Source organism: Syntrophothermus sp., assembly GCF_013314835.1.
Classification (GTDB): domain Bacteria; phylum Bacillota; class Syntrophomonadia; order Syntrophomonadales; family Syntrophothermaceae; genus Syntrophothermus; species Syntrophothermus lipocalidus.
Genome location: NZ_JABUEX010000014.1, coordinates 1 through 57,671, shown reverse-complemented (window position 1 = coordinate 57,671; position 57,671 = coordinate 1). Strand labels below are relative to the sequence as shown.

General features: G+C 51.7%; 55 protein-coding genes, 4 tRNA genes and 1 riboswitch (1 of these 60 running past the window's edge). Of the genes, 55 read left to right on the top strand and 4 right to left on the bottom strand.

Going from position 1 to position 57,671, the window contains the following annotated elements; translation table 11 throughout:
• The 6 genes in view from HPY90_RS06400 to HPY90_RS06375 are tightly spaced (at most 18 nt apart) and all read left to right on the top strand, a layout consistent with a single transcriptional unit that may run on beyond the window.
• Positions 1–84 carry the end of a 4Fe-4S dicluster domain-containing protein gene (locus HPY90_RS06400; protein ID WP_287192542.1) on the top strand. 396 nt of this gene lie to the left of the window's left edge, so 84 of the gene's 480 nt are visible here — the last part of the coding sequence; its start codon lies beyond the left edge, outside the window; its stop codon occupies positions 82–84.
• 2 nt (positions 85–86) lie between these two features.
• Entirely contained in the window at positions 87–1,892 is a 1,806-nt protein-coding gene (locus HPY90_RS06395; protein ID WP_287192539.1) for an aldehyde ferredoxin oxidoreductase family protein, read from the top strand.
• An 18-nt stretch (positions 1,893–1,910) separates the two neighbouring features.
• Entirely contained in the window at positions 1,911–2,180 is a 270-nt protein-coding gene (locus HPY90_RS06390; RefSeq protein WP_287192538.1) for a MoaD family protein, read from the top strand.
• Positions 2,181–2,723: an NADH-quinone oxidoreductase subunit NuoE family protein gene (locus HPY90_RS06385; protein WP_287192536.1), complete on the top strand. Its 543-nt coding sequence runs from the start codon at positions 2,181–2,183 to the stop codon at positions 2,721–2,723.
• Positions 2,701–4,518 (top strand): NADH-quinone oxidoreductase subunit NuoF, encoded by a 1,818-nt coding sequence (locus HPY90_RS06380; RefSeq protein ID WP_287192533.1) that lies wholly within the window; start codon positions 2,701–2,703, stop codon positions 4,516–4,518. Before HPY90_RS06385 ends, HPY90_RS06380 begins: the two co-directional genes overlap by 23 nt.
• A gap of 12 nt (positions 4,519–4,530) precedes the next feature.
• Positions 4,531–5,274, top strand: a complete 744-nt coding sequence (locus HPY90_RS06375; RefSeq protein ID WP_287192530.1) for a 2Fe-2S iron-sulfur cluster-binding protein — start codon at positions 4,531–4,533, stop codon at positions 5,272–5,274.
• Between the two features lie 463 nt (positions 5,275–5,737).
• Here the strand turns inward: HPY90_RS06375 and tnpA are convergent, their stop codons facing one another.
• Positions 5,738–6,031, bottom strand: a complete 294-nt coding sequence (gene tnpA, locus HPY90_RS06370; protein WP_287192528.1) for an IS66 family insertion sequence element accessory protein TnpA — start codon at positions 6,029–6,031, stop codon at positions 5,738–5,740.
• 513 nt (positions 6,032–6,544) lie between these two features.
• On the opposite strand from tnpA, the gene HPY90_RS06365 reads away from it, so the two are divergent.
• The 24 genes from HPY90_RS06365 (at position 6,545) to HPY90_RS06250 (ending at position 33,727) form a co-directional block, all read left to right on the top strand.
• Complete coding sequence (locus tag HPY90_RS06365) at positions 6,545–6,775, top strand: hypothetical protein (protein WP_013176243.1); 231 nt, start codon at positions 6,545–6,547, stop codon at positions 6,773–6,775.
• A 34-nt stretch (positions 6,776–6,809) separates the two neighbouring features.
• Positions 6,810–7,919: a magnesium chelatase ATPase subunit I gene (locus tag HPY90_RS06360; RefSeq protein WP_287192522.1), complete on the top strand. Its 1,110-nt coding sequence runs from the start codon at positions 6,810–6,812 to the stop codon at positions 7,917–7,919.
• Positions 7,920–8,005: 86 nt separating this feature from the next.
• Positions 8,006–8,824 (top strand): methyl-accepting chemotaxis protein, encoded by an 819-nt coding sequence (locus HPY90_RS06355; protein ID WP_287192561.1) that lies wholly within the window; start codon positions 8,006–8,008, stop codon positions 8,822–8,824.
• 402 nt (positions 8,825–9,226) lie between these two features.
• The gene (locus tag HPY90_RS06350; protein WP_287192519.1) at positions 9,227–9,676 is read left to right on the top strand and encodes a universal stress protein; all 450 of its coding nucleotides are present in this window, start codon (positions 9,227–9,229) and stop codon (positions 9,674–9,676) included.
• Between the two features lie 557 nt (positions 9,677–10,233).
• Positions 10,234–10,674 carry a MaoC family dehydratase gene (locus tag HPY90_RS06345; protein WP_013176239.1) on the top strand — a complete coding sequence of 147 codons (441 nt, stop codon included), beginning with the start codon at positions 10,234–10,236 and terminating at the stop codon, positions 10,672–10,674.
• The gene (locus HPY90_RS06340) at positions 10,649–11,440 is read left to right on the top strand and encodes an enoyl-CoA hydratase-related protein (RefSeq protein WP_287192516.1); all 792 of its coding nucleotides are present in this window, start codon (positions 10,649–10,651) and stop codon (positions 11,438–11,440) included. The genes HPY90_RS06345 and HPY90_RS06340 overlap by 26 nt, the downstream gene beginning before the upstream one ends.
• A gap of 20 nt (positions 11,441–11,460) precedes the next feature.
• Positions 11,461–12,306 (top strand): 3-hydroxyacyl-CoA dehydrogenase family protein, encoded by an 846-nt coding sequence (locus HPY90_RS06335; RefSeq protein WP_287192512.1) that lies wholly within the window; start codon positions 11,461–11,463, stop codon positions 12,304–12,306.
• A gap of 33 nt (positions 12,307–12,339) precedes the next feature.
• Positions 12,340–13,119, top strand: coding sequence for an SDR family oxidoreductase (locus HPY90_RS06330; protein WP_013176236.1), 780 nt, complete (start codon positions 12,340–12,342; stop codon positions 13,117–13,119).
• Positions 13,120–13,275: 156 nt separating this feature from the next.
• Positions 13,276–14,583: a thiolase family protein gene (locus HPY90_RS06325; protein WP_287192508.1), complete on the top strand. Its 1,308-nt coding sequence runs from the start codon at positions 13,276–13,278 to the stop codon at positions 14,581–14,583.
• Positions 14,584–14,682: 99 nt separating this feature from the next.
• Positions 14,683–15,903, top strand: coding sequence for a CaiB/BaiF CoA transferase family protein (locus HPY90_RS06320; RefSeq protein WP_287192505.1), 1,221 nt, complete (start codon positions 14,683–14,685; stop codon positions 15,901–15,903).
• Between the two features lie 39 nt (positions 15,904–15,942).
• Positions 15,943–17,085, top strand: a complete 1,143-nt coding sequence (locus tag HPY90_RS06315) for an acyl-CoA dehydrogenase family protein (protein WP_013176232.1) — start codon at positions 15,943–15,945, stop codon at positions 17,083–17,085.
• Positions 17,086–17,272: 187 nt separating this feature from the next.
• Positions 17,273–18,550, top strand: coding sequence for an MFS transporter (locus HPY90_RS06310; protein ID WP_287192503.1), 1,278 nt, complete (start codon positions 17,273–17,275; stop codon positions 18,548–18,550).
• Positions 18,551–19,399: 849 nt separating this feature from the next.
• Positions 19,400–21,364, top strand: a complete 1,965-nt coding sequence (locus HPY90_RS06305) for a sigma-54-dependent Fis family transcriptional regulator (RefSeq protein ID WP_287192500.1) — start codon at positions 19,400–19,402, stop codon at positions 21,362–21,364.
• An 896-nt stretch (positions 21,365–22,260) separates the two neighbouring features.
• Complete coding sequence (fdxA, locus tag HPY90_RS06300) at positions 22,261–22,437, top strand: 4Fe-4S ferredoxin (protein WP_013176228.1); 177 nt, start codon at positions 22,261–22,263, stop codon at positions 22,435–22,437.
• Between the two features lie 414 nt (positions 22,438–22,851).
• Positions 22,852–23,703, top strand: a complete 852-nt coding sequence (locus tag HPY90_RS06295; RefSeq protein WP_287192496.1) for an NAD(+)/NADH kinase — start codon at positions 22,852–22,854, stop codon at positions 23,701–23,703.
• Positions 23,704–23,926: 223 nt separating this feature from the next.
• A complete protein-coding gene (locus HPY90_RS06290) occupies positions 23,927–24,766 on the top strand; it encodes a sulfide/dihydroorotate dehydrogenase-like FAD/NAD-binding protein (RefSeq protein ID WP_287192494.1) in 840 nt (279 codons plus the stop codon).
• A complete protein-coding gene (gene gltA / locus HPY90_RS06285) occupies positions 24,754–26,157 on the top strand; it encodes an NADPH-dependent glutamate synthase (protein WP_287192491.1) in 1,404 nt (467 codons plus the stop codon). Before HPY90_RS06290 ends, gltA begins: the two co-directional genes overlap by 13 nt.
• Before the next feature lie 616 nt (positions 26,158–26,773).
• Positions 26,774–27,343 (top strand): 4Fe-4S dicluster domain-containing protein, encoded by a 570-nt coding sequence (locus HPY90_RS06280; protein WP_287192489.1) that lies wholly within the window; start codon positions 26,774–26,776, stop codon positions 27,341–27,343.
• Positions 27,340–28,566: a CoB--CoM heterodisulfide reductase iron-sulfur subunit B family protein gene (locus HPY90_RS06275; RefSeq protein ID WP_287192486.1), complete on the top strand. Its 1,227-nt coding sequence runs from the start codon at positions 27,340–27,342 to the stop codon at positions 28,564–28,566. Before HPY90_RS06280 ends, HPY90_RS06275 begins: the two co-directional genes overlap by 4 nt.
• The gene (locus HPY90_RS06270) at positions 28,563–30,545 is read left to right on the top strand and encodes a CoB--CoM heterodisulfide reductase iron-sulfur subunit A family protein (protein ID WP_287192484.1); all 1,983 of its coding nucleotides are present in this window, start codon (positions 28,563–28,565) and stop codon (positions 30,543–30,545) included. The genes HPY90_RS06275 and HPY90_RS06270 overlap by 4 nt, the downstream gene beginning before the upstream one ends.
• On the top strand, positions 30,536–30,970 hold the full coding sequence (locus HPY90_RS06265; protein ID WP_287192481.1) for a hydrogenase iron-sulfur subunit: 435 nt from the start codon (positions 30,536–30,538) through the stop codon (positions 30,968–30,970). The genes HPY90_RS06270 and HPY90_RS06265 overlap by 10 nt, the downstream gene beginning before the upstream one ends.
• Positions 30,967–31,872, top strand: a complete 906-nt coding sequence (locus HPY90_RS06260; RefSeq protein WP_287192479.1) for a 4Fe-4S dicluster domain-containing protein — start codon at positions 30,967–30,969, stop codon at positions 31,870–31,872. The genes HPY90_RS06265 and HPY90_RS06260 overlap by 4 nt, the downstream gene beginning before the upstream one ends.
• Positions 31,873–31,887: 15 nt before the next feature.
• Positions 31,888–32,904: a 4Fe-4S dicluster domain-containing protein gene (locus HPY90_RS06255; RefSeq protein WP_287192476.1), complete on the top strand. Its 1,017-nt coding sequence runs from the start codon at positions 31,888–31,890 to the stop codon at positions 32,902–32,904.
• Positions 32,894–33,727, top strand: a complete 834-nt coding sequence (locus HPY90_RS06250) for an FAD/NAD(P)-binding protein (protein ID WP_287192473.1) — start codon at positions 32,894–32,896, stop codon at positions 33,725–33,727. Before HPY90_RS06255 ends, HPY90_RS06250 begins: the two co-directional genes overlap by 11 nt.
• Before the next feature lie 175 nt (positions 33,728–33,902).
• Here the strand turns inward: HPY90_RS06250 and HPY90_RS06245 are convergent, their stop codons facing one another.
• Positions 33,903–34,049 carry a hypothetical protein gene (locus HPY90_RS06245; protein ID WP_287192469.1) on the bottom strand — a complete coding sequence of 49 codons (147 nt, stop codon included), beginning with the start codon at positions 34,047–34,049 and terminating at the stop codon, positions 33,903–33,905.
• A 215-nt stretch (positions 34,050–34,264) separates the two neighbouring features.
• On the opposite strand from HPY90_RS06245, the gene HPY90_RS06240 reads away from it, so the two are divergent.
• The 3 genes from HPY90_RS06240 to HPY90_RS06230 all read left to right on the top strand — a co-directional run bounded on the left by HPY90_RS06240 (position 34,265) and on the right by HPY90_RS06230 (position 39,837).
• Positions 34,265–37,000, top strand: coding sequence for an aminotransferase class III-fold pyridoxal phosphate-dependent enzyme (locus HPY90_RS06240; RefSeq protein WP_287192467.1), 2,736 nt, complete (start codon positions 34,265–34,267; stop codon positions 36,998–37,000).
• Positions 37,001–37,237: 237 nt separating this feature from the next.
• Entirely contained in the window at positions 37,238–37,648 is a 411-nt protein-coding gene (locus HPY90_RS06235) for a DUF1285 domain-containing protein (protein ID WP_287192464.1), read from the top strand.
• Between the two features lie 191 nt (positions 37,649–37,839).
• A complete protein-coding gene (locus HPY90_RS06230) occupies positions 37,840–39,837 on the top strand; it encodes an oxidoreductase (protein ID WP_287192461.1) in 1,998 nt (665 codons plus the stop codon).
• A 66-nt stretch (positions 39,838–39,903) separates the two neighbouring features.
• Here HPY90_RS06230 and HPY90_RS06225 read toward each other — a convergent pair whose 3' ends face one another.
• Positions 39,904–40,779, bottom strand: a complete 876-nt coding sequence (locus HPY90_RS06225) for a radical SAM protein (protein WP_287192458.1) — start codon at positions 40,777–40,779, stop codon at positions 39,904–39,906.
• Positions 40,780–40,849: 70 nt separating this feature from the next.
• On the opposite strand from HPY90_RS06225, the gene HPY90_RS06220 reads away from it, so the two are divergent.
• The 22 genes from HPY90_RS06220 (at position 40,850) to HPY90_RS06115 (ending at position 57,479) form a co-directional block, all read left to right on the top strand.
• A complete protein-coding gene (locus HPY90_RS06220) occupies positions 40,850–41,398 on the top strand; it encodes an isochorismatase family protein (RefSeq protein WP_287192455.1) in 549 nt (182 codons plus the stop codon).
• Between the two features lie 96 nt (positions 41,399–41,494).
• Positions 41,495–42,280 (top strand): LytR/AlgR family response regulator transcription factor, encoded by a 786-nt coding sequence (locus HPY90_RS06215; protein WP_148216573.1) that lies wholly within the window; start codon positions 41,495–41,497, stop codon positions 42,278–42,280.
• Positions 42,281–42,606: 326 nt separating this feature from the next.
• Positions 42,607–42,837, top strand: a complete 231-nt coding sequence (locus HPY90_RS06210) for a C2 domain-containing protein (protein ID WP_013176209.1) — start codon at positions 42,607–42,609, stop codon at positions 42,835–42,837.
• A gap of 34 nt (positions 42,838–42,871) precedes the next feature.
• Positions 42,872–44,074, top strand: coding sequence for a magnesium chelatase ATPase subunit I (locus HPY90_RS06205; protein ID WP_287192450.1), 1,203 nt, complete (start codon positions 42,872–42,874; stop codon positions 44,072–44,074).
• Between the two features lie 12 nt (positions 44,075–44,086).
• On the top strand, positions 44,087–45,850 hold the full coding sequence (locus HPY90_RS06200) for a vWA domain-containing protein (RefSeq protein WP_013176207.1): 1,764 nt from the start codon (positions 44,087–44,089) through the stop codon (positions 45,848–45,850).
• A gap of 154 nt (positions 45,851–46,004) precedes the next feature.
• Positions 46,005–46,589 carry a GerMN domain-containing protein gene (locus HPY90_RS06195; protein ID WP_287192446.1) on the top strand — a complete coding sequence of 195 codons (585 nt, stop codon included), beginning with the start codon at positions 46,005–46,007 and terminating at the stop codon, positions 46,587–46,589.
• A 202-nt stretch (positions 46,590–46,791) separates the two neighbouring features.
• A complete protein-coding gene (gene murI, locus HPY90_RS06190; protein WP_287192443.1) occupies positions 46,792–47,613 on the top strand; it encodes a glutamate racemase in 822 nt (273 codons plus the stop codon).
• Complete coding sequence (locus tag HPY90_RS06185; protein WP_287192440.1) at positions 47,601–48,596, top strand: 2-hydroxyacyl-CoA dehydratase family protein; 996 nt, start codon at positions 47,601–47,603, stop codon at positions 48,594–48,596. Before murI ends, HPY90_RS06185 begins: the two co-directional genes overlap by 13 nt.
• Positions 48,597–48,639: 43 nt before the next feature.
• Positions 48,640–49,395 carry an acyl-CoA dehydratase activase gene (locus HPY90_RS06180; RefSeq protein WP_287192437.1) on the top strand — a complete coding sequence of 252 codons (756 nt, stop codon included), beginning with the start codon at positions 48,640–48,642 and terminating at the stop codon, positions 49,393–49,395.
• Between the two features lie 52 nt (positions 49,396–49,447).
• Positions 49,448–50,137, top strand: a complete 690-nt coding sequence (locus tag HPY90_RS06175; protein ID WP_353733642.1) for an MBL fold metallo-hydrolase — start codon at positions 49,448–49,450, stop codon at positions 50,135–50,137.
• A gap of 75 nt (positions 50,138–50,212) precedes the next feature.
• Positions 50,213–51,055: a fumarate hydratase gene (locus HPY90_RS06170; RefSeq protein WP_287192435.1), complete on the top strand. Its 843-nt coding sequence runs from the start codon at positions 50,213–50,215 to the stop codon at positions 51,053–51,055.
• A gap of 11 nt (positions 51,056–51,066) precedes the next feature.
• Positions 51,067–51,615 carry a Fe-S-containing hydro-lyase gene (locus HPY90_RS06165; RefSeq protein WP_287192433.1) on the top strand — a complete coding sequence of 183 codons (549 nt, stop codon included), beginning with the start codon at positions 51,067–51,069 and terminating at the stop codon, positions 51,613–51,615.
• 48 nt (positions 51,616–51,663) lie between these two features.
• Complete coding sequence (gene rph / locus HPY90_RS06160; RefSeq protein ID WP_287192430.1) at positions 51,664–52,389, top strand: ribonuclease PH; 726 nt, start codon at positions 51,664–51,666, stop codon at positions 52,387–52,389.
• Position 52,390: 1 nt separating this feature from the next.
• On the top strand, positions 52,391–52,996 hold the full coding sequence (locus HPY90_RS06155) for an XTP/dITP diphosphatase (protein ID WP_287192427.1): 606 nt from the start codon (positions 52,391–52,393) through the stop codon (positions 52,994–52,996).
• Between the two features lies 1 nt (position 52,997).
• Positions 52,998–53,474 (top strand): metallophosphoesterase family protein, encoded by a 477-nt coding sequence (locus HPY90_RS06150; RefSeq protein WP_287192425.1) that lies wholly within the window; start codon positions 52,998–53,000, stop codon positions 53,472–53,474.
• Between the two features lie 62 nt (positions 53,475–53,536).
• A tRNA-Pro gene (locus tag HPY90_RS06145) sits at positions 53,537–53,613 on the top strand.
• Positions 53,614–53,757: 144 nt separating this feature from the next.
• Positions 53,758–53,826: riboswitch (Fluoride riboswitch) on the top strand.
• A gap of 63 nt (positions 53,827–53,889) precedes the next feature.
• Positions 53,890–55,620: a dynamin family protein gene (locus HPY90_RS06140; protein ID WP_287192422.1), complete on the top strand. Its 1,731-nt coding sequence runs from the start codon at positions 53,890–53,892 to the stop codon at positions 55,618–55,620.
• A gap of 202 nt (positions 55,621–55,822) precedes the next feature.
• Positions 55,823–55,896 (top strand) — tRNA-Gly (locus HPY90_RS06135).
• 9 nt (positions 55,897–55,905) lie between these two features.
• A tRNA-Arg gene (locus tag HPY90_RS06130) sits at positions 55,906–55,982 on the top strand.
• A gap of 135 nt (positions 55,983–56,117) precedes the next feature.
• A tRNA-His gene (locus HPY90_RS06125) sits at positions 56,118–56,194 on the top strand.
• Between the two features lie 624 nt (positions 56,195–56,818).
• Entirely contained in the window at positions 56,819–57,082 is a 264-nt protein-coding gene (locus tag HPY90_RS06120) for a hypothetical protein (RefSeq protein ID WP_013176154.1), read from the top strand.
• Positions 57,072–57,479, top strand: a complete 408-nt coding sequence (locus tag HPY90_RS06115; RefSeq protein ID WP_287192415.1) for a PIN domain-containing protein — start codon at positions 57,072–57,074, stop codon at positions 57,477–57,479. Before HPY90_RS06120 ends, HPY90_RS06115 begins: the two co-directional genes overlap by 11 nt.
• A gap of 12 nt (positions 57,480–57,491) precedes the next feature.
• Here the strand turns inward: HPY90_RS06115 and HPY90_RS06110 are convergent.
• On the bottom strand, positions 57,492–57,671 hold a 180-nt coding region (locus HPY90_RS06110), incomplete at its 5' end, for a hypothetical protein (RefSeq protein WP_287192411.1).

The following is a 57,671-nucleotide window of genomic DNA, read 5'->3' as shown; positions in this document are numbered from 1 at the left end:
TATGTACCGGATACGGCGGCAAATACTGCTAAGAAGAGGCTGGCAGCGAGCAAGTTTAGGGAACTGTTCCGGGAGGTGGTCTAGTTATGTACGGTTGGACTGGACAAATCCTGCGGGTTAATTTGACCGATGGAACCATCCAGAAGGAAGCTTTATCGAGAAAGGATGCCCAAGATTTTATAGGGGCGCGCGGGTTGGGCACCAGGTACTTTGTTCGTGAGGTAAACCCGTTGGTCGATCCCCTCGCTCCCGAGAACAAGCTCATCTTTATGACCGGTCCTCTTACCGGTACCGCCGCTGCGTCAGCTGGCAGGTACAACGTCATCTGTAAAGGCCCCCTTACTGGAGCTATTGCCGCTTCTAATTCTGGAGGATTCTGGGGACCGGAACTCAAGTTTGCCGGGTATGACGGCATCATCTTTGAAGGCAAATCTCCTTATCCCGTGTATTTATGGATTGAGAACGAGAAAGTTGAATTACGCAGGGCAGATAGGCTCTGGGGAAAAACCGTGTCCGAGGCCACTGACCTTATTAAGGAAGAAACGGACGAAGACGCCAAGGTGGCCTGCATCGGTCCGGCAGGAGAGAACCTGGTCAAGTTCGCCGGTGTGATTAACGAGTATTCCCGGGCAGCGGGGCGTTCAGGGGTTGGGGCGGTGATGGGTTCCAAGAACCTGAAAGCTGTTGCCGTGCGCGGGACCAGAGGCCTCAGGGTGGCGGATCCCGGCAGTTTTAAGGAGGCTATCGACAAAGCCAGGCAGATGCTCGCCCAGCACCCGGTTACCGGACAAGGGCTGGCTCTTTATGGCACAAATGTTTTGGTTAATATCCTGAACCAGCATGGTGGTTTGCCGGTTCAGAACTTCAGCCAGGCTGCTACTTGTGATTATGCGGAGAAGATATCCGGGGAGTATCATGCCGAACGTTACCTGGTTCGTAACAAAGGCTGTTTTGGCTGCAACATGGGCTGCGGGCGGGTAACCAAGGTGCCGGCTGGAAAGTTCAAAGGGTACGGGGAAGGTCCAGAGTACGAAGCTACCTGGGCTTTGGGTTCCAACCTTGGAAATGACAATTTTGAAGCGATAGCTAAAATCAATTTCCTATGTAATGAAATGGGGATGGATCCTATCACCTTCGGCGGTACCATCGCCTGCGCTATGGAACTGTACGAAAAAGGTTATCTGGATGCAGGTACGGTGGGCTGGGATCTGGTCTGGGGTAACATGGACGCGGTCGTAGACCTGGCGGAAAAGACGGCTTTAAGGCAAGGGTTTGGCAACCAGTTGGCCGAAGGCTCCTACCGTTTGGCTGAGTCTTTTGGTCATCCTGAGTTTTCGATGACCGTGAAGAAACAGGAACTGCCTGCCTACGATCCACGGGCCTTGCAGGGGATCGGATTGAACTACGCTACCTCCAATCGCGGCGGCTGCCATGTGCGCGGGTATATGACTTCGGTGGAGGTGTTGGGTATTCCGGAGAAGCTGGACCCAGATACCACCGAAGGCAAAGCTGCTTGGACCAAGGCTTTTCAAGATATAACGGCTGTATGTGATTCTTCCGGTACCTGTTTGTTTGCTACCTTTGCCATAGGGATTCCGGAACTGACAGCCGAGATGCGAGCTGCAACCGGGGTTGATTACACGGAGGAATCTGTATTACTTGCAGGAGAGCGCATATGGAACCTGGAACGGCTGTTCAACCTCAAGGCCGGGTTTACCAGGCAGGACGATGTGTTGCCCAAACGACTCCTGGAAGAGCCGATGAAAGGTGGTCCTCATGCTGGACAGGTGGTAAGGCTCGAAGACATGCTTAAAGAATATTACGAACTCCGCGGCTGGGACGAAAACGGGGTGCCGACTCCGGCCAAGCTGGAGCAGTTAGGGTTAGCCTAGAAAGAAGCAGTGACGCTTATGAAGGTGCTGTTTTTTGCTACTCTGCGTAAAGTAACAGGTTGTACTGAAACCGAGGTCCACGGACCAGCTGATCTAGAGGGGGTTTTACGGGAACTCGGAGCGAGGTACGGTTCCGCGTTTAGAGAAAAGGTGTTTCCCGATGGTCAGTTAAGCCGCGATGTAATGGTGATGATAAATGGTCATGCGGTAGAACACTTAGGCGGGTCAAAAGCTGTTGTAAATGAGGATGACACTATTGCCATCTTCCCCCGGCTGGCCGGGGGCTAGATGGCAATACTTTTGTGGGACTGGGGGGATGAAGCAAACATGGGAGAAGAGACGCGCGAAAGGATCCGCGGTGACGTTCAGCCTATCATCGATAAATACCCGGCCGAAAAGAGGTATATTCTTCCTATTATGCAGGATGTTCAAAAGAGGTTTAACTACCTGCCCAAAGAGGCCCTGGAAATAGCTGCGGCTTACGTCGGTGCACCTGTAAGCCTGGTTTACAGCATGGCTACTTTTTACAAGGCTTTCAGCTTGGTGCCCAGGGGGCGGGTTCATTTCAGGATGTGTGACGGCACTGCTTGTCACATCAAGTCATCCCAGGTGATACTAGATGAAATCCACAAGTGTATAGGTATCAGGCCTGGGGAAACCACACCAGATGGCCAGTTTTCGCTGGAAACCGTCAACTGCTTGGGGGCATGTGCCTTGGCGCCGGTGCTGGTAGCCAATCAAAAAGTACATCCCAAAGTGACTCCGGCGGCAATGAGGGAAATCATAAAGCAGTATGGAGGGCTTGCCGATGGACCAACGAGCGATGCTTGAACCGAACATCAGGACAGTCTTGGTTTGTTGCGGGACCGGGTGCTTGGCCAACGGCAGCATGGACGTCTTCCGGGCGTTGCAGAAGCGGTTGGAGGCTGAAGGAGGCGAGTTTCAAGTCCGCACCTATACCAAGGCTACAGGCTGTAACGGCTGGTGCGAAAAAGGTCCTCTGGTGAAAATAGTGCCCGATGATATAACTTACTGTAACGTCAAGGCAAGTGACGTTCCAGCCATAGTGGATAAAACGCTGAAAAAAGGGGAAGTAGTGAAGAAGCTTCTTTACCGGGATCCTAAGACCAAGAAGTACTTCAAATCTCACCGGGAGATCAGCTTTTATACCAAGCAACTTAAAGTGGCTCTTCGCAATATCGGGGAGATAGATCCGGCGAATATCCAGGACTACATTGCCCGAGACGGGTACCAGGCTTTGGCAAAAGTGTTGAAAAGCATGAGTCCGGAGCAGGTCATCGACGAGGTTCAGCGCTCGGGCTTGCGCGGGCGGGGGGGAGCGGGTTTCCCAACCGGTCTTAAGTGGAAAGCCTGCGCTTCACAGGCGGCAGAACCGCGATATGTGGTATGTAACGGGGACGAAGGCGACCCCGGTGCTTTCATGGACCGCAGTATAATGGAAGGAGATCCGCACAGCGTTATCGAGGGCATGATCATCGGTGCTTACGCGGTGGGGGCCGCGGCCGGTTTTATCTACGTGCGAGACGAGTACGACCTGGCGGTGGTCAACCTAGGACGTGCCATCGAAGACGCGCGCAGGAGCGGTTATCTGGGAGACAACATTCTGGGGAGCGGGTTTTCTTTTGACATCGAAATAGTTCGGGGCGGTGGGGCCTTCGTCTGTGGCGAGGAAACGGCGCTCCTCGCTTCCATCGAGGGGAATGTTGGGGAGCCCCGGGACAAATACGTTTATCCGACGGAAAAAGGTCTATGGGGGCAGCCCACAGTCATCAACAACGTTGAGAGCTGGGCAAACGTGCCGGTAATAATTAACCGGGGAGCCGACGAGTGGGCCAGGGTAGGGACGGCGACGAGCAAGGGGACGAAGGTTTTTTCCTTGGTAGGCAAGGTTTATAACACCGGCTTGGTTGAGGTGCCCATGGGGACGACCTTGCGCGAGATAATCTTCGATATTGGCGGGGGTATACCCAACGGCCGCCAGTTCAAAGCGGTACAAACCGGAGGACCATCGGGAGGGTGCATCCCCGCCAGCCTCATCGACCTTCCGGTGGACTTCGACTCACTTACCAGCGTCGGTTCCATGATGGGATCCGGCGGCATGATTGTCATGGACGACCGGACCTGTATGGTGGAGGTAGCGAGGTATTACCTGAATTTTCTGGCCGGTGAATCCTGCGGCAAGTGCGTGCCTTGTCGAGAAGGGATTAGACGCATGCTGGAGATTTTGACGAGAATCTGCAACGCCCAGGGCCACCCCGAGGACCTGGAAATTCTGTCCAGCCTAGGTGAGACATTACAGGTCGCTTCTTTGTGCGGGCTAGGGAAAACTGCTCCTAACCCGGTTTTGTCTACACTGAGGTATTTTAGGGATGAGTATGTGGCGCATATCGTAGAAAAACGTTGCCCGGCCGGGGTCTGCCGATCCATGACCGAGTTTTACATCGACGCTTCCCTTTGTACCGGTTGCGGGCTGTGCAAGAAGAATTGCCCGGCTGATGCCATTTCCGGTGAGATCAAGGAAGTACACGTTATCGACCAGGACCGGTGCATCAAGTGCGGCGAGTGCATAAACAACTGTAAGTTCCAGGCAGTCAAGGTGAGGTAAGGGGGTAGGGATATGAGAATTAAGATTGACGGCATAGAACTCGAAGTCCAGCCAGGAGAGATACTGCTAAACGCTGCCCGAAGAGCAGGGATCACTATCCCGACCCTTTGCTACCATGAAGCTTTCGGAGGTCAGGGGCACTGCCGGATGTGCTTGGTCGAAGTAAGAAAAGGAGCCGAGGTGAAACTGGTTGCGTCCTGTACCTATCCCATCAACGAGGAGGTAGAGGTCAAGACCAGGACCCCGGTTGTGGAAAAGATCAGGCAGAATATCGTCATGCTCCTCTATAAAGAGGCTCCCGCCAGCGAAATCATGCAGAAAATGTATGTTGAGTACGGGTGCGAGGCCAACTTGCTCGAGCCTAATGAGGGAGAACGCTGCATTCTGTGCCGGCTGTGCGTCAAAGCCTGCGAGAAAATGGGGGCTAGCGCCATATCCGCCGTGTTTCGTGGTACCAGCAAGCGCATCGGGACTCCTTACGACGAGGCTTCAGCCGACTGCATCGGCTGCGCTGCCTGTGCCCAGATTTGCCCTGCGGGAGCCATCGAGGTTCGGGAAACGTCGGACACCCGTACTATCTGGCACCGGGATTTTGAGCTGGTGCGGTGTAAGGAATGCGGGAGAGTAGTGGGAACGAAGGAGCAGTTAGATTATCTTAGAAGCAAACTGGATAGGATTACTTCTGATTACGAAGTATGTGATGTCTGCCGTCGCCACCAAGCGGCTAAGCGGCTGAAGGATTACGTTCGACAATGAAGACGCTTGAAAAAACGGCCTGCACTGAAAAGTGCAGGCCGTTTTTTGTGTGCTCACGTATTTCGCTCCCTGACCATCGGCGGTTGTAGAATTCTTTTGGAGGGTTCTGCTAGTTAATTGAAATTATACCAAGAATTCAACGCAAGTATTGCCGGTTGATGTCGAGGAACTAGCCAACGGTCTGGATGAGTATGCGTCCCAGTGGGCAGAGCAAGCGGAGCTGCTGTGGGCAGAACGCGGCCTGTAAAAGGTTGGACGTTAACAGCGGCAACTCAGGTTAAGAACGATAGAGGGGTATTACCCCTCTATTGTCGTAAGACTAAAGACAATCACTGGGTAGAACTGGTAAAAAGTGGCGAGCCACGTTATGATGAAACGTTTCAAATTGCGGCGAAGCTGTGGATTGAAAACCACACCCCTTGCCCTATCGTACAGGGCAACTTTGGCTTGCTCGAGAACCAAGCTAGCCGCGTTCTCTTAGAAACCGGATAGTTGCACGAAGAATTATGTTGTCGAGCTCCAAACGCTCAATTTTTTCTTCCAACTCCTGAAGGCGCTTCTTGTAAGTGCTGAAGCTTATCCCGTAGCGCAGGGAGTCGCGCCCGGCTTGGAAAAACTGCTTTTTCCATGTCCGGAATTCATCCTGCTTTATTTGATGTTGGGCACAGAATTCGGAAAGGCTTTTTCCTGAGCTCAAAAATTGGAGTATGAGATCTACCTTTTGGTTGGCGGTGTACGCTTTTTGCTTTACGGTCATGCTGCTGTTCCTCCCGGGAGTAAGACAGGATAGTGGGAAAAGGGGGCTAAAGCCCTGTTGATTATGGCGAATCGCTGCGCACTTCGAGGGGTCTGCTAGAAACCCGATCGAATAAGTTAGCTATTCCCCCTTTACATTTACATTCCACACATAGGGTAATCTTCAGCAAAAATCGTGCCAAACTCCCCTGTTATGGCACGTTTCGAGATAGGAATGTACATGCGCTATCTTCGAGACGGTCCAGTATGCCCACCAGCTTGCAGAAACAATATGACCTGAAATGGGACAGAGAGACTCTCGTACAAGTGTCCACGTGTGACACACGCGTTCCGACAAATGGGCATGAAGTATTAGTAGCCAAAAGTGAAATGCGCTAAGTTTAGACTTTCTTTGACAGTTCTTCGGGTGACCATTGGCACGTATATTGCTTAACCGTTGGAAGAAGCAGTCTGATCGCTGAACGCACAAAATTGCAGCGTACATGGCCGAATGCCAGCAGAGGAGGTGGCACGTATGAAGGACTGGAAAATTTGGGACGGGACGGCGGTAAAGAAGATTACATCTGAAGAGATTGTGCACGATGACTGGGAGATTGGTGACGATGGGCAAGAGGAGAGAGAGGTAACCATACACGACCTTGACGGAATACTGAGATATTCAGTGGATATCCTTCGACTGAGCATCTACCTGTTGTTGGGTGCTCTCGTTGTAGCGCTTATATACATAATAGTCCCGTATCTATAAACGGGGACCAGGTTGATAGGAACGGAGTGATGTTATGAAATCGTATTTTAAACTTGCCAGGCACGAAGGGAACCGGATGCTATTTGACCTGGTTGAGATGTCTATCATATCCACCTACTGCGGGGAAGCTTTTCACCTACATGCCGAAGGAGTACGAGGAGCAGGGAAAACCACGATAATGCGGGCGGCCCGGGACATATTACCGAAGATTAGAAGGATTAAGAGCTGTATATATAACTGTGACCCGGAGAATCCGCACTGTCCAGTACACAGGCACCTAGGAACGGAAGAGATACGGTCTCTTGGGATAGAGGAAATACCGATGCCTTTTTTGGAGATATCGCATTCCGCCAAAGTGGGGACGGTAGCGGGGAGCATCGACTTGGCGAAGATAACTGACCAGGTCAAACCGCAGGCGGCTCTTTTGCCCGGCATCATACCGCAGGCGCACCGGGGGATACTTTTCATTGACGAGATAAACCGGTTGGCTGACACTTCACCGGAAATAACCGATATCCTGCTGGACGTAATGGGCAACAAGCCGGGCAGGCTACAGATCGAAGAAGCGGGCCTCCCAGTAGTAGAAATTCCCATCATGGTATCGGTGTGGGCGGCTTCCAACCCTGACGAGGAACCGGGGCCCCTGGAAGAGGTGCGGAGGCAGCTATCGGATCGATTTGACATGGTCTACTACATGGGAAGAGCGGCGTCGGTGGAAGTAGTCGCGCAAATGCTTTTGAATGCCCGGAAGGCCAAGACGGGAGTGGATGCGGAAGAAGTAAACTCGGCTAACGCCGAGTATCGCAAGAAGATAGTTGAGATGGCCAGGATGTACAAGGTAGCGGAGATGCCGGACTATCTCCGCGACTTTATCGCGCGGATGTATGTCAAGCACAACCTGGAGAGCCTGCGGGCTGTCGAATCTATCCAGCAAGGGGCCATTCTGTACAGTGTACTACACAAGCGAAAGCAGGTTAACATCAGTGACGTAATCAACATGGTTCCTCTGGCGCTCAAGCACCGGGTAGATGGTGATACCTTCCTCAAGATAACCAATAGCCTCAGTCACGAGTCTCCAAGGAAGAGGATACTGAACTTACTTGGAAAAAAACAGGAGGTGGAGAAGGCTGGCTCAGGAGGATAACATGATATCCATTGCCGTGATGTCAAACCGTTAAGAGCAAGCACAAGGGAATAAGTTTCAAGGAGGGTGAAACGCCAGTGACCTCAATGGTAGAAGACTTTTGCAATAAGCTTGAACAACTTAGGCATTTCTGTACAACTGGCATCTGTATATGGGTTACTGACACCGAGAAATTTGTGGGAATGGTCAAGGGGGAAGATTCACCGGGAGAGTTTTTTGGGGTAGGGGATCCTCTTCAGGAAGGCGGAGCGGCTGTAGAAGCATTGAGAACCAAGAAAGTGGTAAGCAAATTTGTTCCCCCTGAGGTGTATGGGGTTGAGGCCAATGTGATAGCGGTTCCTTTGTTCGAACCGGACAACCCGTACGAGCCTGTAGGTGTACTTGGGCTGTCCCGGAGCCGCAAGAACCAGGTAGCTATAGTCAATATTTCCGAGACGCTGTATGCTTCTATCGAGCAGTTAAACCTCGCCTCACAGGAGGTGGCTTCAGGCGCCGAAGAAGTCGCGGTGCAATCTCAGAACATTTCGAATCTAGCTAACCGGGTAAGTGACGCGGTCAATGAGGTCAAGGCGTTATTAAAGCGCGTTGGAGAAATCTCGCAAGAGACGAAACTTCTTGGAATTAATGCGCTTATAGAGGCTGCTCGCGCCGGAGAACAGGGACGGGGATTTGGCGTTGTCGCAGAGGAAATACGAAAGCTGGCGGACGGCGTCAGGCATCTCACCCAAGACATTAATCATACCCTGGTTAATGTTGAGGAACAGGTAAAAGATATGATTACCGCGGCTATTAAAGCCGGTGATTCTACTGCTCGCCAGGCGGCTTCCACCGAAGAGCTGTCCTCATCCCTCCAGGAGATTGAAGCAACCACCAATGGGTTACTAGATATTGCCAAACGGCTATAAAATACTTGCACGCATGCGTGCCGCGTTGTTAATGGAGTGTCCCGTGCTAGGACACAAATAGACGATATTAGGTGTACTGTTGTGGGACGCAGGCGGGTTTGCATACTTTTAAAATGGTGTTTCGAACAGAGGTTAAGAGAAAGACCGACGTATGGCAAGAGAATTGCATGCAGGACTGTATAAGCCAGGACTATTTCTAAGAAGAGTGTCTGCATAAATTACAAACGCTACGTTATACCGGGTTTTCCTGGCTAGGTCAGCTTTTCCTCCCGGAGTAGAGGTCGATCGTATCCATGCGGTAGATATTGACGGGTAATATTGTGAAATAGAAGGGGGTATGTATATAGCGTGATTTAGCTGGCAATGAAAAATATTCCGAAACTAGAGGAGGGGCGATTGTCTATGTTCAAAAAGATATTGGTAGCCATTGATGGCTCGGAACAATCAGTTAAGGCGGCCCGCGCTGCAATGGATATCGCGGGCAAGAGCGGTGGGGAGGTGCATTTGCTACATGTTGTCCGCCCACCTGCTTTCGATTACTCTGGTGTTGACTTCACAGGGTCCATGCTGCCGCCTGAGATTCCCGATTATTTGATAGATGAGTGGCACAAGGTTGGGCAACTTATCCTTGACAAGGCTCGTAAAGAGGTAGAATCGGAAGGCGTACAGACCACTGTTGAGGTTGGGATGGGGAATCCCGCGCAGGTAATCTGTGATACGGCAGAGAAGGGCAATTACGAGTTGATTGTTATGGGCAGGCGCGGTCTGGGAGGTCTAGGTGGGTTATTACTAGGAAGTGTCAGCAACCGGGTTCTGCAATTAGCTTCTTGTCCCGTACTTATCGTACATTAACAGATTTGTTTTCAGGTGGATCGAGATGCCGTCTTCGAGGAACGAAGACGGCTTTTTTATTTAACCAATTCTTTTTCTGAGTTTAGCAAGGAATCGCCCGCTTTGTGGCATTACGGGCCATAGTTGACAATGCCCGACTGTGTCGCTTTGAGACATCTCTATCCGCCAAGTATTGACAGCCCCGTAAAGTACGTACCTTGACGCGCGGGATGGGACTGGCAAGGACCTTGCATTAGATACAGTCACCTTGACAATTGGACAGGTACTTGCGGAAAAGAGTATGCGCGCACAGGGTTCCAAAACGTTGCTATATACAGTAGCTATTTGGGTAAAATGCGGCTCATTAATATGGCGGACAGATGAAACATGTTGACACAATCACTATGTATCAGAAAGAAACACATTCATAAGATTAGACTTTTGCGCGTGGAGACGATACACAGTATGCGGTTTGGTGTTAAACATAAGTAACGATTGGCACGCTTCTTGCACAAACCAAAAGCGACGATTTGTTTATAACATCAGAAAGGGGGCCGAGAGGGTTGGGCGGCAAAACGATGGACGAGATACAGGTTGGGGAAAAGGCTGCGTTCAGCAAGACAGTTAGTGAGACTGACGTTTACCTTTTTGCTGGTATCACGGGTGACATGAACCCGGTACATGTCAACCGTGAATTCGCCGCGGAGACCCCATTTCGGAAACCCATAGCCCACGGCGTTCTCGGGTTAGGTTTAATCTCCAATGTCCTGGGTACCCAGTTGCCGGGGCCGGGGTCCATTTATGTGCAACAGTCTATAAAGTTTACCAAACCTGTATACGTTGGAGACACTATCACCGCGATGGTGGAGGTGATAGAAAAGGATGCTCAAAGGAATAAAGTTCGCTTGAGAACCTGGTGCCAAAACCAGGATGGCGTCATTGTCATGGATGGTGAAGCCCTAATGATGCCGAGAAAGGAGGTGAGTCGTGTAGATGGAGGACAAGCAAAAGTCTGTTAAGTGTAGCATTGATGACCAGGGTATAGCAATCGTAACTATTAATCGGCCGCATGCCCTGAATGCCCTTAACCGCGAGGTCTTCACAGAACTTGGCAAAGTGTTCGACGAACTGAGGGACAACCCTCGCGCTAGAGTGGTTGTCCTAACCGGCGAAGGACAAAAGGCTTTTGCGGCCGGCTCAGACATTACCGAGATGAAAGAGTGTTCAGTGTTGGAGGCCAGAGAGTTCGCCATGCTGGCTAACCGAACACAAGGGAAAATTGAGACTTTTCCCAAGCCAGTTATCGCGGCCGTTAATGGCTTTGCGTTAGGTGGGGGCTGCGAGGTAGCCATGGCATGCGATATAAGAATTGCTTCTTCGAATGCCAAGTTCGGCCAACCGGAAATCAATCTAGGGATAATTCCTGGTGGTGGTGGCACGCAGAGGTTGGCGCGGTTAGTCGGGATGGGAAGAGCCAAAGAACTCGTGTATTCCGGAGGGATAATTGACGCGCAACGAGCTTATGAGATAGGTCTTGTCAACAAAGTCGTACCAGCAGAAGCATTAATGTCGGAAGCTTTGGGGCTAGCAGCTAAAATCGCCAGCAAGTCCATGCCCGTTTTGATGTTAGCAAAGGTTGCCTTTAATCATGGCTTTAGTATGGACTTGGACAAGGCGCTGCAGTTTGAGATCGAATGTTTTGCTGAGTGCTTTGGTACGGACGACCACACTGAAGGCATGTCCGCGTTTATAGAGCGACGCGAACCCGCATTCAAGGACAAATAAGTTGAGAAAGGAGACTGACTATGGAAGTAAAGAACATCGGCGTCATCGGTGCTGGTGCTATGGGTAGCGGAATAGCGCAAGTAAGCGCTGTAGCTGGCTACAACGTGGTCCTGCAGGACATCTACAGCACTGCCCTTGACAAAGCCAAGAGTACTATTGAGAAAAGCTTGGGGAAATTGGTTAGCAAAGGGAAATTGAGTGAGGCGGACATGAAGGCCGCCATGGAGCGCATCACGTTTACCACGGTGCTTGAGGAAGCCTGCCGAGATGCTGAACTGATTATCGAGTGCGTATTTGAGAATCTTGAACTCAAGCAGAAAATGTTCCAAGAATTCGAGAAGCTGTGCAAACCCGAGGCTATCCTTGGCACCAATACGTCTGCTCTGCCTATCACGGAGATTGCCAGCGTAACCAAGCGAGGAGACAAGGTTATAGGCATTCATTTTATGAATCCGGTGCCTCTTATGAAAGGTGTAGAGATCATTCGCGGGCAGCTCACGTCAGATGAAACCATGGGAACCACTCTGGAATACATCAAGAAGATTGGGAAAGAACCAGCTATTGCTGTAGACTACGCAGGCTTCATCGTCAGCCGGTTGCTAGACGTACTCATGAACGAGGCCGTAAAGCTGGTGGAAGAAGGCAACAAACCTGAAGAAATTGATAAAGCTATGGAGCTTTGCGCAGGCCATCCGATGGGGCCTTGTAAGTTGCTGGACTTGGTGGGAGCCGAAATAGCCATGCATGGCATGGAGACGATGGAACGAGATTTTGGCCCTAAATACAAACCGCATCCTCTGCTAAAGAAGAGAGTCCTGGCCGGCTTGCTGGGCGTAAAAACCGGCAAGGGATTCTATGAGTATTAAGCGCTATATGTCGTAATGAAGGGGGGTAACCGAATGAGAAACGTCAAGGAGTTGTTTGACCTGTCCGGTCAGGTGGCTATTGTTACCGGAGGAGCGGCAGGGATAGGAGTTCAAATGGCCTACGCGCTGGGAGAGGCCGGGGCCAACCTAGTCATAGCTGCCCGCAAGCTCGACCGCTGTGAAGAAGCAGCCCAACGGATGGAAAAGGAACTAGGGGTCAAGGTGATGCCGGCCCGGTGTGACGTTAGTAAGGCCGAAGAAATTGATCTTCTTTATGAGCAGGTCATGAAAGAATTCGGGCGAGTGGATATTTTGGTAAATAATTCTGGAGCCACGTGGGGGGCCCCATCCTTGGATTACCCGATCGATGGTTGGAACAAGGTCATTAATACAAATGTGACCGGTTCGTGGCTTATGTGCCAGAAAGCAGGTCAAATCATGGCCAAGCAAATGTATGGAAGAATAATTAATCTGGCTTCCCTGGCAGCATTTGTAGGCGCCAAGGCTGAAATTATGGACGCGGTGGCGTATCAAGCCAGTAAAGCGGCCATCGCTGGCCTGACTAAGGATCTGGCAGTCAAGTGGGCCAAGTACAACATCACCGTTAACGCGCTTGCCCCTGGATGGTTCCCTACCAAAATGACCCAGGGGACGTTGGACAAGAGCGAGCAACTCATGTTAGAGTACATCCCCATGGGCCGTTTTGGTGGCGATGATGAATTGAAGGCTGCCACCCTGTTTCTCGCTTCTCCCGGGGCAAGCTACTGCACAGGCGTGGTGTTAAGCGTCGACGGTGGCTGGGTGGCGATGTAACCTGGAGCCCTCCTTCCAAAGAGATGGGGTATCAAAGTTGTCATTCCCGTTAAGGGATGGTTCTAACGCTGGTACCCCACCCTCCCCTTATCTCATATGTGGGGTTGGTGTTTATTATAACCCTTTTAGCAACGTTTCGAAAGGAGATGGAAGTGAATGAGTTTTAAGAAGAGCAAGGACGACCTAGTATGTGTATCAGCGGTAAGGACTCCGTTCGGTCGTTTTGGCGGGTCAATGCGGGACATCGATATCTATGACCTGGGTGCCATTGCCATGAAGAACGCCCTGGAACGGATAAAAATGGACCCGGAGTTGATCGACGAAGTCTGGTGGGGGTGTGGCGATACCACTAACTGTAAGGACCCCTACACCCCGGTTGTTGCTCGGCAAAGCATGTTGAAGGCCGGCATTCCGCCGGAAAAGCCGTCTGTAACATTTGACCAAGCTTGTATCTCTGGAATGGATGCAGTGAAATATGGGTGCCGTAGTATACAACTGGGCGAAGCCGAGGTAGTCATGACTGGTGGTGCTACCAGCTTTAGTACGGTTCCGTTTCTTCTCCGCGGCATACGGTGGGAAGGAAAACGTCACACGTCATTTCTAGTGGAGGATCCCATAATTCCTCTAGGATACAAGGATTACGCTCCGGTGGCAGTTGACTCTGGGGACGTAGCTGTTGAATACGGAGTATCCAGAGAGGAACAGGATGAGTTCGCAGTGGCCAGTCACGTTAAGTACGGCAAGGCCTACGAACGGGGTTTCTTCAAGCAGGAAATGGTTCCGCTGGAATTGGTCAAGAAGGATAAGAAAGGGAATGTAGTGTCTAAAAAGGTTTTGGAGATTGACGAGCAATATCGCCCTGACGTCAAAATTGAAGAACTAGCCAGGTTAAAGCCTATATTTGGCAATCCTACGGTAACGGCGGGTAACGCCCCGGGCATGAACGACGGGGCTTGCGCACAAATCTTCATGAAGCGGGAAAAGGCCGAACAGTTAGGGCTGGACGTCCTGTATACAGTGGTAGCCATGTCGTCAATAGCGCTTCAACCCCGGATTATGCCCGTATCCCCGGCATTTGCGATCAAAAAGTGCTTGGACGTGACCGGGTTAACCATCGACGATATGAAGTTCATCGAGATTAACGAGGCCTTTGCTTGCGTTCCACTGGTGGCAACAAAACTCCTGTCCAACCAGAGGTTCCTGACTAGCGACTACAACGAGATGGTTAAGGAAGCGTCGACCAAGCCCATCCTAGATAACGACGATAGCAAGTACCAGGAATTGAAGAGCAAGCTAAATGTCAACGGCAGTGCCATTGCGGTGGGGCATGCTAATACGGCCAGTGGTTCACGCATCATGATGACTGCTGCCTATAACTTGAAGGAAAACGGGGGCGGCTACGCTGCGTGTGCAATATGCGGCGGGCTGACTCAAGGAGCAGGTTGCATAATCTGGGTTGAATAACGACCTCATCCATAGCCCTGCGGAAGGTGGGGGCCTCCTTTTTGGGGGCCACCAGCCTTCCCGATTAGACGAAAGCCTGAAAAGGGAGGAGGAAGACCTGTGGCCAAGACCAAGATCCTTGAAGGAATAAAGGTAGTTGACTTTACTAGGGTGTATACCGGTCCGTTTGCGGGACAGATTCTTGCAGACATGGGTGCCGAAATTATAAAGATCGAGGATACCGGCCCTAACACCAATGAGCGCAGCTGGCCGCCCTTCGCACCCGGGACGGAGGAAAGCACGTATTTCATCGGGCTTAATCGGGGGAAGAAGAGTATAGAGCTGAACTTGAAGTACGAAAAAGCTCGCGAGATAGCATTTAAATTCATTGCCGAGGCTGATGTGGTGATGGAGAATTTTGCTCCCGGGGTAGCAGACAAGCTGGGAATAGGTTATGCAGCATGCAAGGCCGTGAAGCCAGATATTATATACACGTCTACTTCAGCGTTTGGTCAATATGGTCCTCTAAGCAGGCTCCCCGGGTACGACATGTTAGCCCAGGCGATGGGTGGGTTGATGAGTATTACGGGATACCCTGACATGCCGCTGCGGGTGGGCTCGTCTATTGGCGATGTAATTGCAGGTCTATACTGCTGCATCGGAATCCTAGGAGCTCTTCACTACCGCAGTCTGACCGGGGAGGGGCAGCACATCGATATCGCTTTGGTAGACTGTATCTTTACCTGTCTGGAAAACGCCGTACCGGCCTATACCATATGTGGCCGGGTCCCGCAACGCATGGGGAGCCGGCACCCGGATGGGGGACCCTATGACGTTTATGTCTGCAAAGACGGGTTTGTAGGAGTAGTAGCGTCCAATGAAAAGCTGTGGGGTAACATGTGCCGGGCTATGGGACGTCCGGAACTTGCTACCGACCCCAAATTTAACAGTAATGCCGCCCGACTGGAAAACATCGAGGAAATGACGGCTATCATCAATGACTGGATGGCTAATTATACGATGGATGAAGTGGTGAAGATACTAAGGGACGCCAGGGTGGCGGTGGCGCCGATTCTGGATGTACCGCAAATTGTAGAAAGCGAAAATACTAAAGCCCGGAACATGCTAGTTGAGTATGAACATGCTACAGCTGGAAAAGTGAAAGTGCCTGGGAATCCTATTAAATTCGGGGCATACGAAGCAATAGCGGAGCTGCCTCCGCCGTTTAAGGGGCAGCACACGAAGGAGCTGCTTCTACAATTAGGCTACAGTGAAGCGGACATAGAGCAGATGCTGAAAGACGGTGTCATTGGTGACGGGTTCATTACCAGAAAGAAATGAGAATTCGTGGAAAGGTATTCATTAACGGAGGTGGCTGTTTTGATCAGCTTTGAACTTACTGACGAACAAAAAGAAATGCAGGCATTGGCCCGCAAGTTTACCAGGAATGAAATAATTCCGGTGGCGGCCGAATTAGACCGCAAGAGTGAAATGCCGTGGGACATCATAAAGAAGGCTTTCGAAATCGGTCTGTGGAATTTCAACCTCCCCGCCAAGTATGGCGGTCTAGAACTGGACCATGTAACCGAGGCAATCCTCGTAGAAGAAATTGCCTATGGATGTCTTGGAGTCAGTGGAGCCTGGGATGGGAACACCCTCGCGCTCACCCCTATCCTCATTGCTGGCACGGAGGAGCAACAGGACCGGTGGTTGCCGCAGTTTGGAGAGGCTCCGGTCTTAGCAGCGTTTTGCCTAACCGAGCCCAACGCTGGGTCTGACGCTTCGAGTATGAACACCTTCGCGAGAAAGGTGGGTGACGAGTACATTCTGACCGGTACTAAGTGCTTCATTACCCACGGGGGAATCGCCAACATGTACACTGTCTTCGCGAAAACTGACCGGTCTGTCAAAGGGACTAAGGGGATCAGCGCGTTCCTGGTGCCTGGAGATGCCCCGGGCCTTTCCATGGGTAAAGTGGAGGACAAGATGGGCGACCGGGCGTCCCATATTGCCGAGGTCATTTTTGATGAAGTGCGGGTACCTGCTAGAGACCTTCTCGGTAAAGAAGGAGAAGGATTTAAGATCGCTATGCAAACGCTGGACAGAACCAGGATGAGCATCGGTGCAGCGGCGGTCGGGGTTGCGCGAAGAGCATACGAGGAAGCACTGAACTACGCCAAGCAAAGGGTTCAATTTGGTAAGCCCATCGCCAGCCAGCAGGCTATCGCCTTCATGCTCGCGGATATGGCAACGGAAATCGAGGCCGCCCGTGCTTTGGTCTGGAAGGCGGCTTGGGAGATTGATCACGGCAACCCGGATCCGAAGCTGGGAGCCATGGCTAAGTTGTACGCAGGTGACGTGGCGATGAAGGTCGCAGTAGACGCGGTACAGGTCCTTGGCGGGTATGGATACATGAAAGAATACCCGGTGGAGAAGCTGATGCGAGATGCAAAGATTCTTCAGATATACGAGGGGACCCAGCAGATACAAAGGGTAGTTATCTCGGGTAGAATACTTGCCTAGATCGTTATCACAGCGTGAGGTATTCAAAGGCCCCAAAAATACGGTAATCGGTACGGCCTAGCGGCGGAGCTGTAACCGCCCGTTGGGCTGTACTGAGATACAGGGAGCGGGAAGGGAGGGGGGACATAGGTTGGTAAAAGCACAAAGGGTTCTGCAAGAATCAACTTGGTAAGGAGGAGATGGTGCAGTGGAAGGTGCGTACGGTCAAAGGTATATTCCTATTCCCGATGAGCATGCTCCGTTAAAAGCTATCCAGGTTGTAGTTTGGATTTTCGCGTGGATAGCCCTCATCCTGGACGTTATGGACTGGCAGCTCGTGTCAGTATCCGCCACCGCGATGATGGCCGACCTAAAGATTCCGGCGGCTTCTTTAGGGTTGGTTCTTGGGTTTCCTCTGCTCGGTGCGGGAATCGGTGGCTTGTTGTCTGGCTGGTTGTCCGACAAGTTTGGCAGGGTAAACGTGATGTTTTACTGCCTGTTATGGTATTCAATCTTCACAGTCTGTTTCGCTTTTGCAAACTCCCTAGGTATGATGCTGTTTCTAAGGCTAATGGTTGGTATCGGGTTGGGGGCCCAATGGGGCGTGGGTAATACCCTGGTTGCCGAGATTATGCCGGCTCGCCTTCGGATCATGTGTTCGGCAGTGATTCAAACGGGTTTTGCTTTTGGTCCGATGTTGGCGGCGCAGCTTGCTAAAGTGGTAATCCCCAGCTACGGCTGGAGGCCTTTGTTCTATTTCGGAGCTATTGGCATTGTCATTGCTATTCTTGCTAAGATAGTAATTCCCGAGCCTGAAGCTTGGCTGAAGAAAAGACACGAAGCCCACCAGGGGCTGGTCAAACTTGGAAATATTGCCCAGCTCTTCTCTCCTGAACTACGCCGGCGTACCATATGTGCGTTCGGTTTAGTGTGGTTTACACTACTGGCCTACTGGGGTTCAATGAGTTGGATACCCAACTGGCTCGCCACTGACAGAGGGTTAGATATTGTTAAGGCTATGAACTACCTGTTAGTGTTGAACTGTGGCGGCGTCGTAGGTTACATCGTCTTTGCCTTTATTGCCGACAGGTGGGGACGGAAGCCGCCCGCCTATTTCGCCCTCGCAGCATCCTTCGTGGCAGTGTTGATATTTGTATCCATTAAGAGCGGCTCAACACTGCTAGCATTTGCACCGATATATGCTTTTATCACCTATCCGATATTTGGCATGTACGGCGGCTACATGTCTGAGCTCTTCCCGACTGAGGTTCGGGCTACGGCGGTGAATGGCATCTACAACTTGGCTCGGATGACGTCATTCTTTATGCCTTATATTATGGGTGCTATCGCTGCCGCCACTTCAATGACCGTGGCCATAGGATTTACGGCGGTTTTGTACCTGTGTTCGTTGGTGCCCCTTGCTCTCCTTCCAGAGACTATCAAAAAGGTGGGACAACGGGCGGTATCGTCTGGCGCAGGCGCTTAGCGGAAAAGATTGTAGAGTGTGGCCTGTAGCAGTGTGCTGGGGCCACACTCTACACTGTGACAACACACGGGTCCTCCCAAAGGCCGGAAACAAGGATGTGGCAATGGGGGGTGTGAGCCCTGGTCTTAAGTCGGGAAAAGGACTGCACAGCCAATCATACGGGTTATGGCGTCGCTTGGTGGTGATAATATGGTGAAGTCAAAACCTAAGTGGAAGAATGTTGTTAATTCATGGACGTACAGGATCGCGGCTGGGATTATAGCTGTGGGAGTGACCTCAACCTTCTATTCAAATTTCCCAGCAGGTAATGTACCTTTGGTGGATAGTCTCATTTACTGGTCTATTTACTTAGTATGCATGGCAGTGATGTTGTTTATGGCGTTCGTGGTAGTCAGAAGACAGATGTAGGACCGCAAAGATGGAAATTAAAGATGGCTGAACGGTTGTGTTTCTTCTCCCATTGGTATCTTATGGGCTAATAAGCATAAGGATAAACCGTTTGGGATAAGTTGTCAATTTACTTCCCCTGAATAGCTAAAGACTCTAGCGCCCACATTACGGAACCGTGCGCTCCCATGCAATCGTTCAGCCTGTCTTTTATATAAGTAGCAGGTTTTGGCAATATATAGGTATTTGGCGAGATTCGCAAAAAAGTGAGTTCATATGCTGCAGTTTCTTGTTCCGGCTGGGCTATCAGGTGGGTACTCGTAGCCTTTCCGTTGTAGTAGTTTAATGTCGAAAACAGAAGCATGCTATAATGGGACTAGGCGGAATGTGTCTGTGCGGCCGAAATAATTCGCATGATGGGGGGGTTGTTGAGGAATTCTGGAAAGGAGGGAGAATAGACGGATGCACGGGGACAAAAAGGAAATGATTCGTATCTGGAAGGTGTTGCGGGAAAAGGGGGAGTGTGAGGGAATTATAGTATCCCAGGAGATACGGGATTCCTGGGCCAGGAGCCGGGCTTATGGGGTAGACCCGTTTAAACGCAAGAATCATCATGTCCTTAGTGCAGAAGAGTTGGAGAAAAGGCGCATAAAAAACCGGGCACTACTCGAAGAGGCTACGGTGAGCATGCAGAACCTGTTCAAGTTCACTGAAGGTTCAGGGTTTGCTTTTACACTGGCGGATGGCGACGGGTACCTCCTCAAAAGGATAGGCGACAAGTGGGAACTGGAATTCACAGCCGGGGCCAACTTTAGCGAAGGAGCGAACTGGTCGGAGCAAGTCATGGGTACTAATGCAGTGGGGTTGGCACTGGCCCTGGGCAAACCGGTGCAGGTATTCGGCTACGAACATTACTGCCTGTGTGCGACCATAACTATAACTACCTGTTCGGCCTCGCCCATATTTGACAGTGATGGTAACGTTATCGGGGTGCTTGACATCACGGGTCCGTTTGAGCTTGTCAACCGTCATACATTGGGAATGGCTGTAGCCGCAGCGAGGTCTATAGAGAGGCAGCTTGCCTTGTGCCAGGCTTACCAGGAGAGTGAGATGGCCAACATGTATAAGAGCATTATCATGGACTCTATGTCGGACGGAGTTATAACCTTGGACCGAGAGGGAAGAGTGACGCATATGAATGGCCTGGCAGCCCGAATGTTGAGCCTCGATCCCCGGACGGCACTGGGGAAGAGGTTGTGCGCCCTAGTTCCATCGGGAAACCGGCTATTCTTAGCCAAGCTGGCCGATAACAAAAAACTGTGCAGCGAACCGTTGATTCTGCGCAAAACGGATGAAACAGTCAAGCTGGCGGTCAGTTGTACACCCTTGGTGGATCGCAATGACCAGGTACTTGGGAAGGTCGTTATTCTTCAAGCCATGCAGCAGTACAGGCGACTGATAAAACGGGTAGCAGGAGCACGGGCGAAGATCACGTTTGATGACATCGTTGGGAGCAGTAGCAATTTTAAAAGTGCGGTAAAGCAGGCAGAAAGGGCGGCTACCTCTGATTCACATGTGTTGCTACTGGGAGAAAGCGGAACAGGGAAGGATTTGCTTGCTCAAGCCATTCACAATGCGAGTAGCCGAGCGGGTGAGCCGTTTTTTGCTATAAATTGTGCTGCTCTACCCAGAGAACTCATTAGCAGTGAATTGTTTGGATATGAAGAAGGCGCCTTTACGGGAGCTCGCAAAGGAGGCAACCCAGGGAAATTTGAACTCGCGGACCAGGGTACGGTCTTTTTGGATGAAATTGGAGAAATGGCGCTAGATCTTCAGGCATCGTTGCTACGGGTGCTGGAGGAAGGTACTGTTGTCCGATTGGGGGGAACGGAGGTAATTCCTGTTAACGTGCGGGTAATTGCAGCCACTAATAAGAATCTTATGGATGAGGTAAGGAAAGGCCGCTTTCGACTGGACCTTTACTATCGCCTTGGCGTAATTGTTATACAGATACCTCCGTTGAGAGAAAGAAAAGGAGATATTCCGGAACTTGTCGAGCATTTTATGAAGACCATAGGTCCGCGGATGGGAAAGAAAGTTGCCGGAATTGAGGACAGAGCTATGGATGTGCTTCTAGGGTATGACTGGCCTGGTAACGTCAGGGAACTGAGCAATGTAATAGAACGGGCAATTAGTATGATGCTTGGAGAGGTAATAACAGTAGATGTTCTGCCCTTCGATATAATCCAAAGTCAAGAAGGGTATATTCCTGTATGGGAAAAGACGCCTTCCCGGGATAACGTAGAAGAGCAACTCATAAGAAACTACCTGCGGAAGTTTAAAGATAATAAGAGTCGTGTCGCCAAAGAACTTGGGATATCGAGGAGTAGCCTGTATCGAAAAATGCAAAAGTACAGTATTGTATGAAGTTGCAACTCTCTAGTTACATTGGGGAAATTATTATCTGCGTTTGCTGCGACTGTGACGGTCGCAGTTTTTATTTGGGTCGAAATTCCCGGTAATTCTATGGAAGCCTGTACCGCCTCAATGTAAGCCGTAATCCGCCGTCGCCTGCCTATTATATACGGTCAGGATGTTTTCGTAAGCTAAGAGGGCTGCAGACATGCTCCCGGACAAAACCCGGAGAACGTAAATCTCAGGTAATGGACAACAAGTTTATATCTCCAACTTCCACCCCTTCATGTCACACAGGAAGCTCCTTCCAAGCGCGTTGCTTATAAACACGCCGCAAGAAGAGTCGTAATCTGCAACATTGTTGCTATTATGGCCCTGCATGTTCCCTAGCCCTTACATTTATACGATAGACAGGCCGGACTTCTTCCTCAAATGTGTAAGAGGTGCGCATTGTTTGCTCCATACAAATCACTGACGCTGGTGGGAGAGAAGGGCAAACACGGCACCCCGCATAATTATCCCTTCCATGAGACCCGACTATGAGGCTATTGCCCGTTCGGTTCCATCACAGTGCAAAAGACCGTATTGTACGGCACGTGCAGTAAATCCGAACACCGTACAATAGCCTGGGTGTCCCATCTCGGGTCACTGACCCTAATTAAATGTACCGGATCGTATCCGGTAGCACTTTTAGCAGCTTAAAATTTACCTTCGAACCGAGGGTATAACCCTGATATGTCGTGTTCGGCATGATTCTTGCTACGACCTGCCAGCAGAGCACACTGCTTTTTTTGCTTTGCGTGAGGGCGATGTGGGGTATGAAGAGTGGTGGTCACTAAGACAAGCGGAACAAGAGACATGGTTTTTTTAGTTCAATCAGCGATCACGGATAACAAGGGAGGAAGACAATGTCATACGTTATTACAGATGAGTGTGTTGCTTGTGGTGTTTGTGTGGATGAGTGTCCTGTTGGGGCTATAACAGAGCATGAAGACAAGTACATTATTGACCCCGAACTGTGTACGGAGTGTGGTTCCTGTGTCGACGCCTGTCCTACGGGAGCTCCGAAGCTTCCGGGTGAATAAGACTGACTCATCCGTGCTGGTGCTTCGCGCAAATTAGTTAGGTGCTGGGTGTATGTACCACCTATGTACTCGCGAAGATACTATGCCAACGGCTGAGTGTTTCAGCTTGATCCGGGAGACCTCCATCCGAAATATGCATTTAGGTTTGTGCCTTTGCTATGTTGTTATGCCTCTTGTTCCGCATAACAACTCATAAGTGCCCGTAAGGTACGTTTGGGCTTGGCGTTTGAGTCCCATGCGGGAGTTGTTTCAGGTCCTATAACGCGTTTCGTGCTTGGTCCAGAACCTACCTAAAGTAATGGAGAAAACTCATAACGTCGTGAATATTTACCACCTGGAATCTAATTGTGTCAGAGTGTGGCACGAAAGTTGCATTAAGCGTACCGTAGCAAGTGCTATGTAGGGGTGGGCCGAGTGCAGGTAGTTATTGTTTACAAGAATGACTGCCGGGCTACTTTGCTGGCAAGGGACTTACATGCCCGGCTGTCCTGCACCAAAGGGGTTGATGTCACCGTTCTCACAAGCCAAGACCTGCCAAACTACAATTACGGGGCGGAAGTAGTCTTTGTGCTCGGAGGAGATGGGACCGTACTGAGGGCTGCTCGGCATTTCAGCCGGCTGGGCGCTCCCATACTGGGTGTTAATTTGGGGAAAATCGGGTTTCTGAGCAGTGTGGAACCGGAAGAAGTCATGGCTTCCCTGGACAAAATTCTAAGGCAGGAGTATGTCCTGGAAGAAAGGCTCATGCTGCAAGCCGTGGTTATTAAAAACAAAAAAGCACTATTAAGGGCGGTAGCCCTCAACGACGTGGTTATCAGGTCTGCTACGCCGCATATCGTTACTCTAAACTTGCAGCTCAATGGTAAGACTCTCGTTAGTTACCGAGGCGACGGAGTTATTTGTGCAACTCCTACGGGGTCTACTGGGTATTCGTTGTCGGCAGGGGGGCCTATCTTAAGTACATCCGTGGCAGCGATTGTAATTACACCTATTAGCCCCCAGTTTGGCAGTGCTAGGTCCCTCGTGGTCGGCGCCGATTCGCGCCTCGAGTTTGTAGTTGACTCTGACCGGAAGATTACCCTGTCCATCGACGGAGAAGAAACCATATTTCTTGCTAGCAACGACAAGATTCTGGTTGAGCGAGCCAGTGAGGTGGCCCGCTTTATCCAACTCAAACCGGTGGTTGGCCAGCTTACAAAACTATGGCAGCGTATGGGTAGTGTAGAAGAAACCCTCCGGTTAGTGTCTCATAATCAAACACCATGAACCGTGTTCCATATGTCTCGGAACGGTACACGGGCGTGAAGGTTAGAAGGATTCCGACCGACAGGACTAAAACACAAGAGCAATCAAAGTACGCGTAGAAGGAGAAATATGCTCGATTCCTTTACGTTTCTGGAGGGCAAAGGAGGTGTTACTGTTATACGGATATGGTTGATAACTCCTTGTTTCATTTCACCATTACATGTGACGAATGGAGGGTTGTAAGATGTACGCAATAGTGTTCAGGGAGGAACTGGCACCAAAGATCAAGCTATTTAAAATCGAGGCGCCGGAAGTCGCACGTAAGGCCCGGCCCGGCCAGTTCATTATACTACGGATTGACGAGGAAGGAGAAAGAATACCTCTTACCATTGCCGATTACGACACCAATGCCGGCACGATCACCCTCATATTCCAGGAAGTGGGCAAGACTACCGAATTGCTGGGTGAACTTCGGGAAGGCGACAGCATCCTTGATTTCGTAGGTCCCTTAGGGTGCCCGTCCGAGATAGAAAACTTTGGCACGGTGGTATGTGTAGGGGGTGGAGTGGGAGTAGCCCCGGTATACCCCATCGCCCGGGCCCTGAAAGAAGCCGGGAACCGGGTGGTATCCATAATCGGTGCGCGTACCCGGGACATGCTTATTTGGGAAAACGAGATGCGGCAGATAAGTTCCGAACTGTACGTGGCCACAGATGATGGGACCGCTGGCCGTAAAGGATTTGTAACCGATGTGCTGGTTGACGTGCTGGCCCGGAAAAAAGTGGACAAGGTAGTGGCTATCGGCCCGGTCGTCATGATGCAGGCTGTATGCCGTGTTACCCCGGAAACGGTCCCGGTAACGGTAAGCCTTAACCCGATAATGGTAGACGGGACCGGTATGTGCGGGGCATGCAGGGTTGAAGTAGGGGATGCCACCAGGTTCGCTTGCGTGGACGGACCCGAATTCGACGGCCACCAGGTGAATTGGGAATTGGTACTGCAGCGTTCAAGGATGTTTGTTGAAGAGGAACGATTAGCGATGCAGAGTTTTCACCGTAAAGGGGGATGCAAATGTCAGAAGTAAGAAGAAAGATTATTCCTACCAAGCACCCTATGCCCCACCAGGATGCGAAAGAACGCTGCCACAACTTCAATGAGGTGGCACTGGGGTATGACGAAGACACTGCAGTAGCAGAAGCCCAGCGTTGTATCCAGTGTAAGAACAGTCCTTGTATGGAAGGCTGCCCGGTAGAAATCAATATTCCGGCCTTCATAAAAAAGATAACTGAGCGGGATTTCGCGGGGGCCATAAGCATCATTAAGGAGAAAAACAATCTGCCCGCCATTTGTGGAAGAGTGTGCCCTCAAGAAAACCAGTGCGAGAAAAAATGCACTGTTGGCAAGAAGCACGAACCGGTAGCCATCGGAAGATTGGAACGATTTGTGGCTGATTGGGAGATGGCGCACGGAAGCCGGTCTGTGAAGAAGGCAAAATCCAATGGCAAGAAGGTAGCTATAGTGGGATCAGGACCATCAGGACTTACGGCAGCGGCAGATCTCGCCCTTATGGGTTACAAGGTAACTGTTTTTGAAGCCTTGCATATGCCGGGAGGTGTACTTGTCTACGGGATTCCCGAGTTTCGGTTGCCCAAATCCATAGTAGCCCGGGAGATAGCCAGTATCGTCGAGCTGGGCGTGGAAATCAAAACCAACTATGTGGTAGGTAAACTGGGTACCATAGACGAGCTCTTGCAGGAAGGATATGATGCTGTGTACATTGGAACGGGTGCGGGTTTGCCATCCTTCATGAACATTCCAGGAGAAAACCTAAATGGAGTCTATTCGGCGAACGAATTCTTGACCCGCAACAATCTGATGAAAGCCTACAGATTCCCTGAATACCTAACTCCCATAAGAGTAGGAAAACGAGTAGCGGTTATTGGGGGAGGAAATGTAGCAATGGATGCAGCCCGTACAGCTCTTCGTTTGGGGGCGGAATCATATATTGTCTACCGTCGTTCCTTCGAAGAAATGCCTGCTCGCCGTGAAGAAATCGAACACGCCCGCGAGGAAGGAGTGCACTTTGAGATTCTCACAAGTCCTGTAGAAATTAAAGGAAATGAAGAGGGAAGGGTAACATCCATGGTATGTCAGAGATATGAACTGGGAGAGCCGGACGAGTCGGGACGGAGAAGCCCCATACCAATAAAGGGTTCGGAATACGAGATGCAAGTAGACACAGTAATAATGGCTATCGGGCAGGGACCCAATCCCTTGATACAGCAAACAACCCCAAACCTGAAAACAAATAAGAGGGGGAATATAGTAGTTGATGAGACCACGGGGCAGACTTCCATTCCAGGGGTTTTTGCAGGCGGGGACATAGTCACCGGGGCAGCTACTGTTATTTTAGCGATGGGGGCAGGGAAAAGAGCTGCTAGAGCTATACACGAGTACATTCAGAGCAAAGGATAAGGAAAAGAGGCAGACTGGTGAATTCATCGAGTGGGGAGGATGGTGAGTTGAGTCCGCATGACTGTCTATACAGGGCCAGAGTTTAAATGATATTGGCCCAAAGCCCCAGAGCGGACGTGGCTCTGGTAGCTCATTACGATTCTCCCCCTTTTATCGTCATTATTGTTGATGCAGTGGTTTTTACAAAAATGGCCAATTGAGGAATTTTACCAACGAGAAAGAGTTCTTAAAGTCTTTCCTAATCATGAGTCAGTTTTAGGGCTGTCAAAGCTTTGTTCCTTGGGATAGGCATCAAAGTGGCCCAATGCCTCGTGTGGAAGAACGACCAACTGAACATGTATTGCGAAAGCAAGTTTGCCTAATTTAGCAAAGGTAACCGCTTCAATGATGCATAAGTAGCTGATGTAGGAGGGAGTTTAACCTGATCGGGTTCTCCCCGTTTTTATTGCATAATGCATATAGTTGGTGTATACAGCTTGCAATTGCCGGGACCTTAAATTAAGATACTTAATATATGAAAACCCGCGATATATCGAGTATCTGTGAATTAATTAACAAGTACTAGCTATCATGCTCTATTTGGGGCTGAATACATTTATGGAAGGGAGAGAAGGAGATGGAGAGGGTCTTGGTGGCTCCCAATCCCGCCAAAAAGGAATTTATCCGGCGTATCGAGCGGGAGAGCGGTACCGAGGTCAGTCTCTGCTACCAGTGCGGCAAGTGCGCGGCCGGTTGCCCTGTGGCTTTTGCTATGGACTATACGCCCCGGCAAGTTATAAGACTCTTGCAGCTTGAGTTGGTAGATGAGGCGCTGAAGGCCGAAAGCATATGGATATGCGCGACCTGTGAAACTTGTACTGCCCGGTGCCCGCGCGGGGTGGATATAGCATCTCTGATGGACGCTATGCGCCGGGAGGCATTAGCTCAAGGGTTTGTCACCGACAAGAAGGTAGCATCTTTTAACCAGGCATTCCTGAATCTGGTTGAGAAGTACGGAAGAGTGCACGAGGTAGAGCTGACGCTGCAATTCAACCTGAAGACCGGTCAGCTTTTCAAGGACATGGATTTAGGTCTACCCATGTTTACGCGGGGTAAGGTACACCTCCTGCCGGCTGCGGTAAAAGGAAGGCAGGAAGTGAAGAACATATTTGAACGGGTAAGGCAGATGGGGGGTGACCGGAGTTGAAGCTGGCTTACTATCCCGGATGCTCCTTGGATGCCAGTGCCATCGAGTACAACCTTTCTACCCAGAAGACGGCATCGGTTTTGGGGGTGGAATTGGAGGAGATCCCGGGCTGGGGCTGCTGCGGTGCGACTTCGGCCCACAGCACTAACAAACTGTTATCGGTTGCTCTTCCCGCCCGGAATCTTGCCATAGCGGAAAAAGAAGGACTGGATGTTTTGGCCCCTTGCGCCGCCTGTTACAGCCGGTCCCGCGCTACCGAACACCTGGTGCGCGAGGACGCGGAGCTGGCCGAGAGGGTTCGGGAGGCCATAGGCATGCCTTACACTGCCAGCAACCGTACCTTATCGATATTAGAAGTGCTGGTGCAGACGGTAGGGCTGGAGGCCATTGCTGCCAAGGTGACTAATCCCTTAAAAGGGATGAAACCGGCCTGTTACTATGGCTGCCTCTTGGTAAGACCGGTCGAATACACGGGGTTTGATGACCCGGAGTACCCCCAGTCCATGGACAATATAATGAAGGTTTTGGGAGCGAACCCGGTCAAGTGGTCGTACCAGACGGAGTGCTGCGGGGCTTCGCTCGTTACCATGAGACCGGATGTAGGCCTCAAGATGACCTACGCGATACTTAAGAACGCCCTTGAGCAGGGGGCAGACAGCATAGTGACCGCCTGCCCGCTCTGCCACATGAACCTGGACATGCGCCAAAGCCAGGTAGAGAAAACGTTTGGGGTCAAGTTTAACCTGCCCGTTTATTACATCACCGAACTGGTGGCGGTTGCTTGCGGTGTATCTCCCAAAGAAGTCGGTATCGACCGCCACTTCGTGGAGGCCTTTTATCACATAACTCATCTACCGCAGGAGATGGAGGAACCGCCTGCCGAGCCAGAAGGAAAGAAGGCTCAGAAGATTTCCGAAAAAATCGCCGAAGCTACACAACAGGGACAGCTAGAGAAGAAATCGACCGAGGAACCGGCACCCGAGTCAGGAGAGAAAACGCAGCCCGTGGAGCTCAACAAAGGCGCGGTGAAGCTCGCCGAGCGGCTTTTCCCGGATGACCAGGAGAAGGTCGAGCAAGCAGCTCGTTTGTTCAGTAAGGACCCGGAGAAGATGAAGAAAGTAGCCCAGATGATGGCCCAGGATAGAGAAAAGGCAGTCAAGGTCGCAGAAGCGTTTTTAAAGAAAGAGGCTAAGAGCGGGGCTGAGGAGGTGACCAAAGAGTGAAAAGAGTAGGTGTATTCGTATGTGACTGCGGAACCAATATCGCGGGGGTTATCGACACGGAACGGGTGGCCAAAGAAGCCCTTACCATGCCCGGAGTGGTTTTCGCGACCAACTACAAGTACATGTGTTCTGACCCGGGACAGGACCTCATCAAGAAGTCGATTAAGGAACACCGGCTCGAACAGGTAGTCGTGGCTTCGTGTTCACCCCGCATGCATGAAAACACTTTCCGCAAGGCCATAGCCGACGGGGGCCTGAACCCTTACCTCTTCGAAATGGTGAACATCCGCGAGCAGGACTCATGGGTTCATTCTGATAAAGGCCAGGCGACTAAGAAGGCCATCGACCTCATCCGAATGGCTGTTTTCAAAGTCTTGAAGAACAAGCCCCTCACCTCCGGAACCATTCCCATCACCAAGCGGGCTCTGGTTATCGGCGGGGGTATTGCCGGGATGCAGTCGGCCTTGGATATCGCCGATGCCGGATACGAGGTTATACTGGTGGAGCGGGAGGCCACCATCGGGGGAAGGATGGTCCAGCTGGACAAGACCTTCCCGACCTTAGACTGCTCGGCCTGAATAAGCACACCCAAGATGGTTGCTGTGGCGCAGCACCCTAACATTAAGATGTATACCTACTCCGAAGTGGAGGCTGTCAACGGATATATCGGCAACTTCACGGTAACGATTCGCCGCAAGGCGAAATACGTGGATTGGGACAAATGCAACGGCTGCGGGACCTGCGAGACCAAGTGCCCGAGCAGGAACTTGAAGAGCGAGTTCGACCTCGGCTTGGGGACCAGGACCGCAATTTACAAGGCTTTTCCTCAAGCCGTGCCCAACAAACCGGTTATCGATGCGGCTGACTGCCGGAAGTTCAAGACCGGCAAGTGCGGCGTGTGCGACAAGCTTTGCCCTACCGGAGCGATAAACTTCGAGGACAAAGATGAAATAGTTACGGAGAATGTTGGAGCTATTGTTATGGCTACCGGGTTTGATCTATTCGATTGGACCCAGACTTACGGCGAATACGGCTACGGACAGTACCCGGACGTCATCACCGGTCTCCATTTCGAGCGCCTGGTCAACGCTTCCGGTCCTACCGGAGGCAAGATCAAGCGGCCTTCGGACGGTAAAATACCGGAAAGCGTGGCTTTTATCAAGTGTGTGGGTTCAAGGGACGACACCAAAGGCAAGACCTACTGTTCCCGGGCCTGCTGCATGTACACGGCCAAACACGCCATGCAGGTCCTGGAAAAGATACCGGGGGCTGAAGCCTACGTGTTCTACATGGATGTCCGTACTGCTGGCAAGAGCTACGAGGAGTTCTACCAGCGTTCGCTCAAAGCCGGGGCCAAATACATCCGCGGCCGGGTCAGCAAGATCTACCCGCGCGGGGACCGCCTGGTGTTAAAGAGCGAGGATACCCTTTTGGGAAGGCCAATCGAGGTAGAAGTGGACATGGTGGTTTTGGCTACAGCCATGGTACCGGCCCACGGGGCTGAGGAGATGGCCAAATTGGTGGGCTTTTCTACCGACAAAGACGGTTTCTTCCAGGAAGCCCATCCCAAACTCCAGCCGGTGGAAACCTTCACCGGAGGGGTATACCTGGCCGGAGCCTGTCAGGGACCCAAAGATATACCGGACACCGTGGCCCAGGCCAGCGCGGCAGCGGTCAAGGTCTGCGGGCTGTTCTCCAAGAGTGAACTGGCCACGCAGCCCATGGTTTCGGAAGTGGATGCTTCCAAATGCTCCGGTTGCGAGTTGTGTGTACCGATCTGCCCGTACAAAGCTATCAGCATGAAGGCCGTTCAGGAACGGAGTCACGGTCATGTGATAGAGCGGAAAGTGGCTTCGGTCAACGAGGGTTTGTGTCAGGGCTGCGGAGCCTGTGTCGGGGCCTGCCGGTCCGGAGCTCTTAATCTGAAGGGCTTCACCGATGAACAAATAGTGGCGGAGGTGGATGCACTGTGTCTATAGATAACGGGAGCGGCTGGGAACCGAAGATTATCGCCTTTGCCTGCAACTGGTGTTCTTACGCCGGAGCGGACCTGGCAGGTCTTAACCGGTTGCAGTACCCGGCCGATGTGCGTGTAATCAGGGTTCCCTGTTCGGGCCGCATCGATCCCCAGTTTGTAATGCGGGCTTTCAACCAGGGAGCGGATGGGGTGCTGGTTTCTGGGTGACACCCCGGAGACTGCCACTATGGTAGTGGCAATTATTACGCCAGAAGGCGCCATACCCTAATGAAGAACTTCCTCGAATACCTGGGGTTTGAGCCCGAACGTTACCACACTGCCTGGATATCGGGGTCGGAAGGACAGAAGTTCGCAGACGTGATAACCAAAGTGGTCGGCGATGTACGAAAAGTCGGACCCGCCAGAAAGTTGAGGGATGCCAAATGAAAGAACTTACGAGCCAGGTACGTGAGGTAGCGAAACGGCTTTTAGAAAGCCAGAAGGTAGACTTGATATTGGGCTGGGAAAAAGGAGCCCAGCCGTTCCGTAGTAGCCTCGCAGTGATACGTAGTCCCCAAGAGGCAGACAGGCTAGTGTTCGACGAATTCTGTATCAACAACTTGAGCACCTATCTTCTGGATTACCGCGACGGACATGAAAGAATAGGGATATTTGTCAAGGGCTGCGACTCCCGCGGCGTGGTGCGGTTAGTGGAGGACAACCAGTTTGCCAAAGAAAGGCTTTATATCATAGGTATTCCCTGTCCCGGCATGAAGGATCCGGTAGCTGCGGCCTGGGCCGATTCGGGCCTGGCCGGAAAACCGGACGGCGAAAGCCTTGCCGCCAAGTGCCGCCAGTGCGTTCACCCGAACCCGGTGATATTCGACGAGCTTTTGGGCAGCGAGCAGGCGCCTCACCTGGAAGGGGAGAGGTTCGCGGACGTAAAAAGGATAGAAGCCATGACCTCCGCCGAGCGATACGAATTCTTTGCTGAGATGTTTTCTCGGTGCATCCGCTGTTACGCCTGCCGGCAGATCTGTGTGGCCTGCAACTGCCGGAAATGCATCTTCGACGAGACCCGACCCCAGTGGGTGGGCCGGGAGGTTAACCTAGCTGATAACTGGATGTACCATGTGGTAAGGGCCATGCACGTTGCCGGGCGCTGCGTAGAGTGCGGCGAGTGCGAGCGGGCCTGCCCGGTAGGTATACCCCTGATGCTTCTGAACCGCAAGCTGATCAAGGATGTCAACGAGTTATTCGGGCCTTATGAAGCCAGCTTGAAGCTGGAAGAAGGAGCCAAGCCTCCTTTGAGCGTGTACCGGCCTGATGACCCGGATAACTTCCTATAAAGAGAGGTGATACCGATGAAAGTACTGCCGAAAAACAAGGTAGAAGCTCTACTTGACCGGCTTGCGGAAAAAGGCGAGGTCTATGTACCCATGAATCAGGGTGTCACCAGCGAATTTGGCTTGTGGTCACCGGATACCAAGGGACAGCTTGACCTCCACAGCTTGAACACCCTGTTATCTCCTAAGGCGGTGGTTTTGCCCCAAACGGAAAGGATGTACACTTTTGTGGCTGCCGGCCCGGAGGCAGAAGTAACCGGGGTTTGCGAGCAGTCCGCAAACCGCTTTCTTTTCGGGATCCGCGCCTGTGACAGCAAGGCCCTGGCAGCTTTGGACCTGGTTTTCCTGACCAGGGGCTACGAAGACGGTTTCTACAAGGCCAGGCGGGAAGGGCTGGCCGTAATTGGCCGCGCCTGCACAAAGCCCGGACCTAACTGCTTCTGCCAGGCCATGGGCGTGAATCCGCTGGAGCCGGAGGCTGCGGACGTAATCATATATGATCTGTCAGACGGCGACTTCGGGTGGGAAGCTAGAACTGAAAAAGGAGAAGCCCTTACCCGCGAGCTCGGTGATATATTGACCGAGAAGAGTTTCGATAAACCTCAGTTGGGGGCTTTCTCTACGAGTATCAACACCGAGGGTCTTTCTGAAAAACTGGCGACCATGTTCGAACACCCGGTCTGGGGCGAACTGGCAAGTCCCTGCATGAACTGCGGTATCTGCACCTACCTGTGCCCCAGCTGTTACTGTTTTGATATCCAGGTCAAGACCAGGGGAAGCGAAGGTTACCGTTTCCGCTGCTGGGATTCCTGCATGTACCCCGAATACACCCAGATGGCCGGGGGACATAACCCGCGGGAGCGAAAGCAGGACCGGTTCCGCAACCGTTTCCTGCACAAGCTGGAGTTCTTCTTCGAACGTTACGGGACTTTCTTATGCACCGGATGCGGTCGCTGCATCGTTTTCTGTCCGCAGGGGATCAACATCGTTTCCATCATAAACCGCTTGCAGGAGGTGAACGCGGATGTCAGGTAACTGCTCGTGCGGTAATCCCCTGGTTCCCGGGATTGCCAAAGTGGTTGACATAATCGATGAAACTCCGGATGTTAAGACTTTCTACGTAACTACGGACAACGGCATCCCCTTCCCGGTAATGCCTGGCCAGCTGGCCATGGTCTCTCTGCTGCCGGTCGGGGAGGGTATGTTTTCCGTTTCCTGGCAGGCCGATGATCACCTGGAGTTTGCCATACGGCGGGTCGGGGTTCTGACCGATGCCCTGCACGAGATCGAGATCGGGCAGAAAATCGGGGTCAGAGGACCCTACGGCAACGGGTTCCCGGTTAAGGAATGCGAGGGCAAGAACATGCTGTTCATCGGAGGCGGCATAGGATTAGCCCCGCTCCGGTCTTTCATCAAATACTGCTTTAAGAACCGGGAAAAGTACGGAAAGATTCAGATTCTTTACGGGGCGCGCAGCGTGGCGGACCTCTGCTTTAAACGAGAACTGTTCGAAGAATGGCCGGCCCAGCCTGACACTCAGGTCTTTATCACCATCGACCGGCCTGAGCCGGGATGGGACGGCAAGGTAGCTTTCGTTCCTACCTACCTCGAGGAGTTAAATCCCAGCCCCGAAAACACCATCGCCGTGATCTGCGGGCCGCCTATAATGATAAAGCTGGTGTTAAAATCGATGGAAAAGATGGGGTTCAGCGACGAGCAGGTTATAACCACCTTGGAAATGCGGATGAAGTGCGGCATCGGTAAATGCGGGCGGTGCAACATCGGCTCCGAGTACATCTGCCTCGACGGGCCGGTTTTCAACCTGGCCCAGTTAAAGCAGCTGCCTCCCGAATGGTAGCCGATGTTCGCGGCTAAACGGCTAGCTGCCTTCACTTACAAAACCGAGAAACGGGTGTTTTCAGATCCCGATTCGCAGGTGGACTGCCGTAAATAGAAGTGTAAGGCCATTTGGATAAGCGAGGGGACTAGATTCCTTGATCAGGCCGTAATCAGGGAACCTGTCCCCTTGTTTTTTACCGGAAGACACTGCCTCCGTACAGCCAACCCAGATAGAAAATACCAACAATAACGATTACGTGGAAGATCCACCATCCGGTTCTAAGAAAATGGAAAGTGCCTAGGTCCATAGGGGCATCTGTTCTCATCTGGTCGTCAGCCACCCGTAAACCTCCTTTCACCTAATTCACCACTGTTTTCATATCTTACTTTTTCCCAAAAACAGAAAATTATTCGCGGCAGGCAAAGCACCTAGCGGCTAAGTTTATTAAGGACTCCATTAGAAGGTTTTGACACCTGCATAGTTTTCTGCTAAAAATACAATATATACTAGTAGTGCACAAGAATGTGCACAGGGTTGCGAAAAGGGGGAATACTTTTGTTAGCCAGACCCGACATCTTAAACCCCACCCTTTATCGATTGCTGGACATGTTTGGACTTAACAAGGTCTACGTGCGGGGCGAAGGTAATTATCTTTACGATGAACAGGGAAGGAAGTACCTGGATTTCATAGCCCAGTACGGAGCAGTTCCCTTCGGATACAATCCAACTTTTTTGTGGGAGGCAATTGCCAGGTTTCACGAAGCCGGGCTACCCAGCCTGGTTCAGCCCTCGGTTCCGCTGAAAGCCGTAGAATTGGCAGAAAAACTGGCCGAGTTTGCTCCAGGTCAGCTGCGGTACGCGACCTTCACCCAGAGCGGGGCGGAAACCGTAGAAGCTGCCATCAAGCTGGTACGGTCCGCTACCGGGAAATTTAAGATACTCTCCTGCGAAAACAGTTTCCACGGGAAAACCCTGGGAGCTTTGTCCGCGACCGGGCGCGAGGTGTACCAGTCGCCCTTTTTTGCGCCGGTCCCTGGTTTTGAAAAGGTGCCTTTTGGAGATCTAGAGGCTTTAGAACAGGTGTTAAGCCGAGAAGCGGAAGAGATAGCCGCGTTTATGGTCGAGCCGGTTCAAGGAGAAGGGGGCATCATCGTTCCTCCTCCTGGGTATCTCAAAGCGGCACAGGAACTTTGTCGGCGCTTCGGGGTCATGTTCGTAGTCGATGAAATCCAGACAGGATTGGGGAGGACCGGCTACCTCTTAGCCTGCGAAAAAGAAGGGGTGGAGCCGGACGTACTTCTCTTATCCAAGGCTCTGGGCGGCGGGCTGGTTCCCTTGGGCGTTGCCCTGTCAGCTCCCTGGGTTTGGAACGAGGATTACGGGAGACTGCACAGCTCGACTTTTGCCAACAACAATTTCACCTGTCATGTGGGTCTGGCAGTCTTAGATAAGCTGCTCGAAAATGAAGGAGAATTGCTGCGAGAGGTCAGGGAGAAGGGGAAGTATCTCCTCGAAAAAACCAGGGAGGTCCAGAAACGCTGGTCCGGGGTAATAAAAGAGGTGCGGGGCGAAGGGCTGATGGTAGGCCTCGAGTTTTGTGAATTTCCGCCGGAGGACTCTTTCGACCTCATTTTCTTAAGTAAACGCGGCGGTTTCTGTGCCCTGCTTTCCGGGGTCCTGCTCAACGTCTATGGCATACGTTCTGCACCTTTCCTGAACAATCCCATGACCGTGCGCTTGGAACCCCCACTGACCATTGAGTGGGAGGAGATCGACAGGTGTGTGGCGGCCCTGGATCAAATATGCGAAATCGTGTATAAGAAGGATTACGTATGGCTGTTCAAATACTTGTTGGGAGATGAGACACGGCCCGGCCAGGTCAAGGATTACCGGTGGACCTTGCGTGAGGTTAAGTCCTCCGAACTGAACCCTGGAGAAAAGCCGTCGCACCGGTTTGCTTTCTTAATTCACTACCCGGGCCACGATGACCTGATTCACGCAACCCCTTCACTTGAACAGCTTAGGGAAGACCAGTTGGAAAAGTTTCTGGACTGGCAGGCGATTGACCCGGAACCAGAAGTGCTTTGTCACATGCCGGCTTTACGTTGTCGCGCTGGGGAAGTGATAGAAGGTTGGTTGATAGGAGTGCCTTTTGGAGGCAAGCAGATGATGAAGCTGCCGCGTAGCGTCACCGTACCGGTTATACAGCAGGCGGTGGACATGGCCCGGGACCTGGGAGCAGACGTGGTAGGTCTGGGGGCCTACACCTCGGTGGTTACCCGGGGAGGACGCGATGTGCAGGGACGCGGGGTGCCCGTTACCAGCGGCAATAGCTTCACCATAGCTGTGGCGGTCGAAGCCACGTTCCTAGGGGCAGAAAAAATGGGAACCGACTTGGATCAGGCTGCGGGGGCCGTCCTGGGAGCCACCGGCTCCATAGGACGGGTATGCGCCATCTTGATGGGGGAACGGGTGACCCGTATTAGCCTTATCGGCAACCCGGCCAGGAAGAACAGCAGCCTGCGCCGCCTGGGCATCGTGGCCGACGAAATTGTGGAGCACGCCATGGCCCAAAGGGCCAAAGGGAATCTTCGCGGTCTAGCCGGGTGGCTGGACCGGGCTTTGACTAAGCTAAGAACCGGCACGGAAGAGGACCTGCAGCTCACAGCGCAGCTCGAAAATGCTTGCTATTTAGGAGCGCCCGACTCTCCACGGCCGTTTGCCACGCTGGAGGCGATAGCAAAGCGTCTAGGAACTGTCTGTCCCATAACCATCACTTTGGAGGTAGACAAAGGTCTCAGGGCGGCAGATGTTATAATTGCTGCCAGCAATTCACCCGGCTACCTTATCGGTCCCGAGCACCTCAAGCCCGGTGCAGTAGTGTGCGACGTGGCTCGCCCTCCTGACGTGTCACCTGCCGTGTATCGGGAGAGAAATGACGTGCTCGTACTCGAGGGAGGGTTAGTACAGCTTCCGGACAACATTGCCTTCGGTTCCAACCTGGGTTGCCGGGAAGGGATAGCCCTGGCATGCCTTTCCGAGACCATGCTCCTAGCCTTTGAAAACGATGGGCGTGATTACAGTATCGGCAGCCGTATCCCTTTGGAAACGGTCGAGCATCTGCGCGGGCTCGGTGCCAAGCACGGGTTTGGGCTGGCGGCGCTCCATTCGCGGGGGAAAGAAATAACAGAAGAGGAAATAAACGAGATACGGTGGCGGGCCAGTTTGCGACGCCAGCAGGCTGCCTGGGGCTTAAATAGTATTCCTGACGCTGATTCGCGCAGAATGTAGTTAAAACCACAATCATATGTGATTTCACTGCGAAAAAGGCCAACCATCGTGGATACAATTCGCGTGATGCTCATTTTGACCGGGACTGAGTGCCCGTGTTTTTTTGATCAGGTGATTTCTGGAAGGAGAATTGAGAACTGGAAGGAAAATAACTATAATATTAAGCAATACCGATACCAACAATCAGCATGAGTAAGCGTCCAATCTTACATTCGTGTAGAAGGAAGGGGAATATTCGTGTACGTGACCGAGATCAGGATCGGCCGGGATGGGAAATGGTATGCTAATGGAAACGAGATGTTCAGGCTGCCAATAGTGAACTTGTTCGCCCGTCACCTAGAAAGGGACGAAAATGGGGGCTACTACATCCACCTGAGGGATGAAACCTTTCCAGTGGTGGTCGAGGATGTCCCTTTTTATGCCATTGGCATCGACGAGAGCCAGGAGACTTTGACCCTGGTTTTCCATGACCGGCAGGAAATGAAGATAAACGAGCCGGTGAAAATACATTACGCAGGCGATGTCCCCTATATAAGCTATAGGTGGGAGGGAGACACGAGGCTGTCCCGGGGTGTGTACTGGAAACTGTCCGAATACTTCGAACAGCGGGGAAACGACGTATACATAGTACCACCTAAGGCAAACTGAATAGAGTGGCGCCGGTGCCTATATTTTGTATTAATGTATACCGTGGCCAAATAATCGGAGTTGGGATAAATCATCGGTATAAATCTGCAAAAATCTGTTATTATCTGTGGCTAAGGGTGGGCAAACGGCGGTAGTTGCGGAGGATTTACGGATGTCGGCTGGCATTAAGAGCGGAGAAAGGGGGCGTCAAGGTGAAACTATTAGAACCCGTGAAAGTTGGAGGATTGGAGCTTAGAAACCGAATTGTAATGCTGCCCATGCATTTGGGTTTTTGCGAGAATGGCACGGTCAGCGACAGGATGATCGAGTTTTACCGGGAAAGGGCGGAAGGAGGAGCAGGGCTCATCGTCGTCGGGGGATGTACCATTGATAAACATAGTGCCTACTGGGGAATGGTATCACTTCAGGACGATCGATACATACCCGGTCACCGGCGATTGACTCAGGTAATCAGAGACCTAGGGGCAAGGTCGTGTGCCCAGTTGTTTCAGGCCGGACGGTATGCCAATTCTAAGTACAGCGGTATTCAGCCCATCGCACCCTCAGCGTTACCGTCGACTTTGACCCGTGAGATGCCTCGCGAGATGACAAAGGCAGACATCGAAGAAGTCAAAGCGAGCTTTGCGGCTGCAGCACGCCGGGCGATTGAAGCTGGGTATGATATGGTAGAAGTCATAGCCAGCGCAGGCTACCTGATATCCCAGTTCTTTTCTCCTTTAACTAACCAGAGACAGGACGAATATGGCGGAGAATTCGAAAACCGTACGAGGTTTGGGGAAGAAGTCATCAAGGCTATTCGGTGCGAGATAGGTCCCGACTATCCGATTTCTGTACGACTGAGTGGGAACGAGTTCATGCAGGGCGGCAACGGCAGCCTAGAAATGGCCAGGTTCGCTGCCAGGCTTGAACAGGCGGGGGCTAACCTCTTTAGCGTTACCGGGGGATGGCATGAGTCTAGGGTGCCGCAGATAACCATGAACGTACCTCCGGGGGCTTATTCTTACCTGGCGCGAACGGTAAAAGAGGCTGTTAATAATTCTCAAGTCATCGCTTGCAACCGCATAAACGACCCGGTGATAGCAGAACAAATTCTCATAGAGGGCCAGGCTGACCTTGTAGGTATGGCGAGAGGCTTGATGGCGGATCCGGAGCTGCCGAGAAAGCTAGAAGAAGGCCGGTGGCACGAAATCCGTAAATGTATAGGTTGCAATCAAGGCTGCTTGGATGCGATTTTTGTTGGTGGAAGCTGCAGGTGTTTAGTGAACGCCAGGGCGGGACGCGAGGCCCAGACCAGACTTCGCCCGGTCGAACGACCTAAAAAGGTACTGGTCATTGGCGGAGGTCCGGCTGGTATGGAAGCGGCGAGGGTAGCTGCTACGCGAGGTCACGACGTTACTCTCTGGGAGAAAGAAGTGGACCTGGGAGGTCAGCTAGAACTCGCAGCCGCCATACCGGGGCGCCAAGATTTTGTTCATTTGATCGATTACCTGGAAGACAGCTTAGTAGAACTGGGAGTCAAGGTGGAGACTCAAAAGGAAGCGGATATAGGCGAGATAAAGAGATTCGGTCCGGATGCCGTGGTCGTCGCCACCGGGGCCCGGCCGATTATGCCGGATATCCCGGGTATTGACTCTAAAAACGTGGTCGGGGCCTGGGAGGTACTGGCGTTCGAACCTGAACTCGGCAAGAAGGTGGTGATCATCGGCGGAGGGGCAGTGGGCTGCGAGGTAGCCCTGTTTATTGCCCGTATGGGGACCATCGATGCTGATACGGTTAAGTTCTTGTTGCTGAATGAGGCGGAACCCGTGGAGCGGATCAGGGAGCTGGCTCAGCGCGGTACCAAAGAGGTCGTGGTTGTGGAGCAGGACAAGAACATGGGACGGGGAATAGGCATATCAACCAGGTGGATTATCCTACAAGAGCTGGCCCGAATGGGGGTACAGTTGCGGCCTTCTACCAAGGTCATAGCCATCGAGGAAGACGGGATAGTGGTAAGCGATCCCCAGGGAAGAACCGAAAAGATACCAGCCGATGCCGTGGTAGTTGCTGTCGGATCTAAGCCCGAGAATTCCTTGTATGAAGAGATTAAGCAAGCCTTTCCAGAGACTTATTTAATAGGAGACGCGAAGGAGCCACGCAAGGCGTTAGAGGCGGTACATGAGGGTTTTGACGTGGGCAATGCGATATAGGGAAGGAATGGGTTCGGCTGCGGAAAGGAACATCTTCTGCGGTCGAACCCAATTGTGTTATAATCATCACAAGTGAGTTATAGGAGCGGGACGTAAAGTTGACTCGGGGATGGTTAGAGCGTAGTCGATTTCTTTCAGCATAGCCTCTCGGTCCTGTGGCAACCGACCTGTTATATTCCAGTAGTTGGATACATGGTCGCTGGTGACCATAGTACCTGGGCAATCCAGATTCTCGATAAGCAGCCGGATTTCCTGCAAGGCCTGGTGAGGAGTTAGGAGTTCGAATTCGCCACTGATGTACTGTTCATACAACGGCGAGTTTTGAACTGGCTGGTAGGTTCTGAATCTGATAAAGTCAGGGATAAACTGGTTCAGGACCCGAGCACTGTTTATCGCATGTTGCTCGCTCAGTTCTGGCCCTCCGATGCCCACTAGGTAGTACTCGCTGAGCTCGACCCCGGCTTGTTTCAGCTTTAATCCGGCCGAAATGATCTGGTCCGATGTAGTTCCTTTACATATGCGAGACAAAACGGTATCATCTCCGCTTTCCATGCCCATGTGAATGCGGGAAAGCCCTGCTTCTTTCAATGCAATCAGGTCCTCCAGGCTCTTCTTGTCAACGAAACGGGCCGAGCCGTAGACTGTAATCCGTTCCAAGAACGGAAACAGCTGGCGAGCGTAAGAAAATATCTCGACCAGATCCTTGGTTTTCATTATTATCGTGTTGCCATCCGGGAAGAATATAGACTTTATCCAGTCTCCGTAATAGATCTTGGCCATACGCAGGTCGGCCTTGATTTCTTCAACCGGCCTGATTCTGAACTTGGTTCCTTTGTACATAGAACAAAATGTGCACTTATTATGAGGGCAACCGATGGTTGCCTGTATCAATAGACTGTTCGCTTCGCTCGGTGGGCGGTACACGACACCTTCATAACGCATGTGTTCACCTTCTCTGGGTGGTTTCGTATCTAGGTTAACAAAACTTACAGAAGAAGAAAAGGGGGATAATATGGGCAAATTTAAGCTGACTGCGAAGGAATCGCTTATGCTGGTCATCGACTTTCAGGAGAAACTGGTGCCCGCGATTGACCGCAGGGAGAAGATCATCCACAACGCCGGACTGCTTTTGCGCTTGGCCGGGCTCCTGAGTATTCCTGTGATCCTCACAGAACAATACCCTCAAGGTCTGGGGGTTACCGTGCGCGAGATCAAGGAGGTGTTGCCTGAATACGCTCCTGTAGAAAAGAGATTGTTTTCTGCCTTTATCCCTGAAGTAGAGCAGAAGTTGAAGGAACTGAATCGCTCCCAAATCATCGTAACCGGAACCGAGACCCACGTTTGTGTTTTTCAAACGGTGCGGGACCTGGTAGCGGCAGGGTATGAGGTGTACCTGGTTCGGGATGCTGTGGGCTCAAGGTTTAAGGAGAACTACCAAAGCGGTTTAGAGTTGATGAGGGATCTGGGGGCTATCATCACCAACACCGAAACCGTTATCTTTGACCTGCTCCAGGTAGCTGAAGGGCCGGCATTCAAAGAAATGTCTAAGCTTCTTAAATGAAGGCCGTTTAGATGAAGAGTCAAAGCCTTGCAGGCGGGATGGCAGACTAGTTATCGTGTTGGAATATTAGGACGGTTTAAGACAGGGGTGCTGCATGTGAATCTGAGCGTGATGACCGTCGATGACGATGAAAGGGAAAGGATAGTGCTCCGTTATATATTGGAGCAGATAGAGGATGTAAAGATCATCGGTGAGGCCAACAATGGCTTAGAGGCAGTTCTTCTCATAAAAGATAAGAAACCGGACCTGGTTTTTCTCGACGTGAACATGCCCGAACTGAGCGGGTTGGAAACCGCGCAAAGGGTAGGAGAATTGAACAATCCTCCTCTGATCGTTTTTGTCACTCAGCATCCTGATTTTGCGGTGCAAGCCTTCGAGCTGGATGCTTTAGATTATATCGTGAAACCCATCACCCCTTCGCGTTTACAAGAAACCATAAACCGGGCTAAGAAACGGCTGGTTCACGAAAAACTTATCGAAAACCGAGTGGAAGAAAAGTTGAAGGAGCGCATAGATTTTTTTGTCAAAAGACTCCGCCGCGAAGAGGTGTTATTCGACAAGATACCGATTAGGGAGAGGGGAAAGATAACCCTTATCAATCAGGAGGATATCATTTTCGCCGAGAGTCAGGGCAAAAAAGTCTTTATTTATACGGACACCAACGAGTATCCGACTAACTATACATTGAACGAACTGGAAAACAGGCTTGACCGCAATACGTTTTTCCGGGTACACCAGGCTTTTATCGTGAATCTGAACCGCATCAAAGAAATCGAATCCTTCGGTGAAGGTTCGTATTTGATAAACCTGGAGAAGTCCAAAAAACAGATAATGCTCAGCCGTGCTCGGGCCAAAGTGCTGCGCAAGAAATTGGGGCTGTGAAGGCAGTACATCCCCAGAAATCGTCAGTTTATCCCTTTAAAATTTCACTTGACCGAGTCATTTGGAGCAGCGACAGGTTGCAAAAGAGCAACATGGCAGGTTTGGTAATATAGAGGTTTCTGAACGCTGGGTCTTATCATTGCCTTTCCGCTGGCCGGTCGTACCGCTCGATTTATAGAAATATCGTAAAGAAAAAGCTAACCATACCTGTTTCGAGACCAAATAGTAATGGAGATAGTGAAAACAATAACAAAATGTATTATGATGTAACTAGAGATAGAGTCGGAACGGTGAAAAGGACGGTCGGTTGACAGGAGGTGTTAATCATGAGTGACAGGGGGTTGTATGATGGAGCGGCAGTAAAGAAATTGTGGGAAGAAGAAAGATATCACGATGATTTTGAGATCGTGGACAGCGAGGGAGAAGAGGAAGAGGTTACGGTCTACGATGTCGATGTGGTCATGGGGTATTCGGTCGACATTCTGCAACTGGGTATCTACCTCTTCCTGGGGGCGTTGGTGACCGGGGTTATTTACACGGTGTTCCAGTACCTGTGACGTGCCGCGGGGCAGAGGAATGGAGTGATGTTTTATGAAACCATACCTGAAACTTGCCAGACACGATGGGAACCGGACCCTGTTTGATTTGGTAGAAATGTCCGTAATCTCTACCTACTGCGGAGAACCTTTCCACCTTCATGCAGAAGGACTGCGTGGAACCGGTAAGACAACCATTATGCGGGCGGCCAGAGATATCCTTCCTCCGATCAAGCGGATTAAAGGTTGTATTTACAACTGTGACCCCCAAGCTCCGCACTGTCCAATGCACAGGGATTTAACTCCGACCGAAATCGAGGCCATTGGAGTAGAAGAAATACCGATGCCGTTTTTGGAAATATCGCATTCGGCCAAGGTGGGTACGGTCGCAGGAAGTATCGATTTGGCAAAGATCACGGATCAGAACCATCCTCAAGCAGCGCTTTTGCCAGGCATTATACCTCAGGCTCACCGGGGCATCATCTTTATCGACGAGATCAACCGTTTGGCCGATACCTCGCCCGAGATAACGGATATCCTGCTGGACGTGATGGGGAACAAACCAGGCCGCCTGCAGATCGAAGAAGCGGGGCTGCCGGTGGTGGAGATATCCATCACGGTGTCGGTATGGGCCGCCTCCAACCCGGACGAGGAGCCGGGACCGTTGGAGGAGGTCAGGCGGCAACTCTCGGACCGGTTTGACATGGTTTATTACATGGGGAGGCCGGGGTCGGTAGAAGTGGTCTCCCAGATGTTGCAGAACTCGAGGGCTATGAAGACAGGCATCAACCAAGAAGAGTTGGAATCGGCCAACCAGGAATACAGGCAAAGAATAATTGAAATGGCGGCGCGTTACGCCGAAGCAGATGTACCAGACTTTGTCCGCAACTTCATCGCCAGGGTGTACGTTAAACACAACCTGGAAAGCCTGCGGGCGGTTGAGGCCATCCAACAAGGAGCTATTTTACACAGCATCCTGAAAAAACGGAACCAAGTTACGGTTGCTGACGTGATCGAGATGATCCCGCTGGGACTCAAGCACAGGGTAGACGGGGATACCTTGGTCAAGATAATGAACAGTCTGGAGTCGAGGTCTCCCAAAGAAAGCATCTTGAGCCTGCGGGACAAGAGGGAAAAGGGTAAGACGGGTCGAGAATCGAACGAAGAGCTTTTTGAGCCAGGAGCCCGAAGACTTAGAGATATCAGCAGGAGTGAATTGATCGCAACCGAAAAGGCACTGAACCCCAGCGATTTTTAGGGGGTGGTTCCTGTGGTAACTGATAAACATGCAGCCTTTGATAAATCGAGTGTCGTCGGCAACTATCTTTCCATCTATTTTGGGCAGGAACAGGGAGTCAGGTTGGGAGAAAGTACGGTGGTCAGTCGAAAGGCTCATGCCGTGGTTCCAGGCAAAAAAGGCAATGTGCGCATATTGGTGAACAGGGATGCAGGCCGTACCTATCTCAACTACGTTGACTCTGACCAGGTCGTACACATCGACGTGTTCCATGAACCTGGGGTAGTAGACGCTAGAGCGGTAGCCAAGGAAATATTCTGGGCAATTGAAAACTACCTGGTGGAAGAGAACCCGAATCTTAATTTCATGGAGGAAGAGAAGTTTAAAAACGTTCTAGACTATGCGTTGCGGATCGAGGTTACTACTCGAAGCGGAAAAGGAGTGGTGTATGACCTTTTCCAAGGAGAGGTGGGGCCGGTTTCGGAGGAAGAAGAAAAACTGAATCACGTTCACCTGTTGGCTAGACTGACATCCGACCGGTACGGTGTGGTCCTCCCGGTAGCTGAAGCTGCAGAAGAGGCAGTGGTGAAGTCTGGATTGCGGCTGGCTAAGGTGAAAAAGATATCTCATGGTAACGAAAAACAAAAGCCGGACAATTTTGCAGGATACATCGTGTTACCGTGGAAAAAGGCCAAGGGCGAATATAGCCAGATACTAATTCGTGAAAATCAGAACCAATTGATATTGAAACTTGCTGAAAAATTTGCTAACCTTGAAGAGGTTGAGGAATTCCTTGAAAGCTGTACCGCTAATATACTTAAGCGTAAAAGCCAGGACGAGCAAAGGCGGAAGTGGGGAGATGTAGACCACTACCTGGACCAATTGCAACAGCTGGGCTTGATTAAAAACGGACTTTTGGGTCCGGTCTTGACCAAGGAGGGACGCCAGCTCAAAGATTTTCTGCTCAAGCATCGGTGCGAACTGGAGGCCGAGATCAGGCGCAATATCCGGCACACCTCTTCGGTAGCCAGGAGATACCAGAAGATAGGCAAAAGCGATTACAAGCCGTCCCAGGTCTATTTCACCAACCGTAACAAAACGGTCAAGGTAGAGGATGGAACCTGGTCCGGAGACCTGGCGGTGCCGGAAACGGTTGTACAGGCCAAGAAGAGCAGTCTCCTGCGGGGAGAAAACCGGTTGACTATACACAAAGAGGACCTGCACGTGTACGACCGGAAGTCTTACGTTCCCATAGACGTTTGCCTCTTGATCGATGCGAGTGCCAGCATGGCCGGGGATAAGAGGCAAGCGGCGTGTTACCTGGCAGAGCACTTGCTCTTGACCGGCAGGGAAAAGGTAGCGGTTGTCACTTTCCAAGAGATGAGTGCCACGGTAGCGGTACCTTTTACACGGAATCAAAAGGTGTTGTCCAAGGGATTGGCTCGCATCCGACCGGGGGGCCTGACTCCCATGGCGGATGGTATATTTACCAGTGTGGAGTTGATAAGGTCTTCTCGGGTGCACAACCCGCTCCTGATACTGATAACGGACGGTATGCCCAACTTCCCGTTGTGGAGTTTTGATGCCAAGAGCGACGCATTGGAAGCCGCCCGTAAGGTGGCTGAAGCGGGTATAAAGTTCGTTTGTATCGGACTTGAGTCGAATAAGGTATTTTTGCGAGATGTAGCCAAGCAAGCACGGGGAACCCTGTATATCGTGGACGACCTCAACCGGGATTCCCTGATAAACATAGTCAAGTACGAAAAAAGGGTTACTGAAGCTACTGGGATTTTGTAACTCAGCATTAGGCAAACTAGGTTTGCTTTAATGACTCCTCCTTCATAACTGTGAGCGCCTTGAGGGCGCTTCTTTTTTTGCCTGTTGCCGGGGCGGAATAAAAACACTGGCTTGTACATAGTATCTTAGGAGAAGGGTGGGGAGGGGATGGAACATGAGAAGCAGACGCTGGTGGCTGGTGGTTGTGCTGTTATACATCGCTTGCTTTAGTAGCGGGTGCTGGTTGACCGAAGATACCAGGCTCAAATCTTGGCGGGAGTGGATTAAGGTACCGGTGGAGGAGGGGAAGGAGGCTTCGTCAACCGCTGTTAAGTCCAATCGTACCGCTAACATAAAAGAATTAACGAAAGAACGCATAACGGTTGAACTGTACTTCGCTCGTAAGGACGGTAAAGGCCTGGAGGCGGAAAAGCGGGATATTCCAAAGGAGGAAGGCATCGCTAGGAAAACCATCGAGGCCTTGCTGGCAGGGCCTCAAAACCCGAACCTGATCTGTCCTTTGCCTGAAGGAACCAAGCTTTTGGACATCAACATCAAGCCTGACGGGCTGTGCATCGTCAATTTCAGTCGGGAGATTACGACAGTAACTCCGGGGAAGCCGGAACAGCTGGCCGTCGACGCGGTGGTGAAGACCCTTTGCCAGTTTCCCTCTGTAAAAGACGTTAGGTTTATGGTAGAAGGGGATTATGTAGACACCCTGGCCGGAGGAGTAGACATTTCTCGACCATTGAAAGCTTGATTAAGAACCAAAAGCTCGGTGGACTGCTTATTTCCATGATTATCCGAACTTAGAATAACTAGCAAAACATGGGTTATTGACTTGTAGGGTAGAATGTAAGCGCGAAAAGTGCTAAATTATTTACTGGCATGTTTATGCGTATACTGAGTTTATGAAATGACATTTTTAAACAGGAGACAGGTTTTGAGAAGAGGTGTATTAGTTGGAACGTGCACAGCCCGTCGGGGTTTTTGACTCCGGCGTGGGCGGTCTTACGGTGGTAAAGGAGATAATCAAGAGGTTGCCCTGCGAGAACATAATATACATCGGTGATACGGCAAACGTACCTTACGGTGGGAAGCCGCCCCAAGAACTGATTCGGCTAGGCAAGAACATAATCGATTTTTTGATTAACCAAGGAGCAAAAGCGGTAGTGGCAGCATGCAACACCAGTTCGTCGGTATCGATACCGATTTTAAGAGACATGTGCCCAGTACCGGTAATCGACGTAATAGTACCTGGAGCTGCCAACGCGGCAGCAGTCACCCGTAATGGCAGAGTCGGGGTCATTGCCACGGAGGCTACGGTGAAGACCGGGGCCTATACCAGACATATCAAAGCTCTATCTCCGGGGATTTCGGTTTATGAAGTGGCCTGTCCCCGTTTCGTGCCTTTGGTCGAGCAGGGGGTCCTAGAGGGGGACGAGGTAGAAGAGGTGGCGAACGAGTACTTGCAACCGTTGCGCCGGCAAGGGGTAGACACGCTGGTCATCGGCTGCACTCATTACCCTTTCTTGATACCTGTTATTCAAAAAGTAATGGGCAAAGGGGTACGCTTGGTGGATCCGGCGGAAGAAACGGCTAGCCGGCTAAGAGCGACGCTGTTGGAACGGGGATTGGACAACCCGGGGACTACCAGCCCCCAATACCGGTTTTTTGCTACCGGTTCCAGCGAATCTTTTTTCCGGGTGGGGAAACTGTTACCCGAGATCGATATCCGAAAGGTGACGACGTTGAAACTGGAGCGGGGAATATGGGAAGGATAGGTTTTACTACGACTATACCGGTGGAGATGATTCTGGCGGCGGGCAAGGTTCCGGTCGACCTGAATAATCTCTTCATAAACGCGGATCGTCCCCAAGAACTGGTAGACCAGGCTGAGGAAGAAGGGTATCCGCGCAATATTTGCGGGTGGATAAAGGGCATCTACTCGGTCGCCCTGCAACTGCCGGACATGGAGGCTCTGGTGGCAGTGATGCAGGGGGACTGTAGCAATACCCAAGCTCTGGTCGAGACTCTAGTGATGCAGGGGATCAAGACTATTCCGTTTGCTTATCCTTTTGATCGGGACCCGGACATGCTTAGACTTCAGATGGAAAAACTAAGGCAGGAGATGGGTGTAACCTGGGAACAGGTGGAAGAGGTAAGACAGGAACTGGCAGGTACGAGGGAGCTTTTACGAGAACTGGACGAGCTCACCTGGAAGCACAACCTGGTCAGCGGTTTTGAGAACCATTACTATCAGGTTAGTGCTACAGATTTTAACCAGGATCCGGAGGCTTTTACCCGCGAACTGGAAAGATTCGTGGATGAGGTTAAGTCACGGGCACCATTTCGGCAAGAAATTCGGCTGGCCTACATAGGGGTGCCGCCCATAGTGAAAGACCTTTACCAGTACCTGGAGAGTCAAGGGGCCAGAGTGGTGTACAACGAGATCCAGCGGCAGTTTGCAATGCCTTTTAACGCTACGGATTTGGTGGAACAGTACCTGCTCTATACTTATCCCTACGGGGCTTTTGCTCGCCTAGATGATATTCTGGTCGAGATCGAGAAAAGAAACGTAGACGGGGTTATCCACTATGTTCAGACCTTTTGTTTTCGCCAGATCGAAGACATCATATTCCGCTCCCGTATCAAGAAACCGTTCCTTACATTGGAGGGAGACAAGCCGGGTTATCTAGATGCCCACACACGTATGCGGGTAGAGGCGTTCTTGAGGATGTTGGCTTCCGTTAAGGGTAATAAATGAGAGGTGGAACGGTGTTGGGCTCGAGAACCGGGAAGTGGCTAAAATGGTAGGTATTGATTTAGGTTCGCGCAATATCAAGATAGTCCAGATGGCGGACGGTAAGGTTGTTAAGAAGCAGTCATTCGACACGATTGCCTTCTACCGGCGCTTCGGCTTGGTAGGGGAGGGACGGCTGAGTCTTGATCTGGCAGAACTGGGCTTCGATGTGTACGGGGAACTTGTAGCCACCGGCTACGGGAAACTTGCAGTGACAGTGGAAGGGGCGGAACAGATTCCCGAGATTCAGGCTCATGTTTTGGGAGCTTGCCACAGTACTGGTTTCTCCAATTTTACCCTGGTGGATATCGGAGGTCAGGATACCAAGGTGGTACAGATAAGAAGCGGGCAAGCGGTCGATTTTCTTACCAATGACCGGTGCGCTGCCGGGTCGGGTCGTTATCTGGAACACATGGCGGGAATCCTGGGTATGGAGCTAGAAGAATTGGGAAGATACGACCAGGATCCGGTTCACTTGAATTCTACCTGTGCTATTTTCGGAGAGACCGAGGTCATAGGGCACATAGTAACCGGGTGCCCTGCACCCAGGCTGGCAGCAGGTGTGAACTACGCGGTTTACCGCAAGCTGGCTCCGATGATACGCAAGCTCAAGAGCGAGGTGTTAGTATTATCAGGCGGGGGGGCTCTCAATCAGGCTCTGGGCCGAATAATGGCCAGAGAAACCGGTTGCCAAGTCATTCAGGTACCGGAACCCCAATACAACGGGGCCATAGGATGCTGTATTTACAGGAGGAGGGTGTAATGGAATTAACGATTTTGGGGTGCTGGGCACCGTATCCCCGGGCCGGTGAGGCCTGTCCAGGTTACCTAATAAGATAAGAACTGAAAAGGCGACCGTGCTTTTAGAGTGCGGGCATTCCGTTTTTTCAGTTCTCCAGAAATACCAGGACTTCAAGCATCTGGACCTGGTGGTTATCAGCCATTTTCATCCTGACCATTACGTGGACCTTTATGCTTTTCGTCACGCTTTGCGTGCGACCAAGATGCTGGGGCAGCGGTCGGAGCCGTTACGACTGCTGGTTCCGGCCCAGCCGGTAGATATGTTCAACTACTGGTACAGCACCGAAGAGTTTAAGGTGGAGCCTATCGCCTGCCTGGTTGAGGTGCGAGATATCAAACTTAGTTTCGTGCCTGTTCTTCACACCATGCCGGGGTATATGATAGTGGCCGAGGATCAGAGAGGCCGCCGCCTGGTTTATTCAGGGGATACCGATTACGTCGAGGAGAGCTTGGGGGCAGCTGCTGGAGCAGATGTTTTGCTGGCAGAAGCGAGTATCCTGGATCGAGACCGGGAGTACGCCCGCAAGGCCAAGCATCTCACGGCCAAGGAAACCGGTCGGTGGGCAAACTGGTGCAGAGCCAAGAAGCTGGTTTTGACTCATTTTTGGCCCGAATATGACCTCAAAGAGATCGAAGCCGAGGCAAGATCCGAGTATTCGGGGGAACTGGTCCTCGCCCGTGAAGGGCTGAAGGTAGAGATTTGAATTTGTGCATGCTATACTTTTGTTTTTGTCTGCGTCTGTAAAGATTGGTCAAAATGGTAAAAGGGTGGGAAACGGGTGAGGGAAGTAGACTGTCAAGATATAGAAGCGGCGGTAGCCGACTTGGTAATCAGGGCCAACACTCAGCTGCCCCGTGATGTGTACGAGGCTTTAGAAAGAGCCTGCCAGGTAGAGGAATCGGACATCGGGAGAAGCTGTCTGGAGATAATTCTGAAGAACGCCGAGCTTGCGCGTTCGGAGGGGCTGGCCTTGTGCCAGGACACGGGACAGTTAGCGGTAAACGTCAAGCTCGGACAGGAAATACATATAACTGGAGGGAATCTGCTGGCGGCTATCAACCGAGGAGTGGCCAAGGGGTATCGGGAAGGATTCTTTCGGGCGTCGGTGGTAGATGATCCCATCTACCGCCGGAACACGGGAGATAATACCCCGGCCATCATCAGCATCGAGGTCATAGATGGGGATGGGCTGGAACTAGAGGCCATGCCGAAAGGCGCAGGTAGTGAGAACATGGGTAGACTAGCCATGCTCAAACCGAGTGACGGCTGGCCTGGTGTCGAAAGATTTGTACTCGAGACCGTAGAACAAGCAGGGCCTAACCCGTGCCCCCCGGTCATTGTGGGGATAGGGCTGGGCGGGAATATGGAGAAGGCAGCCCAGCTGGCTAAAAAGGCCTTATTCCGGCCCTTGGACGTCAAGAACCAGGACGAACGTTTAGCCCGGCTGGAAGGTGACTTATTGGAAAAGATTAACCGGCTGGGAATAGGCCCGCAGGGGTTTGGGGGACGGGTTACCGCTTTAGCTGTGGCCATAGAGTGTTTCCCCACCCACATTGCCAGCCTGCCGGTGGCAGTTTGTCTCGGCTGTCACTGTATGCGGCGGTGTACGACCAGGTTATAGGAGGCAAGAAGATGCTGGAATTAAAGGCACCGTTATCGAATGAGACAGTGAACCGACTGCGGGTAGGAGATCTGGTTAAGGTGAGCGGCACGGTTTACACCGCCCGTGATGCGGCTCACCAGCTCATAGTGAAGGCTCTGGAGAAAGGGGAAAGCCTGCCTTTTTCTCTGGAAGGACAGATAGTGTACTACACCGGTCCTTGTCCTGCTCCTCCGGGAAGAGTAATCGGCTCCTGCGGACCTACCACCAGCGGGCGCATGGATGCCTACACCCCGCATTTGCTCTCTGCCGGGATGAAAGCCATGATTGGGAAAGGGGATAGGGGCACGGAGGTAGTCGATGCTATGCAGAAATATGGAGCTGTGTACCTGGCAACAATAGGTGGAGCAGGAGCGTATTTAGCGGGCAAGGTCAAAAAGGCGGAAATGGTCGCTTACCCGGAGTTGGGACCGGAGGCAGTCATACGATTGGAAGTCGAGGGGTTGCCTTGTGTGGTTGCCATTGACTCCCGTGGAGGAAACCTTTACCATATAGGGAAACAGAGGTTCAACCGGGCTTGACGCGTGAGGTTTAAAAGCGTTCCAGCCTGCGCTTGAGGAGGAGTTCGTATGACTAGAACCAGCGGGCGGGCTTTCGACGAACCCCGGCCGATTAACATAATTCCCGGATACACCAAGTTCGCCCCCGGATCAGTTCTGATCGAGACCGGGGACACCCGGGTAATATGTACGGCTTCGGTTGAAGACAAGGTGCCGCCTTTTCTCAAAGGCACCGGGACTGGCTGGGTGACCGCCGAATACTCGATGTTGCCCGGCTCGACCCCTACCAGGACTGCTCGGGAGGTAAACAGGGGCAGGGTCAGCGGCAGGACCTCAGAGATACAGCGGTTAATCGGGCGGGCCCTGCGGGCGGTAGTTGATATGTCCGCGCTGGGCGAAAGGACCGTTTGGATCGACTGCGACGTCATTCAGGCCGACGGAGGAACCCGAACCGCTTCGATAACCGGGGCTTTCGTGGCCCTTTACCTGGCTATGCAGAAACTTAAAGAATCAGGTATAATCGAAAGACTACCGGTCACCGATTACGTCGCTGCTACCAGCGTGGGCATAGTGCGGGGCATTCCTCTGCTCGACCTGGAGTACGGGGAAGACTCAGAAGCCGAAGTGGACATGAACGTGGTGATGACCGGGAGTGGAAAATTCGTAGAGATCCAGGGAACGGCCGAGAACAACCCTTTTAGCCAGGATGAGCTAGACGAACTGCTGCGCTTGGCTAAAAAGGGAATATCTATTCTCATCGCCAAGCAGAAGGCGGTTTTAGGGGCTGAGAAGTGAAATGGAAAGGAAGCTGGTCCTAGCAACACGTAACGGCAAGAAGTTGCAGGAGTTGAAGCAGCTTCTGGACGGCATGGGAGTGGAAGTGCTCAGCCTTGAACAGTTTCCGGAGGTTCCCGAAGTGGAAGAGGACGGGGAAACGTTTGCTGAAAACGCAATAAAAAAGGCGAGGACTATAGCCGAAGTGACTGGAATGGTTACCCTAGCCGACGATTCGGGGCTTGAAGTTGACGCCCTCGGGGGCAGCCCGGGCGTGCACTCGGCCCGGTTTGCGGGGGAACACGGAGATGATGCTGCTAATAACGCCAAACTGATGGACCTGATGAGGGGCGTGCCTGAGGAAAAACGGGGTGCAAGGTTTCGGTGTGTTGTTGCCGTGGCCGTTCCTTGGGGTGAGGTACACCTAGCCGAAGGGACCTGCGAGGGAAAGATAGCCCACGAACCTCGGGGAGATTGGGGTTTCGGGTATGACCCGCTGTTTGTCGTAGAAGGGTACGGGCGAACCATGGCAGAACTGCCGCCCGAGGTCAAAAACCGCATCAGCCACCGGGGACGGGCTTTGGAGCGAGCACGGGCCATACTCGCTTCCTTATGGGAGGGAGAGTGAGTTGCGGATAGTTGTTTGCGGGGATACGCATGGCCGCATCAATATGATGAAAGCAGAACTAGGGAAGATGGAGGGAGTAGACCTTCTCCTGCACACGGGAGATTTCTATAAGGACGGGTTAGAGTTGGCGCGCTTTTCTGGAGTGCACGCGCGAGTGGTTGTAGGTAACTGTGATATAGGGATGTCCGAGCCAGCGGAAGACTTGTTTGAGATTGAAGGCTACAGGTTTCTTTTGACACATGGTCATCTGTACAGGGTCAAAAACCATCTCATAAGCCTCAAGCTACGTGCCAAGGAGACAGGGGCAGACGTTGTAGTTTTTGGGCATACCCACGAACCGGGATGGGAGAAAATCGAAGGGATATGGTTTTTGAATCCGGGAAGTGCATCATTACCCCGGCTTCACCAGTACGGGACTTATGCCTTAGTCGAAATCGACCAGGACAGGATAACAACCCGCCTGGTGAAGATCCGATAACATGCAAATAAGGGACAGTTTTTGACGCTCAACGAAAAGGTATGGTAAAATAGTTTTTGCTACGGGGCGTGGCGCAGTTTGGGAGCGCGTCTGATTTGGGATCAGAAGGTCGCAGGTTCAAATCCTGTCGCCCCGACCAGCTCGATAACCAGGAAGCCTTGATAGACCTTTATTTCAGCGATGTAGAAATTTGAGGAAGGCAGGGTCCCTACAGAATTCGGGTTGAGTGTTTACGAGAATCATAATAGAGAGAAACGTGACAGAGGGATGGTTCCCGTATGGTCATGTTTTGGGTGATGGAGCTCACCCCGCGTTAAGCGAAACGGCACCGGCTAATAGCTCCTGTCTAATACCAACCTAGACAGGGGCTTCTGTTTTTTAAGCTCATTTCTTTTAGAGAGGGGAGCAAGATCGGGTGTCGGCCAACATCTTATCGGAGACAATCGAATACCTCGAAAGCATTCGGACATACATCGACAGTGCTACCGCATCCGGGCTGGAAACTCTAAAAGAGAAAATGAAGAAAGATTACTTCAACCTGGCCATCCTCGGACAACAGAAACGGGGCAAGTCTACTCTCGTCAACGCGATTTTGGGGCAGCCGGTGCTGCCGATGGCAGTGACCCCCGCCACTTCGGTCATAACGGTTGTCGAGTACGGGGCTGAACCGACAGTCACAATTATCCACAAAAACGGCCTGCGCCGGGAAGTGACGGTAGGGGAGCTGGCAGATTACATCACCGAAGAGAGAAATCCCAACAACGAAAAGCAGGTAGCGATAGCCCACATAACCTTTCCCTCACGGCTTCTCGGCCGGGGTATCCGGCTGGTCGATACCCCCGGCGTAGGTTCCATTTTTGAACATAACACCCAGACGGCTTACGGATACCTGCCCCATATCGATGCTGCCTTATTTGTCTTCTCGGTCGATACACCGGTAGCAGTCGAGGAGATCAGATACCTGCGCGATGTTCGCGAGCAGGTTCCCATGATCTACTTTGTTCTAAACAAGACTGACTTCTATTCCGACCATGACGTGAAGCGGCTCGTGGATTTTACCCGCGCGGCCTTGGAAAAGGAGCTTGGGCAGTCGGTTGACGTGTATCCTTTATCCGCTCTTATGGCCTTGGAGGCGCAGGTAGCCCAAGACCCGCAGAAACTGGAGGAAAGCGGTTTTGCGGTGCTCGAAGAAGCCGTACTGGGTTACTTTTATACGCACCGGGACCGATTGCTGGAGGTGGCATTGCGGAACAAACTGGGCAACCTCCTGTTGCAGGTGTCGACCTCGCTTAGGGTGGAACGGCAGGCCCTCGAATTGCCGGTAGAAGAACTGCGGGCAAAGATAGCCAGCTATGCCGAGTTTTTGAGAATAGTCGACAGGGAAACTCGGGATGTGGCCGTGCTCCTGGACGGCGAGGTGGAGAGAATACTTGAGGATCTGGACAAAAAGTTTGAAAAAGACAGGTCGTCGTTAGAAAAGACCTTGGCTTTGATGTTGGAGAACTGGTACCAGCAGAATCAGGGTTTAAAAACCAGGTTTTTTATCAAAGCTATCGAACAAGAAGCCCTGACCAATCTCACCTCGGTTTTTGAAAGATGGAGGCAGGAAACGGATAAAGAGGTGGCGCGGGAATTCGAAGAGGCCCAGAACCGCTTCCTGTCGAGGCTCGACGACATTATATCGCGAATTTTAGGTAAGGCCTGCGAGGTTTTCGGAATCGATTACACGGGGGAGAGGTTCAGGGTGGACGTCACGGGGAGGTCAGAGTTCTACTACAAAGTGGGCCTAGACCCGTTGATGCTTGAGATCTCGCCCAGGACGTTCTCGGGGTTGCTCCCTCGCCGGCTCCTTAACCGTATAATCTGGCAAGGAATGGCCAAGGACATTCCCCAGGATGTAGACCGGAATTACGGCCGCATCCGGTATGATTTCTTGAACCGCCTGCGACAGTCGGCTTTGGCTTTGAAGTCGCTTCTGAAGGAGGAGACTGAGCGGGCCAAACAGGCGGTAAACGCCAGTATAGAACAGGCCGTGGAAATCAAGGGTAAAGGAGAGCAGGATGCCGTGGAACGCAAAGCGGAAATCGAGAAACACATAGAAAAGATCCACGCTTATCTTGCTGAATTGAAGCGAGCGGCTAGTTAGAAATAAGGGTAAATTTTGACTCAAGAGTTCGCTGCCGATTTCGCTAATTAGCCATACCGGAACAGGTATACGTGTGACTGTTTTCTTTCATGGAGACATTTTCACTGAACTATTATAAGGTGACAATATCACAGATCGATAACATGAACTAGTACAGACCGTTGCAAAGCTGGGGCAAACCAAGTATAATAAGAAAGCGCAAGCGGGTGTAGCTCAATGGTAGAGCCCCAGCCTTCCAAGCTGGTTGCGTGGGTTCGATTCCCATCACCCGCTCCATGCGTTATGGTCCCTGTAGCTCAGCAGGATAGAGCAACGGACTTCTAATCCGTAGGTCGGGGGTTCGAATCCCTCCAGGGACGCCATAGCTAAATTTCGGCCTTGTGTTTATCGGCACAAAGCGAAAAGTACATGAGTCCGATGTCATTAGACGGCAGCCTTTGGGGTAACCCTAATGAAGGCATGAAAGATCAGTCTGAAGACTTTTCAACGACCGCATGGTGGGCGTAGCTCAGTCGGCTAGAGCACCAGATTGTGGCTCTGGGGGTCGTGGGTTCGAGTCCCATCGCCCACCCCAAGTTTCTTTCTGAAAACCCTTGATAATTCGGCATTTGAGGCGATTTGTAAAATAATGGAGGGCGGAACCTCTTCCTTTCAGGAATGCCGACATATAAAGTATTCCTTCCAGGGTTGTAATCAAAGTGTTAAACAGGAAGAAGTAATAACGCTAGGCTAATAGCTTAGCTTTTTTGTTTAACATATTCTCGACGGGTACCGTTGGCCGGCTATCCCCCTGAAAAAGGGGGTCTTAGGATGGTATAAAGACCTGCCGTGGCTGAATTCAAGATCAGAGAGGAAGAAGCTGAATTCTGGGATGCCCACAGCTTGCGCGATCACTGGAACTAGATGGGGCCCGTTCAGGTGGAGGTAGATCCATAACTGACCGATATGGTCGCCAAACGGCGCAAGATTAAACGGATTACGCTCCGGCTCCGGGATTGCTAGCTGGAGGCCGTCAAGAGAATAGCCGAAAAGAAAGACATACCTACCAGACCCTGATACGCTCCCGGGTGGCTGAAGCCATCAGGCCGGAGGAAGAGAAAGAAACTTAATGTATCCCATTCCGAATCAGAGGCCTTCCTGTTTGGAAATTCACCTCTGCCTGCAGCCGTAGTATAATGTAACTACGGAGGTGACTACAATGGAATTTGTAAGCGTCAGGGACTTCAAAGCCCGCACCAGTGAGTTTATGCGCAAGAAAGAGGCCGTAATGGTTTTCCGAGGAAGCAAACCGGCGGGAATATTTATCCCTTGGGAGGATATAAGCCTTGAAGACGAGGTTCGGAGGGCAGCGCTCAAGGCTTTAGCGGAAAGGATTGCCGGAGAGCGGGAGAAAAAAGGGATAACAGAGAAAGAGGTGCTGGAGGACTTTGCGGCTTTCAGGAAAGATCGCCGTGGACGCTAACGTAATCCTTTCGGCGCTGATAGGCGGAAAGGCGATCAGGGTATTCATTGAGGCTAAAGAGTTAAAACTCGTCACGACTGACAGAGTGGTTGGCGAAGTAAGAGAATATATCCCGGTCCTGGCTAAAAGGAGGAGTTTGAGCAGAAACGTCATGGAAGCGGTGTTTTCTCTGTTGAAGCTGGAAGTTGTGGAGAAAGAGGCTTATCTGCAGCAGGTCCCGACGGCCTTGGAACTGATCGGAAGGCGAGACCCTGATGATGCGGACCTTGTGGCTTTGGCCCTCGCTCTGAACTGTCCGGTGTGGACGAACGATAATGACTTGGTCGAGTTAAAGGAAATAAAAACCTTAACCACAGCGGAAATCTTGTGTTTGGTCGATAGTTGGGAAAATGGTTGAGTTTCACAAGCGCTAAGTACGGACTCCTGCGTTTCGCAAGAAGCGCAGGAGTTTTCTGCTTGTGTGCCCGGCATGGGCGCTGGCTATAGGGTGGAAGTCCCGAGCGGTGAAGGTAGCAGTAGCCGTTAGCCTAAGGCAAGGGTGTTCGCGGTGACGCCGGGTACCCGCCGCAGGTGGGTGCTGAAGGAAGCC

Bases quoted from the DNA above. Each gene is read 5' to 3' on its own strand.
- HPY90_RS06360 (WP_287192522.1), top strand. From the start codon at position 6,810: ATGAAATCGTATTTTAAACTTGCCAGGCACGAAGGGAACCGGATGCTA.
- HPY90_RS06165 (WP_287192433.1), top strand. From the start codon at position 51,067: ATGCTGGAATTAAAGGCACCGTTATCGAATGAGACAGTGAACCGACTG.
- HPY90_RS06290 (WP_287192494.1), top strand. From the start codon at position 23,927: ATGTACGCAATAGTGTTCAGGGAGGAACTGGCACCAAAGATCAAGCTA.
- HPY90_RS06380 (WP_287192533.1), top strand. From the start codon at position 2,701: ATGGACCAACGAGCGATGCTTGAACCGAACATCAGGACAGTCTTGGTT.
- rph (WP_287192430.1), top strand. From the start codon at position 51,664: ATGACTAGAACCAGCGGGCGGGCTTTCGACGAACCCCGGCCGATTAAC.
- HPY90_RS06355 (WP_287192561.1), top strand. From the start codon at position 8,006: ATGGTAGAAGACTTTTGCAATAAGCTTGAACAACTTAGGCATTTCTGT.
- HPY90_RS06195 (WP_287192446.1), top strand. From the start codon at position 46,005: ATGAGAAGCAGACGCTGGTGGCTGGTGGTTGTGCTGTTATACATCGCT.
- HPY90_RS06180 (WP_287192437.1), top strand. From the start codon at position 48,640: ATGGTAGGTATTGATTTAGGTTCGCGCAATATCAAGATAGTCCAGATG.
- HPY90_RS06210 (WP_013176209.1), top strand. From the start codon at position 42,607: ATGAGTGACAGGGGGTTGTATGATGGAGCGGCAGTAAAGAAATTGTGG.
- HPY90_RS06340 (WP_287192516.1), top strand. From the start codon at position 10,649: ATGGAGGACAAGCAAAAGTCTGTTAAGTGTAGCATTGATGACCAGGGT.
- HPY90_RS06185 (WP_287192440.1), top strand. From the start codon at position 47,601: ATGGGAAGGATAGGTTTTACTACGACTATACCGGTGGAGATGATTCTG.
- HPY90_RS06250 (WP_287192473.1), top strand. From the start codon at position 32,894: ATGTCAGGTAACTGCTCGTGCGGTAATCCCCTGGTTCCCGGGATTGCC.
- HPY90_RS06390 (WP_287192538.1), top strand. From the start codon at position 1,911: ATGAAGGTGCTGTTTTTTGCTACTCTGCGTAAAGTAACAGGTTGTACT.
- HPY90_RS06120 (WP_013176154.1), top strand. From the start codon at position 56,819: ATGGAATTTGTAAGCGTCAGGGACTTCAAAGCCCGCACCAGTGAGTTT.
- tnpA (WP_287192528.1), bottom strand. From the start codon at position 6,031: ATGACCGTAAAGCAAAAAGCGTACACCGCCAACCAAAAGGTAGATCTC.
- HPY90_RS06375 (WP_287192530.1), top strand. From the start codon at position 4,531: ATGAGAATTAAGATTGACGGCATAGAACTCGAAGTCCAGCCAGGAGAG.
- HPY90_RS06260 (WP_287192479.1), top strand. From the start codon at position 30,967: ATGAAAGAACTTACGAGCCAGGTACGTGAGGTAGCGAAACGGCTTTTA.
- HPY90_RS06225 (WP_287192458.1), bottom strand. From the start codon at position 40,779: ATGCGTTATGAAGGTGTCGTGTACCGCCCACCGAGCGAAGCGAACAGT.
- HPY90_RS06350 (WP_287192519.1), top strand. From the start codon at position 9,227: ATGTTCAAAAAGATATTGGTAGCCATTGATGGCTCGGAACAATCAGTT.
- HPY90_RS06395 (WP_287192539.1), top strand. From the start codon at position 87: ATGTACGGTTGGACTGGACAAATCCTGCGGGTTAATTTGACCGATGGA.
- HPY90_RS06305 (WP_287192500.1), top strand. From the start codon at position 19,400: ATGCACGGGGACAAAAAGGAAATGATTCGTATCTGGAAGGTGTTGCGG.
- HPY90_RS06220 (WP_287192455.1), top strand. From the start codon at position 40,850: ATGGGCAAATTTAAGCTGACTGCGAAGGAATCGCTTATGCTGGTCATC.
- gltA (WP_287192491.1), top strand. From the start codon at position 24,754: ATGTCAGAAGTAAGAAGAAAGATTATTCCTACCAAGCACCCTATGCCC.
- HPY90_RS06365 (WP_013176243.1), top strand. From the start codon at position 6,545: ATGAAGGACTGGAAAATTTGGGACGGGACGGCGGTAAAGAAGATTACA.
- HPY90_RS06330 (WP_013176236.1), top strand. From the start codon at position 12,340: ATGAGAAACGTCAAGGAGTTGTTTGACCTGTCCGGTCAGGTGGCTATT.
- HPY90_RS06335 (WP_287192512.1), top strand. From the start codon at position 11,461: ATGGAAGTAAAGAACATCGGCGTCATCGGTGCTGGTGCTATGGGTAGC.
- HPY90_RS06280 (WP_287192489.1), top strand. From the start codon at position 26,774: ATGGAGAGGGTCTTGGTGGCTCCCAATCCCGCCAAAAAGGAATTTATC.
- HPY90_RS06345 (WP_013176239.1), top strand. From the start codon at position 10,234: ATGGACGAGATACAGGTTGGGGAAAAGGCTGCGTTCAGCAAGACAGTT.
- fdxA (WP_013176228.1), top strand. From the start codon at position 22,261: ATGTCATACGTTATTACAGATGAGTGTGTTGCTTGTGGTGTTTGTGTG.
- HPY90_RS06155 (WP_287192427.1), top strand. From the start codon at position 52,391: ATGGAAAGGAAGCTGGTCCTAGCAACACGTAACGGCAAGAAGTTGCAG.
- HPY90_RS06325 (WP_287192508.1), top strand. From the start codon at position 13,276: ATGAGTTTTAAGAAGAGCAAGGACGACCTAGTATGTGTATCAGCGGTA.
- HPY90_RS06205 (WP_287192450.1), top strand. From the start codon at position 42,872: ATGAAACCATACCTGAAACTTGCCAGACACGATGGGAACCGGACCCTG.
- HPY90_RS06385 (WP_287192536.1), top strand. From the start codon at position 2,181: ATGGCAATACTTTTGTGGGACTGGGGGGATGAAGCAAACATGGGAGAA.
- HPY90_RS06255 (WP_287192476.1), top strand. From the start codon at position 31,888: ATGAAAGTACTGCCGAAAAACAAGGTAGAAGCTCTACTTGACCGGCTT.